The following is a 52,465-nucleotide window of genomic DNA, read 5'->3' on the forward strand; positions in this document are numbered from 1 at the left end:
TACCATGACGTTCCTCCATAATTTTTTCTCACAATTCCACCCTCTACATTCTTGAATCAATTATAACTCTTTTGTCAATTTTGCAGAGCATCTTTCTTGTAGATCTTTCTAGAATATGGTTTACTATAGTCGAGCTAAAGATAGCTCACTTCATAATCAAATTCCCTTTCTTAAAACTTTCTTGGAAAAAAGGCCGCAAGGCCTTTTTTTCTGTCTAAACAGCAATAAAAAAGAAGAGAGAAACAAAGAGAAAAAGAAAAGCGGAAGCGCCGCTTCCGCAAGGAGTGTATATTAAGAGGTAATAATGCAATATATATATATATATATTGATCAGGCTTCGTTGTATTTGAGCGCGTCTTTTCCTTTTTGACCTGTAGAGATCCGAACGACTTGTTCTACATCGTAAACAAAGATCTTACCATCGCCCATTTGACCTGTGTACAACGCTTTTCTTGTCGCGTCGATGACTTTTTGCACAGGAACTTCAGAAACGACGATCTCGACTTTCATCTTAGGAAGCAGTTTCGATTCCACTTCAGCTCCACGATAATATGTCGTTTGCCCTTTTTGAACACCCATACCCATAACATTCGTAACAGTCATTCCACCAATACCGATCTTATCCAATTCGTTCTTCAAGCTTTCAAAACGATCCGGTTTCGTAATGATCGTTACTTGCGAGAATTCGCCTGTACCTTCCTTCATCCGAACTGGAACGGCATCTTCAACATTGACGACAACCTCTTTTTCAGAAGTCGGGATCGCGATCTCAACTGGCGCGTATGGAGACATGTCAGTCTCAAACACAAATCCGCCATACGCTGAATCCAAACCGTGTTCTTCTTTATCCAAACCTTGGATCTCTTCATGCGGAGTGACCCGAAGACCGATCGTCTTTTTGATGCAGAAGAAAGTCAAGAAGATCGTAATGGCTGTCCAGACACCGATGCATAATAAACCAAACGCTTGAATTCCTAGCTGCTGCCATCCGCCGCCATAGAATAAACCAACCGCTTCTGGCATCGTTTCCGTTCCGCAAGCAAACAAACCAACCGCTAACGTTCCCCAAAGACCATTCGCAAAATGGACCGCGACAGCCCCAACAGGATCGTCAACGTGTAATTTATAATCAAGAAGCCAAACAAACAAGCAGCAAAGCAAACCAGACACAATACCGATGATGCATGCGCCCCAAACATTGACCGCATCACATCCTGCTGTGATCGCAACCAATCCAGCCAAAGCGCCGTTCAACGTCATAGAAACGTCCGGCTTCCCATAACGGAACCAAGTAAATGCCATAACCGTGCAAGCGGCAAGAGCTGGCGAAACGGTCGTCGTCGCGAAGATCGTGGCTAATTGAAGACCACTCGTCGCTGCCGCCCCGTTGAATCCATACCAACCAAACCAAAGGATGAATACACCCAGAGCTCCGACCACAATGTTGTGTCCAGGAATACCACGAGGCTTGCCATCTTTATCAAACTTGCCAATACGAGCGCCTAACATCGCGGCTCCAATAAAGGCGCACAATCCACCAGCGAAGTGAATCACGGCCGATCCAGCAAAATCGTGGAATCCCATCGCTGTCAAAAATCCATCCGGACCCCACACCCAGTGCGCTTCAATCGGGTAGATCACCAAGCTGATAATGAAAGAATAGACGCAATAGGAAATAAATTTAGTCCGTTCGGCCATCGCCCCCGATACAATCGTAGCGGCCGTGGCGCAGAATACTAAGTTGAATGTGAAAGTCGACCAATCCGTTCCGGCAAAATCCGTTAATGGATGTCCACCCCCATCCGATAAAACTATTTCCTTGGGCCCCGCATAATAAGCTGAATCCCAATAATAAGAACGCGACCGTTCCCAAACAAAAATCCATCGTGTTCTTCATGATGATGTTTCCAGCATTTTTGGCCCGGGTAAATCCCGCTTCCACCATCGCGAATCCGGCTTGCATAAAAAATACTAACGCGGCTCCAATCAAAAACCAGATTCCAAACACTTGGCTGAGCACTTCTTCAATCATAGATCTCTCTCCTCCCGACTCTGACCAAAAGAAAAAGCGCCTATAACCCGTTATGTATCGGTTTATAAGCGCCTTTGCTTTATTGGATGTCTAGAGAATACACCGAATTGAAAAAGAATGCAAGCAAAAAGTATTAAATTTTCAAATTTTATTTTCATTTTCATTTTGTTTCATCTTTAACCAAGGAAGCTCTATAATGAAAGAAAAAAAGAGGACCAATAATGATTGAAAACTATAAATTCGATGGATCGAAAACGATCGATCTAAAAAAACTGCCAACCAACTCGAAAAAAGATCACGTCAATAAACAAAAGATCATTCAAGAAACCGAAGCCAATCAGCTCAAGATCCAGTCGCTGCAAGAAAAACTCTACGCCCAAGGAATCGAAGGCTTGATCATCGTCTTGCAGGCTAGAGACGCGGCCGGAAAAGACGCCACGATCAAACACGTGCTTTCGGGGATCAATCCCCAAGGCATCGATGTCCACAGCTTCAAGCAACCCACCCATGAAGAGCTCGCCCACGACTTTTTGTGGCGCTTCAACAAAGCCCTTCCTAGACGAGGCAAGATCGCTATCTTCAACCGCTCTTATTATGAAGAAGTGCTCGTGGTCAAAGTTCATCAGCTTTATAAAAACTACGCGCTCCCTCAAAAAGACAAAGAGGACAACTATATCCAAAGACGCTACGAGCAAATCAACAACTACGAAAAATATCTCGAACAAAACGGCTATCGGATCATCAAGATCTTTTTGAACGTCTCCAAAGAAACCCAAAAAGAACGCTTTCTTGAACGGATCGATCAGCCCGATAAAAACTGGAAGTTCTCCGAAGCCGATCTAGCCGAGCGCGCGCTTTGGGACGAATACACAAAAGCGTATGAATCGATGGTCGATCGCACTTCGACCAAAACATGTCCATGGTATGTCTTCCCCGCCGATCAAAAATGGTACACCCGCTATCTCGTATCGGAAGTCATCTTTAAAACGCTCAAAGAAATGGATCCACACTATCCAACGATCTCAGCCGAACAAAAAGAACACCTTCTTTCCTGCAAAGAAGCGCTTCTAAGCGAAGACGGACATGAAAAGCTCTTCAAAGAAGCTGTAAAAAAAGAAATGGAAAAAGACGATCCATCCTCCTCTTTTTGATGAGATCAATAAAGAGCGCAAAAAGTCAGAGTAGCTAATTCAAATTTACTTGTATCTACATAAAAATGTGACGTTCCTCACGAAAATATACATAAAAGCGTGAAGACATTCACATTTTTATGTATATTTTCGGGATTCGAATTGTTTTTCCTAAAATAAACTCTATAATTAATAAATAAAGGAGAAAAGAAATGGAACGATTTATCATGGAAAAACTTGTAGAATGGAAGAAGTCTCCCTATCGAAAACCACTCATTTTAAAAGGCGTTCGACAAGTTGGAAAAACATGGATATTAAAAGAGTTTGGCAGACGTTATTATGATCACGTCGCTTATTTTAATTTTGACGAAAACGAAGAGTATAAACAATTTTTTGAAACAACAAAAGATGTTAACCGTATCTTACAAAACCTCATGCTCATCAGCCAACAAACGATTACTCCAGAAAATACTTTGATTATATTCGATGAAATTCAGGACTGTCCAAAAGTAATCAATTCAATGAAATATTTTTATGAAAACGCCCCATCCTACCATATTGCTTGCGCAGGTTCTTTGCTAGGCATCGCTCTTTCAAAGCCCTCCTCTTTTCCTGTTGGTCAGGTTCATTTTCTACAAATCGAACCAATGACTTTTTCTGAATTTTTGCTAGCGAATGGAGATACAAATCTTTATACGTATATAAAAAGTTTAGAAACAATCGAGCCAATCCCTGACGCTTTTTTTAATCCATTATCTGAAAAATTAAAAATGTACTTCATTACTGGAGGAATGCCTGAGTCAGTGAAAATGTGGACAGAATTTCACGATGTATCGGCTATGCAAGCAGTTTTAACTGACATATTGCAAGCGTATGAACGAGATTTCGCCAAACATCCAAACATAAATACCTATCCTAAAATTTCTCTAATTTGGAAATCAATTCCTTCCCAACTCGCCCGAGAAAATAAAAAGTTTATTTATAAGGTGGTAAAAGAAGGTGCTAGAGCACGTGAATACGAAGACGCACTCCAATGGCTTGTTGACGCAAGACTTGTTCACAAAATTTATTGCAGTACTGCGCCTCGTTTACCAATTAAAGCTTATGATGATCTTTCTGCTTTCAAAATCTACCTTTCCGACCTTGGTTTGCTCCGCTCCTTATCGCAACTTTCACCTCGTTCATTTGGTGAAGGAAATCGATTATTTACTGAATTCAAGGGAGCTCTTTCTGAAAACTTCATCTTGCAGACATTGATCACACAATTCGAAGTTACCCCTAGGTATTGGAAGCAAACAAATCCCCCCTATGAAGTCGATTTTCTAATTCAACGAGAAAATGATCTTTTCCCGATTGAAGTAAAGTCCAATTCCAATACAACAAGTAAAAGTTTAAAAAAATTTAAAGAACTTTATCCAAATGAAATGAAATTGCGGATTCGCTTTTCTTTAGACAATTTGAAACTCGATGGAGATCTTTTGAACATTCCTCTATTTTTAGCCGACCAGACAGATCAACTCATAAATCTCGCCTTAAAAGACAAAAATTGAACCAAAAAGAAGACCTCCCTGAACAAAGAATTCAGGGAGGTTTCTCTTTTTTAAGAAGCGAACGGATAAAAAAAGGAGCCTCCCCTTGGCTCCTATTATAGATCATATGATTTTTGAACGCGGTCTTGATCGTATTTGCGAAGCGTGTCTTTCCAAACCTTCTTGCGCATTGGTTGTACCGAAAGATAAACTTTGCCGTTGTTCACACTCAAAGCCGACTGCTCATTGAGCAGGATCAAAGTTTTGTTTAATTTGGATGATGATTGATTCATGATTATTCCTCCCTAATTTGTGGTATGTGCTTGTGTCAACATCAATATACTCTTGAAAACGATGAAACGGAATATGTAAATCGATTTCAATTTTTACTATATATAACGTGTCAATCTAGTGTATTTTGTAAAAAAAAATGAGCGTTTCCGCTCATTGATACACGATTGCTTTCCGGTGAAAGGTCATGATCGCTCACAACATAATCATCGGCGAAATGAAAGCAGCTCCTAATAAATATTTGAAAATCAATCGTGTCATAGAATATGGTATCAAGGATTGAGTATAGGATAGTATTATTCATTAGAAAGTATGATCAAGGCTGACTTTCATTCCAAAATTATTATTATAGTCTTTGCACCGAGCTTCCCCAAACTTGGTGCTCACATACTATATCTATTTGTTCTATTAAAGTCAATACATTTTATTAAATATTTTAGAAAATGTTAAATATCAAAACAAACCACCAAACCAAGCTCCGATCGCGGCGCCTAAAGCCACCACGATCAAGCTTTTTTCCTCATACGCCAAGACGATCGCTACTCCCGTTCCTAGAAGCGCTGAAATTTTAGAGCTTGTCGAAAACAAGATCGCCGGAAACGTCATCGCGGAAAGAACGACATAAGGAACATAATACAAAAAGCTTTGAATAAACCGATTCTTGATCTTTTTTCGAAATAAAACAAAAGGACTAAGCCGGATCACGTACGTCGTGATCATCATCACCAGCATTTCCTTCCAAGCCATCCACAAACGCCTCCTCTTTTTGATCGATCGGACATAGCCACGCCATCAAAGCGCTTACACCCACCGTGATCACAATAATGCTCCACCCTTCGCTCAGCCACGAAGAAAAATAAAAAAACGTGCTGAGAACAAGAGCGATCATCACCGCGATCCGATTGTTTCGATTTTTCTTTATTGCCGGAATGACGATCGCGATAAACATTCCATACAAGGCGATCCCAAAAGCATCCATGACCGAGACTGGAAGCAATGAGGAAGCGATCCCCCCAACAAAAGTCCCGCTCACCCAACCAAATACAGAAATCACGATCACACCCATCATATACGAAAACGTCAACGCTCGAGTTTGAGACATCGAGATCGCGAAGATCTCATCCGTGATCCCATAAGCGATCAGCAGCTTTTCATACCATTTCGTTTTCGGCGCGAGCTTTTGCGAGATGGAAAGCGACATCAAAAAATATCGCGCATTGATGATCAATGTCGACAAGAACACTTCGATCAAACCGCCCCGATTCCCAATGATCTTCAAACCGGCAAATTGGCCAGCACTCGTAAGATTCGTCAAAGAAATCAAGACCGCCTCTCCGATCGGCCGTTTTAAATGGATCGCCATCATACCAAAAGCGATCGAAACCGAAAAATACCCTAAACAAATCGGAAGTCCGCTTTTCAGGCCTTCCATAAAATATCGTTTCTTCATTTCGTCTCGATCTCTGTGATCTGTCCTGCCAACAACATAGACCCATCCTTGCTCTGAAGAACATACGCGAACGGACGATCCAGTACAAAATCGACCTCTTTTTGAATAAGCGCGGTCGTCTCAAAATCAAGCTTCGTAAAAGCCGCCGCCTCGACCCCCTCTTCATCGACCTTGACCCGAACGCCATGACTAACATCATCCACATAGACAGAAGCATCCGTAAGCGGCGAAAAATCAGCCGTATTAGGATCGAACGCGTCCTTCACGCCAAGATACTGCAACGTCTCTTTTAATGAAAGCATTCGTTCCACATCGAATTTAGGCATCGCCAAATGCACGATCGCCATCTCTTCCTCCGGCTTTGATTCGCTCTCCCAAAGCGAGCTGAGCGAATCTTTCGGCAAAACGAGCCAAAATACGCCCTCATTTTCGATTGGCAATCCGATCGCCTCATACGCCTCACTATTCACATAGGAAGTTGTCAAAGTTTGAGACATGAATGGAACGTTTTGATCCTTTTTTCCATGAAAGAATGAATCGCTCGTCAATGAAGCATCAAACGGATAGAGCCAGGCGCCTTTAAAATAGAGGGTAGAGATCATCGACATGACTTGCTGTGGATCAAAATCCAGGTCTTTTGTGCTGTTCTTTAAAAGATCTCCCGTATTTTGATCGATCCAATCCCGCATTTTTTTGGCAAAGGCAGGACTTTGCATATCGCCAATATAAGCCGAAGCATAATAGTCATTCTTTAAAAGCTCCAGCAGCTTTGTATGATACGTCTCTCTATCCGAAAGCCACAACGAATTGTTCAGCTTGCACGTGATCGTTCCATCATCTTCATAATTGGCTAGCCAAAGCGCCTTCATTTTTTTTGAAAGGTCGTTTTGATCGACCCCTAATAAATCGAGCACTTGTTTTTGGGTCTCTCCCGAGGAAGATTGAGCCAACATCCCTAAAGCCAGCGTCAAATTCAAAGGCGAGATCGTCCGATTCTCGAAATTGTTTTTCATAAAAGCCACGAGCAGCTTTCGATCTAAAACATCCAGCCCTTCTCGATAGCCCTCGTATTGGTCTTGAAAGCGCGCTTGATCATCCATCCAATCTTCATAGTTATCTTCAGAATACTGGACCATATTCGGATAGGAAGCCACATACGCATCCGTAGATGCCGCGCACCCGCTTGCCAAACAAGAACAAAGCGCCAAAATAGACCATCGTTTTGATTGCATAAATATCCTTTCTTCAACCAATATGATCGAGATCATATGGTGTTGTCTGATAGACAATATAGTTGAGCCAATTCGCATACAATAAATTCGCGCTCGATCGCCACTGCATCTTGATCCCCTTTGTCTCATCGTCATCGATAAAATAATTCACAGGCACATCGATCGGAAGGCCTAGCTTCTTATCCCGCAAATATTCGTCTTCCAGCGTATGCGCGTCGTATTCCGCATGACCTGTCACAAAAATCTGCCGACCACCTTCTGTCGAGATCGCAAACACACCCGCTTCCGAAGACGAAGCCAAGATCTTTAGCGCCCCGATCTGCTCGATATCTTCCCGCAAGATCGTCGTATACCGCGAATGCGGAACAAGGAACGTATCGTCGAACCCCCGAAACAAGATCGACGAAGACCGATCGACCGTATGCCAATAAACGCCAAACAGTTTTTTATCGAGCATCCGCTTCTGGATCCCATAATGATAATACAAACCGGCTTGGGCACCCCAACAAATATGGAAGCAAGAATAGACATGCGTTTTCGACCACTCCATGATCTGGCAAAGCTCATCCCAATACTCGACTTGCTCGAACGCCATTTTTTCTACGGGCGCCCCTGTGATGATCATCCCATCAAATTTTTGATCCTTGATCTGATCGAACGTTTGATAAAACTTTCCTAAATGACTGCTTGAAACGTGCTTCGATTCATGGCTTTTTGTATGGATGAATTCAAGATCGACTTGGATCGGCGTGTTGCCAAGAAGCCGGGCCAACTGCGTTTCCGTCTCAATCTTTGTCGGCATCAAATTCAAGACGACGATCTTTAAAGGACGAATATCTTGCGACAACGCTCTTTTTTCCGTCATCACAAAAATATTCTCATCCAATAACGTTTTTGTCGCTGGCAGATCTTCAGGAATGTTGATCGGCATCCTTAACAAGCCTCCAGCGCTTGCGCGATATCATCGATCAAATCTTCCGTATCTTCTAGACCACAAGAAAGGCGCACTAATCCAGGCGCGATCCCCGCCTTCTTCAACTCTTCCTCATTCATTTGACGATGCGTCGTGCTCGCAGGATTAAGAACACAACTTCTCGCGTCCGCTACATGCGTTTCGATCGCCGCGATCTTTAAATGCTCCATAAAGCGGATCGCCGCTTCTTTGCCCCCGGCCAATTCAAAAGAAACGACACCACAAGAGCCATTTGGCAAATATTTTTGTCCCAATTCATAATACGGATCCTCTGGCAGCCCACAATACGTGACCGAGCTCACTTTCGGATGCACCTTTAAAAACTCCGCGACCTTTTGGCCATTTTCACAATGACGAGGCATCCGAACATGAAGTGATTCCAAACCTAGATTTAAATAAAAAGCATTTTGCGGAGAAGGAATGCTTCCAAGATCCCGCATGAGCTGGGCGGTCGCTTTCGTGATATAAGCGCCTTCTTGCCCGAATTGTTTCGTATAGGTCACTCCATGATAGCTTTCGTCTGGTGTAGTCAAACCTGGAAACTTGTCGGCATGCGCTTCCCAATCAAAATTCCCGCTATCGATGATCGCTCCGCCTACTGCGCAACCATGGCCATCCATATATTTTGTGGTCGAGTGCGTGACAATGTCCGCCCCCCATTCGATCGGTCTGCAGTTGATCGGTGTTGGAAACGTATTGTCCACGATCAAAGGCACCCCATGCGCATGGGCCACTCGAGCAAATTTTTCGATATCTAGAACACTTAAGGCGGGATTTGCGATCGTTTCTCCAAACATCGCTTTCGTGTTGTCTTGAAACGCGTGGCTCAGTTCTTCTTCGCTCGCGTTTGGGTCGACAAACGTGACATCGATCCCCATCCGTTTGAGTGTGACCGCAAAAAGATTGTACGTCCCTCCATAAATCGAAGTCGAGCAAACGATATGATCGCCTGCCTGCGCGATATTGAAGACGGCAAAAAAGTTGGCCGCCTGCCCTGAAGAAGTGAGCATCGCCGCGCTTCCTCCTTCGAGCGCGCAGATCTTTGTGGCAACGGCGTCATTCGTCGGGTTTTGAAGACGCGTATAAAAATACCCATCCGCTTCTAGATCAAATAAAGCCCCCATATCGTCGGCTTTGTCGTATTTAAATGTTGTCGATTGCACGATCGGCACTTGGCGTGGCTCTTTATTGCCTGCCCTATATCCTCCTTGCACGCTGATCGTTCCAAGTCCTTGTTTTTTCATATGTGTTTCCTTCCTAAAAAAAAGGCTTTCGCCATAGGACGAAAGCCGTGTTACCACCTATATTCGTGGAGATGATCCACCTCTAACCCGATAAAGGCGGGCACCATTCTGCCTTACCTATCAGACAGACAGCTCCAAGACCATGTTCCTTCCTTCATTGTTGGCTATTTTCACCGCCCAAAGCCTCTCTGAAAACAAATGAAAGGAGTACTCTTCTTTTCATAGCTTTTCAATCTTGGAGTTAGTGTACCATAAATCGCGAATCGTGAAAACCTTCTTATTGATTGTTTTTACGTAAAAAATCAATAGCCTTGCGTTGAACGAGCTGAGCAGCGACGGCTTCAGCCGGAACGAACATCTGCAATTGCTGAGCTGGCATTTGATAAACGCTCGCCAACAAATTATATTCTTTTTCGATCTCTTCTTGGTCGACTTGGATCTGCTCTTTTTCGGCGATCGCCGCTAAGATCAAAGCTTGCTTGATTTCCTGCTCGGCGCTTGGAGCCATTTGTTTTTTGAAATCATCCAACGTCTGGCCGGTCATTTCCATATATTGATTGAAATCCATGCCATATTGTTGGATCTGGCTTTGAAGCTCATTGAGATGCTGAGCGACTTGATTGTCGATCATCGCTTGCGGCACTTCCACTTTCGCTTGCTGAACGACTTGATCGAGGATCTCCATCGCCTGCTTGTTTTCAGCCTCTTGCTCTTTCATCTTTGTAAGCTGTTCTTTCGTTACGGCTTTGAGCTGTTCGACCGTCTTGATCTCTTCATGGCCTAATTTTTCAACATACGCGTCGCTTAATTCTGGTTTGACTTGTTCTTGAACGGCTTTGCAGTTGATCTTGAAAACAACTGGCTGTCCAGCAAGCGTAGGTTCAAAATAATCTTCTGGGAACGAAACGTTGATCTCGCGCTCTTCCCCTTTTTTGATGCCGATCAATTGATCTTCAAAACCTGGGATGAATGAATTCGATCCTAAAATGAGCGGATAGTCTTTGGCGCTTCCGCCTTCAAAAGGCACCCCGTCCTTTTCGCCAGTGAAATCGATCAATACTTGATTTCCGTTTTCCGCTGGCGTATCGACATCTTCCCAAAGCGATTGCGACTGGATCTGGCGATTGACTTCTTCAAGCACCTGCTCGTCGTTGACATCCACCGCTTCTTTTAAGATATTGAAGCCAGTGTATTGTCCTAAAGTGACTTCTGGGACAAGCGGACATGTGATCGTGACTTCAATGGCGCCATCTTCTTCGTCTTTGACATCCACTTTCGGCTCGCTGGCCAGCTTCAAGCCTTTCTCTTCGAAAACAGCTTGGATCGCTTTGCTTGCTTCCATGTGGATCGCGTATTGACGGTTGGCGGCTTCATCCTCATTTCCTGTGATTTCAGCTGCTTTTTTGATTGCTTCTTCTAATTCTTCTTTATTGATGTTCAAAGTGATCACAGCAATTTCTTTATTTAGATCTTTAATTGTAAAACTCATAGTTCCATCTTCTTTCTAAAAGGAGCTATAAGACAGACTTACAGCTCCTATGTTATTTATGCGTTTCTTTCGTCTACGACTTCGGCTTCCTTCAAGAAGTCTTCTACTTGCTCTGCGTCCAAGAACGCATGCTCCAATTGGTCGTATACTGTAGATAAAGAATTCAATTCGCTAGAAATATCGTCTGTTCCTTCTTTTGCTTTTGTCTCAAGTGAATTTGTCACCAACTCAAGAACGCTTTGGGCTTTGACGATATGAGCCTTGATTTCTTCCATCGTTTCGGCTTGATTTTCTACTAACTCTTTTTGAGTCAACAATTCAGTTTTTTCTGCCATAATTTACACCTCATTTCGATAGCTTCTAATGCTATTGTACCTTTTTCGATACGATACCAATAACAAAATGCCTAACATTCTCTTTCGGCTTTCCGACCAATAGCAGCGGCTTTTGATACACTCTATAAAGCGTGTCGAGATCGATGGAACAAGATGCATCGTTCAAGAACACAAAATCGATCGCTTCCTCTTTCAGCAAGTCGATATCGAAAGGCTCCACGAAATTCTCCAACGGATAGGCCGGTCCTCGATCATCATGGACCAAGTAGGCAGAAGAAGGATCGTAATGGTCGATTTGAAGACCGAGCTTGGCGGCGGAGTCGACCTTTTCCAATAAAAGCTTCGTATAAACCATTGCCAATCGCCGATAATGACACGCTTTTCGGCATTGTTTGGTTTGAGCGTTCAAGATCCCCGCATTGACAAAAGGATCGGATGTGATCGAAAAAGGATCGGCTTGACAGATCCAATAATGGACCAAATCTTTGAATCGAGAAAAACACGTATACGCAAAATTCAAGTAGGTGTCGATCGTCTGTCGCGAGCTCCACCCTTGATTGGATAAGGCAAGGTCAAGAGGCATCAAGCTTTGACAAAGGATCACGATCGGCTCAATGTCATGCTTAGAAAGCGTTTCAAACAACTCTTGATAGATGGCGATTCCTTCTTCGTTGGGATATTCTTCATCGCCGCGGGGAAAAAGGATCGACCAAGAGATCGTCATGACGATCGAATCGCAATGGCGATCGAGCGCCGCTTGAATCTCGTCCTGCAGCTTTTTTTTGATGATTTGCGGATCTTGTCGAAACGCTCTAGAATGGATATGGTCCTTGAGGCGTTCTTGATCAATGGCTGGATCGATATCGCGAAGACAAAGTCCTCTTCCAGCCTCGACCCCTTGTTCGTCAAGCGCAGTGCAATCAATGAGCTTTCCAGTAAAAAAAGTCATTCGAGCTCCTTTCTATATCGATCTTTCATTTCGAACAGTTATATATCTTTTGTTTATTATACCTCTAAGCTTTCATATAGGTGTACAATTGAACTTAAATGCGGAAAGGATGAGCAGATTGAATCGTTTTGAACAAGAAGTAGAAGAAGAGATCCAAGAAGAGATCGAGATCGAGCAGATCCAGACAAGTGATGAAAATGAATTTGAAGTTGATTTTCTAGAATGCGAAAAACGACACGTTTTTTTATTGTTGATGTTTGTAGGCGGCTTTTATGGGGCGTTTACCTATTCGATTCGCGGAGGCGTCTTCTGTAACGCGCAGACTGCGAACTTCGTAATGCTCGCCATGTCGTTCGGGACAGGCAACTGGCAGAAAGGCCTGTATTATTTGGTGCCGATTTCTGCGTATTTGTTGGGAACGATCGTTTCGGAAGCTTTGCCTAACCCGATCAAAAAACATCACCTGTTCCGGTGGGATACGATTTTGATCGGAATCGAGATCGCCGCTGTTCTTTTTTTGGGATTTCTGCCAGAAAGCACGCCTTTTCAAATCACGCAGATCACGATCAATGTCATCACCTCGATGCAGTATAACACGTTTCGGCAAGCAAGAGGGATCCCGATGGCCACCACGTTTTGCACCAACCATGTCCGTCAGCTAGGGATCCATATCGTCAAAGCGTATAAACACCGAAAAGACCAAAGCGTCCGTTCTAGGGCCTTGCTTCATTTGGGAATGCTGGCTATTTTCGCGCTTGGCGGAATGATCTCCGCGTATTTGTGCACGGTCTTTCAAGGCAAAGCGATCTGGTTCACGCTTTTGCCACTCGGATTTATTTTTATCCAGCTCGTCTATGCGGATCTCTATAAAGAAAAAGAAGTTTTCGACCGTATTCCAAAAGGACACTAAAAAACTTCTTTCTTCTCAGGGATACCTTGCATGATCAATGTGTGCGTTCCACAAAAAATCTATCCCCTTATCTTTATCATACGCTTTTTGTCTGTAAATAGATATAACAATTTCTATTTTATTCGTTTTCAAGCTTCCAATACGCTTCCTTTTGTTGGGTCGACAAATCATCGATAAAGCGCTGCTTGCATTGGACAAAAGCAGACAAGTCCATCAAGATGTGAAACAGGATCGCTCTAGATTCAAATTCTTCCCGAGTTTCAGGAAGCGGTTCTTGCCGCATTTTATTCAAAATAGCTTTCAGCTCCTCTTTTTGCTGGATCGGCTCGTAGGAATCCATGATGTAGCGATTCAAACATTTGATGAAATGAATGATCGTATGAACTTGCTTGGGTTGAAGCTTCAAACGAGAAAGCTTGTCTTCTAGATTTTTGAGAACCGTGCATTGAGCAAGGCGCATACGAAAATATTCGACATAATAATCTGTATGCGATTGAAACGTATTGTCTTCAAAGTCTTTGGCAAGTTCAAGATTCGAAGACAAATGCTTTTCATATTTCTTAAGCTCAAGCCTTTGATGCTTGGAACGCTCTAGATTCCAGGCGATCGAATCTAAAATTTGGATCAATTCCTTTTCGCTCTGTGTCATACGATGGACAAGTTCTTTTTGCGTCATTTTACGCGAGTAGAATTGATTGATCAAAAGCGCGGCCGAAACGCCGATCAGAACGATCAAAAATTCATTGACCACATTTTCATAGCCAAAATTTCTTCCATCGATAAAATGGGCGCAGATCACTCCATTGACAGCGAGCGTAGACATGAGTTTGAATTTTTTACAGAACCAAAACAAAAGCGTCAAGACGATCCCAAAGCTTACGATCGGATCATGGATCACATAAACAACGCCAAACGTGAGCACGACCGTGACAAAAAAGGTCAAAAGCCGATAGATTGTCAGCCGTATCGTGTCCCATTTGCTCGAAAGCAAAGTGATCAAAGCGATCGTTCCCGTCGAATAAGGATGTTTGATCCCGATCCAATGCGCCAAAGAAACAGCGAGGATCGTTCCGATCCCGATCTTGATGCCGGCAATCAGCGTTTTTTTGAATCGGATCGATACATGGAATTTCTGCATATAACAATTATGCCATATAATCTCAATAAGAAAGGAACTTTTTTATGTCAAGACTTCAAAAACAAATCGATTTCTGTCAGGAGATCGATCAAGAAAAAGGAATCGAGCGCAAAACGCTCACCTTGAAAGGAGAACGATTTGAAAACGATGCCGAACACGCGTGGCACGCGGCTTTGATGGCCATCTTGCTCCAAGAGCACGCCAACGAAGAGATCGACCTTCTTAAAACCGTCACGATGCTTTTGATCCACGACCTTGTCGAAATCGATGCCGGGGACACATACGCTTATGATGAAAAAGGCCAAGAAAACCATTATGAAAAAGAATATAAAGCTGCCAAACGGATCTATGGCCTTCTTCCTGAAGATCAAAGAAAATACCTTATGGGTTTATGGGAAGAATTTGAAGCGCAAAAAACCCCAGAAGCGCGCTTTGCCCGCACGATCGACAATTTCCAGCCCACGATGCTCAATCACGCTTCCAAAGGAGAAATGTGGAAACGAAACCAGATCAAGCTATCGCAAGTTTTGAAACGAAACGAACCTTCGAAGCGAGGCTCTCAAGTCTTGTGGGACTATTCATACCAAAACTTTATCGAGCCCCATTTAAACCAAGAGTTAGAGGACGATACTAAGAAAAGCGATTGACCATAATACTGTATTATTTTAAAATATTAGTATAAAGGGGGCCCATTATGGAACAAGAACAAATCATGAATGATCGAAACAACGACAAGCTTAGAAACCGTTTTTTCAAGATCGCTTACATCCTCTTCGTCCTCGCCTTCAACGCTTTGCTTTTCTTTCTTAGAGAGCACGGTTTCGCCTGGGAAGCAAGCGTCTTTTCGTACCTTTTCTTAACGATCCTTTCCGTACTTTGGCCAGCGTATCTCTATTTCAAGACAAAAAACAAAGAGAACTTGCTGCTGATCGTGTTCGCCTTGGCAATTTGGGGTCTACCTCTCCTTTCTACGCTCACGAAAGGACGTTGACCTTTAAGCGAGAAGAGTGTCCCTTTTGAAACTTCGAGTTCACTTCTCTATACTGAACGTACAGGGAGGTCACTCTATGAAATTTTATAAATCACTTCTCGTTTTAGGAAGTTTCTTTTTATTGGCCGGCTGCGCGCAACAAGAAAAACTCACGTCGATCTCGCTCGATCCGGAAGCCGACAAAGTCCTTGTCAATACGGACACCGACATCCGGATCACGACCGATCCAAAAAACATTCAGCTGACAGATTCTGATTTCGCCACTTTAGGCGCAAATATTTCTGTCGACAAAGACAATGCGGAGTTTTCCGCTTCCAAACCAGGCGTCTATACCGTTAAAGCAAGCAAAAATGGCATCACGAGCAATACGGTCAAGATCACCGTTGTCCAAGAAAAAAGCGAGCTTGCTCAAGTAACGGTCCCAAAAAAGCAAACAAAACCAACCACTGAAGAAAACGTCGTCAATGAAACCCAAAACGATGTCAATATTCAAGTGAATGAAGAAACCGATAGTACGCAGATCCCGCAGACAAGCGCGCCAAGTCAAGATATAAGCAGTACGGCGCCAAGCCAAAGCGGTACGAGCCAAAATGACGCGAGTCAAAGCACGCAACCATCTTCCTCGAGCGATGATTCGCAAACAAAGGATGACCAGACGAGCCAAAATGATCAAAAATCAAACACATACGTTCCGCCAAAAGCAGATCCAAACGCGCTCGATCCAGCCACCGTGCTCAAAGACCCAGACCAATACGTTGGCCAATCGCTCACGTTAGTCGGTGATCTCAACGCGAAAGGAACCGCGCTCGATGGACTCGATTTGACCGGTTTGAACGTAAAGATCCACTCTGTTCCTGCCCAGCTGACAGGCACATTGGAAAAACAAAGCGACGGAAGCTATGTGCTCGATGTGAACAGCTACGCCCAAGTACAATAAAATGAAAGAAGCGATCCATAAAAAGATCGCTTTTTTTCATCGTTTTCATTCTTTTCAAATTTGTTTCATTCCCGTATAATCTACGAGTGTGTAAAGCGAGGTAATAACTAATGGCATTCAAAATAAATCATGAACTCCCTTCTCCGGATGTATTGAAGGAACTTGTTCCTCTTAGCGAAGAGGCCAAAGAAGTCAAACGAGCAAGAGATGAAGAGATCAAAGATGTCTTTACCGGAAAATCCGACAAATTCATCGTGATCGTCGGTCCATGTTCCGCCGACAATCCAGACACCGTTCTAGAATACGTACATCGTTTAAAAGATCTGAATGAAAAAGTAAACGACAAATTGGTTTTGATTCCGCGCGTTTATACAAACAAACCAAGAACGACGGGCGATGGCTATAAAGGAATGCTCCATCAGCCCGATCCCAACGAAAACCCAGATTTATTGGCTGGCATCTTAGCGATCCGTAAAATGCATCTGCAGATCTTAGAAGAAACAGGCTTGTCGGCCGCCGATGAAATGTTGTACCCAAGCAACCGCGATTATCTCGACGATCTGCTCAGCTACGAAGCTGTCGGCGCGCGCTCGGTCGAAAACCAGCAGCACCGCCTTGTCGCTAGCGGGGCCGATATTCCTGTCGGTATGAAAAATCCAACAAGTGGTGATCTAAGCGTCATGATCAATTCCGTCACAGCCGCTCAGCACCCTCATAACTTTATTCATCGCATGTATGATGTCGAATCGACCGGCAATCCGCTCGCTCATACGATATTAAGAGGGGGCGTAGATAAATTTGGGACCGCCATCCCGAATTATCACTATGAAGACTTGATGCGCCTATACAATGAATATCAAAAAACTTCATTAAAAAACCCGGCTGTGATCGTGGATTGCAACCACTACAACTCGGGCAAAAAATATAAAGAACAGATCCGGATCGCCAAAGAGATCTTGCACTCCCGCAACTATGATCCGCGGCTCAAAGAACTCGTCAAAGGCTTGATGATCGAAAGCTATCTTGAAGAAGGGCGTCAAGACATTTGCGAAACGATGATCCCAGGAAAATCGATCACCGACCCATGCTTAGGCTGGGAAGATACAGAACAGCTCATTCTTGAGATCTATGAGAAATGTTGAACCATTTCTCTTTTTTTATGCAAAAATACGCAAGATAGCTTCCAATCGCCGCCGAAACGATCCCACCCAAAATATCGGTTGGATAATGCGCTCCCAAATACATTCTTGAAAAGCCAACGAGAAGTCCATACATCAAACCAGCCCATATCCAGCCTTTCTTTTTTTGCCAAACTAGCATCCAAAACACGGAAAAAGCCGCTGCCGTATGCGAAGAAGGAAAGGAAGAGCCTCCAGGAACCGGTCCGATCAAATGCAGGACATCGTATTGCATGAACGGTCGGATGCGTGAAAAAAAAGGTTTGATCCCGTAGGAATTCAACAAAAAACAAACAAGATACGAAACAAACAGGCTGATTCCTATTTTCCGCGTCTTTTTAAATCCACACAAAACCAGCAAGAAGACAGGCAAGAGCCAAACCGAATCCGAAATCGCCTGCATGATTTCATTCATCCAAGAAGAACGCAAGTTTTCTTGGATCCAATACAAGATCTGTCCATCCAAGCTCATAAGGAACGCCTCCTCCAAGCATAATATTCTTCGTCTTTCTTTTCATCGATTCCTTCTTCGCTTTGCGAAAGCACGAACGTATTGTTGGAAAAAAGCGATACAAAATCCGTTGGCGTAAGGCAAGAATGCCATTGATCGGAAACAAGCTGATACATCTTCCCCTTTTTTTGAACGAGCGTTCTTGACTCGATCATTTGAAGCACGTGTCCTTGTTCTAGCCAATACATCGCTTTTTCGATCCTCATCGTATCTATTTGATCCATAAATTACTCCAATTCTAATTAAGTGTATCATACTCTCCTCCAAACGTGTAAGAAAGAAAAAAGACCCCGAACGAGGTCCTTTCTATCTTAGTAAATGAGTTTAAATGTACACCAGGCATCTAAATAATCAAGGAGGATCTGCTCTTCTTCTTGAATATGTCCCACTACATTTTTTCTTCCATCGTTTGGCATATCTTGAAGGACGATATGGAGCTCTCCTTTATATCGATCGTAAAGTTCGTTGACGATCACGACATCGCCTCGCTTAAGATCCTTCGTATTCTTTGGAGGAATAGAAGCGTTCTTGAACGTTCTTCGAGGTGCGGTGCTCCTAGCCGCGTACGGATTTCTATCCCCTCTCACTTCATGGATATGTTCGAACAAGATCTTCTTTTCCACTTCTTCTAAATCTTTTTCGCATTCGACTTTGATGCCAAGCACATTTGGATCGATTTGCGAAAGCGCTTCGAGCTCCTTGTCGGATGGAAAACAATTGGCGATCAGCACATCGTCGACAAGTCCGGTCGCGAACAAATGACGGGCTTGCAAATCGATGGGCAGATCCCGATGCATTTCGAGCGTGCATAATCCTTCGTTAACATTCCATGGCCCAAACGCGTCGGGTTCTTGACTGGAAATAAATGCGGCAATCGGCAATCCAAGATGACGAATCGCTCGAGAAGTTTTATAAAAAGTTTCAAACGATAAGCCCGAATAGCGCTGTGGATAAAAATTATGGCATGTCAGCAAAAAGTCAAGGTTCGGCTTGTAACTTACGATATTCTCGATCGCCTGGTTATCCATGGAAGCATTCAGCTCGATCTTGAAACGTTGGGGATTATAGGTCATTTTAGCTTCTCGATGCCCATCAAATCCTTCATCGAGCCGAATGCCGTCGGCATGGATCTCTTCAAAAAACGAGAGATCATCATAGGCGATATCTAAGCGATCGAACACATAAGGGGCAACATCTAAGATGACTTCCATATCGTTTTGGTGAGCGTGATCGATAAGTTCCTTGAATTCAGCTTTGATTTCTTCCTTTGGCTTATTCACGGAAAGAAGGCAAGTAAAGATGCGTCGAAACCCGCAGTGGGAAGCCAGATCGATATACTCCTTGTTTCTTTGTAACGAGGCGTGTTCAGGATAGATCGAGATTCCTAATCGTTTCATCGTTTTAATCCACCTCTTTCATTCGATTGGCCAAGATCACAAATGGCGCCCAGATCAAGAACGATAACCCAAGATTGAGCAGCGAAACAAGTCCAGCTAGAAGATTGCCACCCGTTCCTAAAAACGCATAGATCCCCACTGGCATCACCCACGGCACTTGCACATAGACTGGAGGGATCATTCCCGAAGCGGTAAACAAATAGGCGACAAGCGTGCAGATCGGTGGAACGATGAGCCAAGGAATAAAGTAGATCGGATTCAATACGATCGGAAGCCCAAAGATCACGGGCTCATTGATGTTGAACAAGCCCATTGGAGCGGAAAGCTTGGCGACTTCACGCACATCTTTTCGTTTCGAGAAGACAAAGATCGCGATCAGCAATCCTAACGTGACGCCTGCCCCTCCCATTTGCGAGTAGGCGGGAAAAGAGCCTTGCGTCCAAATATAAGGCATTCCTTGAGTCGTTCGATGTTGTTCAAAATAGGCAAGGTCTTCCAGCAAGGCTGGCGTGTAGACACCAAGCACGAATGGATCGAGGATATTGGAGCCATGCAATCCAAAAAACCAAAGCACTTGAACCAAGAAAGAGACAAGAATCGCGCTAAACATATTTTGCGACAAGCCCATGAGCGGGGCTTGAAGCCATTATTGGATGAGCTCGTTTGGATACATCCCGCCCCAGGCCACACAACATTGGGTAATAATGGCAAATACATAGATCGCGATACAGCCAGGAATGATGGCCGCGAACGAATGACTCACGGCTGGCGGAACGTTTTCGGGCATTTTGATCGTGATGTTGGCTTGCATGAGCTTGATGTAGATCATCGATGAAACAAGCCCCACGATCAAAGCGGTAAACAAACCAGTCGCTCCAGTGTAGGCGCTTCCTAAATATCCCCATTGCGTTACGGCAAGGCTGACTGTGTCTTCTTTTGCGATCGCGTCGACGCCTAAGGCCTGCAGCGCGGATACGTTCGATGGATCGACTTGCTCGAGCACAAGATCGAAGACGGCGCTTTGATTCATACATGTGACAACGGCAGAAAAGGCGATCACGCCTCCAGCGATCGGGTTGACATCATACGCTTTTGCCAAATGATAGCCTAGCGAGAACGCGAAGGCTAAAGCAAGAATCGTGATCGATCCAAAATATACGCTACCGTTCACTTTGATGAGCGGATCCATCATCGCGGTAAACGAGTTTCCATCTCCCCACCAGGAATTTGGCAAATCGCGAACGAACACGTTGAGCAACACAGAGATGCTTCCGACCATCGTGATCGGCATGATGGCGATAAAACCATCACGAATGGCGACAAGGTGTTTTTGGTTGCCGATCTTGGCGGCAACAGGCATAAAATGTTCTTGCATCCAATCTAAAAATCCATGCATAAAATAAAAATCCTTTCTATCGATTATTTTTAGTTCTGAATGGATTTAAACATGAAAGCGCTTTAGAATCTATTGGTACGACCGAAAATATTCAATCTATTGTATATTGTATATTTAAACGTATACAAAAAAAGAGCGAAGAAATTCTTCGCTCTAGCAATCGTAATCGATCAATTGTTGGAAGTTTGCTTGTGGGTTTTGGCAAACAGGGCATTTGATTGGCGCTTCTTTGGCTTCGCAAATGTATCCGCACTTCAAGCACATCCATTTTACTGGTTCATCGCGTTTGAAGACAGTTCCCGATTGAACTTGGTCAAGCATCGCTTGGTAACGATCTCTATGATGATGTTCGATATTTCCGACTTCACGGAATAAACGGGCGATTTCGGTGTTTCCTTCTGCTTCCGCTTCTTCTGCGAATGTTTTATACATCGTATCCCACTCATAGTTTTCACCAGCCCAAGCATCAATCAAATTTTGTTCTGTGTTTGGAATGGATCCACCATGCAATGCTTTGAACCACATTCTCGCATGTTCGTTTTCATTGCCAGACGTTTGTCTAAAAATATTGCCAATGACTTTATACCCTTCTTTATCGGCTTGCAAAGAATACCAATAATACTTGATACAAGCCATTACTTCACCTTGAAGCGCGGTTTTTAAATTGGCGATCGTTTTTTCGCCTTTAAGATCTACATCAAACATTTTGATTACCTCCATGTAGTTTCATTGTAGTCTTTCATGGAGACCAAAACAAAAAGAACGCTCGAATAAATCAATCGCTCGCCGCCCAAGATGGCATTTCTTTGCCACGGCGCACTAAGATCGCCTTTTGAAATTGGGTCTGGTTCAAAAATTGAAGGATCTTTTCCGTTTCTTTTTCAGTACAGCCGACAAGAAGTTTGACTTCGCAGTCTTTCTTTAAAATATCCGCCGAAATAGCGATCGCTTTCACATACGATTCATGCAGGGTCCCTTTAAAAACATCGATCGGCGCTTGATCCGATCCAACCGTATCGGATAGAAAGCCATAATCCACAGGATACACTAAGTTGGAATACTTGAAATGCGAAGTACCTTTCGGCCGATCGATCGTGCAGGAACAGGATAAAAGAAGTGTATCCAGCTTTTGCCAAAAATACACATTATTCTCTAATTCTTTCATTCTTCCTCCTTAACAATTCACTCAGTTTCATTATTATACATCTTTTTTGAAAATTTTTCATCCATCTGAAACATTTTATTTCAACTTGAAGAATCATATCCTCTCGCTTTCCAAAACAAAGGCCTTCTCTACTGAAAAGGCCAAAACACATCATTTAACATTCTTATTCGGGATCATTTCGACATCCATCCGCAAAATGTCGATTCCCATTTCTTTAAAAACGGAAAGATCGTCGTAATTGGCTCCGTTCTGCTCAAAAAACATTGTGTTGACATCGCCATCCACAACATAGCCAAGATCATGCGCGATCTTGGTGAGTTCTTGAAAATATTGAATGATTTCTTCTTTTGTTCCATCGACCGAAAAAATCGAGGTAAACAGATAATCGAAGCCATACTTGGCTCCCATTTTTAAATACGCTTCGATCTGTTCTTTGCTTTCTTGTTCCGGATATAAGCTGAGTCCTAATTTCATAAAATTCTCCTCCATTTTTCCATTATAAAGGATGTTCTTTCCAAAAAATGAAGAATGGATTTCCTAGCCGTCTGCTTCATTTTGCTTTTTTTCGATTGAATGGTGGATGGCGAGCGCTTATTTTCTTTTCTTCTTGGTCACAAAAAAAGACGTGGGATTCACGCCTTTTCCGCTTTTCTTTATGGTTGTTTGAATGTTTCGATATATTGGTCCACTTCTTCCATCGTTGGCATCGATTTCAGGGCGCCGATCCGCGTCGTGACGATCGAGGCGGCCGCATTGGCATGAACGAGCATATCGGCCAGCTTTTCTTCATCAAAATCTTCAAATGGCGTCTCGCATAAATAAGAGAGGCATACACCACAGAACGTATCGCCCGCTCCTGTCGTATCGCAGGTGTTGCGATTCAAGAACGCATCTTTGTAGACATGATGACCATTGCAGTAGACTTGCGCTCCTTTCGGTCCAGAAGTCACCAAGATCATTTTGATCTTATAGTTGTCCTGCAGCTCTTTTACGCCTTCTTCGATCGTTTCTTTTCCAGTCATGAATTTGAGTTCTTCATCTTCGATCTTGAGAAAATCACATAAAGCGCAGCCCGCTTTCATTTGTTCTCTCGCTTCGTTGAGATCACTCCATAACGGAGGACGCAAGTTTGGATCAAAGGAAATGATCGCTCCATGCTCTTTGGCGCAGGCGATCGCTTTTTTTGTCGCTTCGCGCACGCCTTCATGCGTCATGCTCAATGTTCCAAAGTGGAAGATCTTCGAGTCCTTGATCAAGTCTAGATCGACCTCTTCTTCTTTGAGCATCATATCCGCGCCAGGGTTGCGGTAAAACGAGAAGTCTCGATCTCCGGTTTCATCGAATTTTACGAACGCGAGCGTCGTGCGGACTTCAGGATCCATCACTAAGCCGGATGCGTCGATGCCAATTTCTTCGATCACCGATTTTAACTGATTGCCAAACATATCGTCGCCGACTTTGCCAATAAAGGCCGTCTTCTTTCCCGCTTTATTGAGCATGGCTAGCACATTGCATGGAGCTCCGCCCGGATTGCCTTCGAAGGTGTTTATATCCTGTTGCGCAAAATCGATCAATAATTCACCAAGTGCTGTTACGTCTTTCGTTTTCATTTCCCTCTCCTTTTTCCTCTTCTTCTCTTTCGATCGTATAATGGTCCATCGTTCGAACTTGGAGTTCCATGGACCGATCTATAGCGATCGAATTCATTTTCATACTATCATAGATTCTTGTCGTTAGCGCATATTCTCCGTTATTTATAAAGATTTCCAGGCTTGATGTATCACTAAATAGATCAATCGTATGAATTTGTTTTATTTCGATATGACGTTGATCTCGGCCATAACCAGAATCTCCTAAGGAAAAGGTAAGCAATCCATCTTGATACTGTAGGCAAGCGTCTTCCCTAAGATCGATACGGAATGAATCAGCGTCGATCGCAAACGTTGCATGAAAACAAGGTGTTTTCACATCATACAACTCGTTCGCTTTTAACGTTCCTTGATACAGATCCTTTTGTAAGGAAAGGACTTCTTCGATCGGAAATTGATACAAGCGATCTTGTTCGAACCATAATTTTCTTGGCAAAGTCAATGCGTGCTGCCATCCCTTTTCAACGGTAGGATTGGTATAGTCGACATCGGGCAAGCCCATCCAGCCGATCAAAATCCTTCTGCCTTTCGCGTCTTGATACGTTTGTGGCGCGTAAAAATCAAAACCATGATCCAATTCTGTAAATTCGGAGAGTGTCATTTGATCTTCTAGCTCACCCTGAACGAGAAAGTAGCCATTTTGATACAAATTTTCGTAGCGATAGCCTTCTTGTTCCACACCTTGCGGGCATGTGAGCAGCACTTTTTTTCCATCCAATTCAAAGAGGTCGGGGCATTCCCACATATAGCCAAACGGTTCGTCTTTTTCTAAACGGGCATGGAATGTCCAATCGTTCAAATTTAAAGAGCGATACACTAAGATCAATCCTCGATCTTCTCGCGTTCGAGCGCCAAGCACCATATAATACGTTCCATTTTCTTCATAGATTTTCGGATCTCGAACATGACAACTCATATCTTGTGGATAGTCTTCGTTTTTCATGACATTTCGCTTTTCAGAAAATGTGATTCCATCTTGTGAAGTAAAGGTGTTCACATAGTGGCCGCGCCCTTGATAAATATAATCGTGATCTCCTTCAAATTTGATATTTCCTGTATAAAAGAAGTGGATCGTATCCTCTTTGATCATTGCGCTTCCAGAATAGACGCCATCGCGATCTAGCGCTGTATCTGGCACGAGATCGATCGGATGTGAAACAAAAGTTTTCCAGTCTTTTGTTGAATAGTGACCCCATCCTTTTTGTCCTCCTTTTGGCTCAAGCGGAGAATATTGATAAAAGATATGGGTGATCCCGTCTTTTTCACAAAGACCATTCGGATCGTTGAGCCATCCAACTGGCGGCATTAAATGATACGAAAGCCGCCATGGATCGCTGGCAGCTTCATGCATCTGCGCTCGTTCATATTGATTCCAAAAATTTTTCATTGTCTTCCTTCCTTAAGCGAGTTTGAGCATTTCTTGTCTTGAGCTCACCGTTTCTTCATGGAGCGCTTCGAATTCTTTTCCGTTCGTGATAAGCACTGGCGTTTCTATGGATAGACCAGCATCTTTGATCATCTGCAGATCGATCTGCATCAAAACTTGTCCAGCGCGCACTTCGTCTCCATCTTTGACACAAACTTCAAATGGCTTTCCTTCTAGACTTACGGTATCCAAGCCTACATGGATCAAGATCTCTTCTCCATTTTCTCCTTGTAGACCAATGGCGTGTTTGGTCGGGAACACCATCATGACTTTTCCGTTGACTGGAGATAGAAGCGTGCCCTCTTCGGGTATGATCACGACGCCATCACCCATCGCTTTCGAAGCGAACATCGCATCCGAACATGCGCTGATCGGACGAACCGAACCGCTCATTGGAGCGTATAAAACGTTAGGTTGCGCATCCAAAAGCGTGATTTCATCGTGGGCTTTTACTTTCTTGGATGGTTCTAATTCTTCTTGCGCGAATTTTTTCATCAAGATCACGGTCATAATCGCGCTCGTAAGAATGGAAATTCCTAAGCCGATCGCAAAATTCAGCCAACTTTGTGGCGCGATCGAAATGATGCCTGGCAAACCAGCCGCACCCATCGCCAAAGCGAGTGTTTTTGTTCCCGCGATCCAGGCTGAACCAGCTGCTGAACCGATGATCGCCGCGTAGAATGGATATTTCAGTTTCAAAGTCACACCAAACATAGCTGGTTCTGTAATTCCAAGGAGCGCTGAAATACCCGAAGCGGTGCATAAAGATTTTAATTTTTCGTTTTTAGTCAAGAAGAGCACGGTAAGTACCGCAGCTCCTTGAGCGACATTGTTCATCGAGGCGATCGGGAAGATAAAAGAGCCGCCCGTCGTTTCGGATGCCGCGATCAGTTGCGTTTCGATCGCCGAGAAGGAGTGATGCATTCCGGTAATGGTGATTGGCGCGTACAACAATCCAAAGATCGCTCCGCCTAAGAAGCCTAGCGTCGAGTAGAGCCATGACAATCCAAAGGCCAGCAAATCGCCCGCTTCTCTAAGAAGTGGTCCTACAAACAAGAATGTAAGAGCGGCCGTGATCAATACGGAAAGAAGCGGAGTCGACAAGTTGTCGAGCCAGCTAGGCGTCACTTTGTGGAGTCGTTTTTCAATATTGGCTAAGATCCACGAAACCGCAAGAACGGGCAGCACAGTTCCTTGATAACCGATCGCTTCTACGCTTAAGCCAAACCAATTCCAGGTCGGAATCGTTTCTGCTGAAGCGAGCGAATACGCGTTGAGCAGATCAGGATGGACCATGATCATTCCCATGGCCGCCCCTAGATACGGGTTGCCGCCAAACTTTTTCGTCGCTGAAAACCCGATCAGCACAGGCAAGAACGTGAACGGAGCAGCCGCACACATGTTGATGAAGGTGGCGATGCCTGCCATCGCCGGGAACAAGTCGATGATCGATTTTCCTTCAACAAACAAACCTTGGGCGGTCAATACGTTGTTGAGTCCCATCAACAAACCGCCAGCGACGATCGCTGGAATGATCGGAACAAAAATATCCGAAAGCACTTTGACGGTCCGCATGAGCGGATTGCCTTTTTTCTCTTCCGCTTCTTCCACTTTCGTTTCAGAGGCTCCTAATCCGGTTTGGTTCAAGACTTCCGCCGTGACAAGATTCACGGTTCCGGAACCAAAGATGACTTGATATTGATCATTCGCCAAAAATACCCCTTTGACTTGGTCGACGTCGCTGAGCTCGTCTTCGTTGACTAGATCGTAGTTTTTGAGTTTCATCCTAAGTCGAGTCGCGCAATGCATAGCTGAAACGATGTTTTCTTTGCCACCAACATATTGAATGACTTGTGAAGCGATTTTGATGTTTCCATACCTTTCTTTCTCCTCTTTCTTTTTTTTGGTACCCTTATGGTCTTTATATGGAACCGATTTCATATCTATATGATAGTTTTGTTCCATATATTTGTCAATCATTTTTTTGTAAACGATTTCTAAGCAAAAAAGATCGATTAAACATGGAACAATCCCATATTTATTCACAAATTTTATGGAACAGTTCCATATTTTACTTGAAACTAGTATCGATCAATTCTATAATGTAAGCATGAATCAGAAACGTATCACAATGAAGGAAATCGCCATAGAGGCGGGTGTGGCGAAAAGCACAGTCTCCCGCTATTTCAATGGTGGATATGTGAAAGAAGAGACTAGAGAAAAGATCCGGAAAGTCATTGAAGCGCATCATTACGAGCCTAGCGCGGCCGCTTCGAATTTAAAGGCGAAAGAAACGAAAACGATCGGCGTGATCGCTCCAACGATCGACTCCAACACTTCTTCCCGGTTGCTGACGAGCATGAACGCCTACTTAAAAGAAAAAGGCTACACGGTCATCTTGATCGATACCAATCATGATATAAACGACGAGATCCGATCGATCCAATATTTTGAAAGTCTTCGCGTGGATGGGATCATTCTCGTAGCGACCAACATCAACTTGATCCATCAAAAACTCGTCCATGAATCGCAGATCCCGATCTTGATCGTGGCTCAGCATTTTAAAAACGGGTTTTCGATCATCTACGATGATTATCGAGCTGGCTATACAGCTGGCGAATATGCGGCAAAAATGGGCCATGAAAACATTTTGTATCTCGGTGTCAACCGGGTGGATGAGGCGGTCGGCGTTCAAAGACGAAAAGGAGTGATCGAAGCGCTTGAAGAACATCAAGTGCCCCGCATCCATACGCGAGAGACGGATTTCTCGTTTTCAAAAGCGCGCAAAGTGATCCGCCATTATTTAAAAGATCACCATCCGACTATGATCATTGCGGCCACAGACAATCTAGCGCTCGCTTGTTATAAGGAGATCACAGAAAAAGGCTTGAAGGTGCCCGAAGATATTTCTTTGATCGGTTTTGGAGGCTACGAGGTCAGCGAACTGCTCACGCCTTCCTTATGTACGATCCGCTTTGATTACAAGCTGGCTGGCCAAATGGCTGGTTCTACGATCTTGTCGCTGATCAAAAAAGAGCCGGTCGCCACGACACAAGTAATCGGATTTGAATTGATCCATGGCCAAAGCGTGAAAAATCGACGAAAAAAAAGCCTCTCTTCAACGACAAGTTGATCGAGAGGTTTTTATATTGTAGCTTTATTATTTCAATTGGGCATTCGCCGCAAAAGCGTGACCGACAACTCGTCCAACGATCCGATATACCTTGTGGATCGGATCAAAAGAAAGAAGTTCCATTTTTTCAATATCGATTCCATTTTCGTCGATATACGCTTCGTCAACATTGATCTTTTCGATTTTGCCAATGATATTGCCTTCCTCGCTTTGCTTGATCAAAGAACATTCTAGGCAGAGGGGAAGCTCTTGAATAATCGGCGCGTTGACGATTTCGCTTTTTTGGAGCGTGAAGCCTGCTTTTTCGATTTTATCCGGAACATCGTTTCCGACACGATTCCTACATAGTCGCAAGCATCCAAGTATTTTTTCGTTCCAAAGCTGATCGTGAACGCTTTTTGGGCCAAAATGTTTTTTGTCATCTTATGACTTGCGCACAAGCACAATTCAACTTGATCGGCATCATACAGTCCGCCCATTCGATATTGTCGCCCACATTCACCTCCTTCTCAAATGCACGCTGAACATGAGCTTTCAGCTTTTCGTTCACGTCTTCATAGGAAATTTTCATCACGTCGTTTTGTCTCGTTGTACGACTCTGTTCTCCATAAATCCATTCGAGCTCATAGTTTTCATCGATTTCGACAAGATATCCCTCTTGATCAAAGTGAAATGTGTATTCGCATACTTTCATATTCAGATCCGTCAATCCAGTCAACTCCCGTTGGGCTTCCACAAGGAAGCGCGCATTGAAACCATCCCGTTCTGAAACCTTAAGAACGGCGTGGATCGTATCGTTTTTCAAACTCCATTCAAACTCCGGCTTCAAGCCAATACTACGACCCCGATCGTCCAGCTTCATTGGAAAGCGGATCGCATGATACAATTTCGACAAATATCCATAATAACGCTCGCCTTTTTCGATCGATTGCACTTCCAATACATTGATTCCAATATAGCAGAACAGCTCTTCAAATCTCTGACCATCAAAACGGATCAATTCCATTCGCTTGTCAAAGCCAAACTCATCCAAAATATAAATCGTATCTTCATCTTTCCAATTCATTATGCATTCTTCATTGGCAGGTTCTTCCATAACTGTCTTTTGGATCGTATACGAAGTAGTGTCTTTCGCTTTTGCAAATCCCATCATCATCCGATCCGAAATTTGAGCCGTTGTATCGGTTTTCGAGCACGACGAAAGCAGTACGGAAAAAATCGAACCCACAATAAACATTGTTTTCATTTTCATTCTCGTTTCTCCAATCTCCAATTATTCTCTATTTTTTGCAGCCTATATCGTAAATCACTATTGAATGGCACCTCTTGAGTAGACTCTCCATCGATCTTAAACTGGATCGTATATCGTCCTTTCTGAAGATAAACCCGCCAAACGAAACTACCATCCTCATTCACCCAATCTTTTACGTATCCGCTAAATTCTTCGACTGGTTCTCCATTTTCACGAACAACAAACGAGACGATCTGATCCTTGTCTAACCTTACTGGCTGGATCTGAACATCAAAAGTATACTGGTTCCATATTTCTTCTGACTGTTCGAGCCTCTCGACGTTTTGAGTAAAAGCGGACAGAGAGCCATACCCTTCTTTTATTTCAGTTTTTAAAAGAGCGTCCAGACTTTCAACACTCACCGTTTCCTTCTTTCCTTGCGATTTCCATGTGACGGAAGAAGCATTCTCGATCAAAGAAAGGATCAACAGCGATTCCCGATTCACATACACGTCGGCAAGAGGACGCGCTGTCTCTATGATCAGTCTCGTGCCATCGAGCTCGAAGGTATAGCTTCCAACAAGACTTGATACATTCATTTTTTTCAGTAGATGGGAGACTTGAGAAGCATTGCCAATGTATTCTACTTTATACGCATGCAGAAGCCCTAATTCATCGGGGATCTTCGTTCCATCTTCCCATACGATTTGTCCAGCGACTTCGACATTTTCGATCAATTGATCTGTCGTGTACATAAACGTTTTTCTTTCATCGTTTCCTGGCACGGTAAACACGATCGCTTGAACATGGCTTCCATTCTCTTTCCACTCGACGCGGGATACTTTCCGCCCTTGATCGAGACATTCTACTTCCAAACTCACTTGATAAGGAGCTACCGTCGTGTTTATATTGAGCAAAGCCGCAGGTGTTTGCCTGCCGATCCAAAACGTAGATATCGTCAAGAAGCTCACGACGATCACAAGAACGATACATACGCTCAGCCAAATATGGCGACGGCTACGCTTCCTCACCAGTTTCAAATAATCGAACTCGATCTTTTCATCTTGATCTAAAATGGATGGGCTCTCTTTCATTCGTTCTAAAGCTTTTTGGCACGAAGAGCATTGGAACAAATGTTCTTCAATGATCTTGTTCGTTTCCGGACTTGTCAATCCATCGATATAATCGGGAAGCAGATCCTTGACTAGTATATGTAGCTTATTCTCTTCCATTCTCTTCCATCTCCTTTCTCAACTTCTCTCTTGCCCGATAATAAGTGACGCGAGCCGTGTTCTCGCTGATTCCTAGTACCTCGCCGATCTGCCGAAAACTCAAATTCCCATATACTCGAAGATACATGATCTCTCGAGAAACACTTGACAATATTTGCATTTTTCTAAGTAAATCTACACGAGAGTTTGGATCGCTGATCGAGCCCGCCATAAACGATTCATCAAATGGAACATGTTCTGGATTCTTTCTTCGATATTTCGCATACTGGTTTCGAGCAATCGCGCAAAGCCAAGTCGACAATTTAGATTCGCCTTTGTATGTATGAAGCGAGTGGACCGCTTGATAAAAAGTTTCCTGCATCACTTCTTCCGCCACATCTTCACAGGCTCCTAAAGAAAGAAGATAACGATAGACGAAGCGCGCATATTTTTGATAGATCTCGTCCATATCTTCCTCCTCCTTTGTCTATATGTGTCTAATACGAGCCGATTCGTTACATCTTTTTTATTTTTTTCAAACTCCATTGAAACGATTGTTTTCTAATATAATGATATCATGCCTAGAAAGAAGGTAAAAACATAGTCGCGGATTTAAATTTTTATAAAAAAAGCTCTTCATCCACACCTTTGAGATGCTTTTGAAGAGCTTAGTTGTGGGTATCAAAAATAATCCGCGAACAATACCGGATCCATCACGATCGCTTTTTCGAGCATACCGACCATCCGCGCGTACGTTCCATTCTTGACCTCGATCTTGTTTCTTCCTTCAATGAGAAGAAGCCGACCAAAAAGCAGCTTGGCCAGCTCGCCCTCGCTCATTTTCGCGGTGATCAAGTTCGTTTCATGCACCCGTTTCACCTTGTTGCCATGGATCTCATAAAGACCCGTGTTCCAAGGGGCGAAACGATCGCTCGTGATCTCGAGCGCGAACTCGATCGACGACTGGAACGGATACATCTTCAAGAACTTTTCTACATTGATGATCCGCGCCATCATTCCGGGCAGCACGCGAACGAGCAAATTCTCTGGCCGATCGTCTAAAAGACGATACAGCTCGCTTTGCCCTTCCGTTTCCAAGAATTTGAATTCCTTATATTCTAGATCTTTAAGAACATCCAACAACGCGAGAAGCACCTCTTCGCCTTTGTTTTTGATCTCAAAAACATCCACGATCCCATCTTTCACTAAATACGCCATATAGCCAACTGGCATCTTGTCTTTAAAACAGATCACGAACGTATAGTCTTTACGCAAATGGAATTTATACTCTTCCCACCAAGGTTCGCGGACGATCTGACCATATTCGATCAACGGATCTTCTCTTGCGATCTTTCGAAGATAGGGACGAGCTTCCTCCCATGTCATTTCCATACAAACTAGATCCTCACCTTTTTTTGAAGGAAGCGCTTCGATCTTCCCCGAATATTCGATCATATCGAAGATCTTTTCATACCCGAACTTTTGATAAAAGCGATAGGAAAAAGGCGCCAAATACGAAAGGACCATATTCTCCTCATTCATTTTTTCCAACAACAGCTCCATCACATCGTCGATCCGGCCTTGTCTTTGAAATTCTGGCAAAGTCGCCACGAACCCGATCCCCGCCATTGGGATCAAAGCGTTGTGAAAATCGATCGTGTATGGGGTTGCGATGATCTGCGAAGCTAATTTCTCGTCCTCGAACGAGCCAAACGAATACGAATGCTCGCATAATGAACGCAATCGCGCATCGATGCTCTCCTTTGTGTTCCAAGGAAAACCAACACAAATCACCTTTTTCTGTTCCTCATAGTCCGAACGATCTAGTTCTCTTACATTTTTCATACGATCCCTGCTTTCAATAAATTCTCATTGCCCTCTAACAAATCATCGATCACTTGACCGATACCATTCTCATCGTTGCTGCTCGTCACGACATCCGCCACTTTTTTGACCGAATCCATCCCGTTGCCCATCGCAACGCCGATCCCTGCTTCCTTGATCATTTCGATATCGTTTTCCGCGTCCCCAAAAGCCATGACGTTTTCCATCGAATAGCCAAGCTTTTTAGCGATCTTCTCGATCGCCGAAGCCTTGGAAACTCCCTTTGGCATGATCTCCATCCATCCAGGCCCCACAAGAAGCACGTCAAAATCCTTTAGATCCTCTTTCATCTTCTCGATGTTCTTTTCAAAAAAAGAAGCCGAATGCACAAGACACACTTTATTGATATCTTGCTTTAAAGAAATATCTTTATATGGAAGATCGATAAAATTTCGCAGCTCGCTACCCGCCTTCAGTCCATAATCCGTCGGCTCGCCAAGCACAAGATTTTTCACATTCTTCTTCAAACGGCCAAGCCTAGAAATATAGGAATAAAAATCATACCCACAACAAAAGATCCCCTCCACATTGTATTTTCGACACACCTCTTGGATCTTCAATCCATCTTCCGTGCTCAAGACATCATCTAGATCATATTCCTTATGCGCGAAATCATAAATGATCTGTCCATTAACGAGCGCTAGAAAGTGAGGCCCCTCCTCGAGTTCCAGTGGCTCATACACAAATTTACAACCGTTTTTATCCCGTCCAGAAGCGATCACGATATGCATTCCTTGCGCTTTCGCGCGCTCGATCGCCTCCACCGTTCTTACATCCATGGATTTATCGCTCTTTAAAAGCGTGCCATCCAAATCAAAAGCCAATATCTTAATCATAAGACCTCCAAACTAGTAGGTTTCAAAAATCATCTTCAACTTCTCTAGATCCTGCGTATATACAAGAGCCACCATCAACAAGATCCTCGCCTTATGCGGAGAAAGCTTGAAGGAAGGAATCGTCTTTTGTTCAGGATCAAAGATCTTCGATTCAAAAACCGCCCCCTCCAGCAATCGCGAAGAACGAACGATCCGACACGGTCCATCATACTCTTCGACCACCGTCTTGATCGCATTCGAATAGTTTCCCGCGCCGCTGCCCGCCAAAACGATCCCATCATAATGATCAAGCATATATCGCAGCAGTTGGGGATCCGCACCAGCATGCACATAAAAAATCCCCACTCTAGGAAGCTGAGAATATTCCAGATGCGCGAAAAGACTCTCGCACGTATGTTTGCGATAAGGCATGTTCTCAAAATAAACATGCTCGTCCCGCATAAAGCCGAGCGCTCCATATTCGCCCATATCGAAGGCGTTCGTCTTGAGACTATTGGTCTTCACAAGATCGCGAGCCGAATAGATCGTATCCGCAAAAACCGCCAACACGCCCGCCTTGTACGCGTTAGGATGCGAAGCCAGACTCACCGCTTCATATAAATTCATCGGCCCATCCGCGCTTACCGCGCTAGCAGGACGCATCGCCCCCGTCATGACGACCGGCTTTCGATTCTGCAGCGTCAAATTCAAGAAAAACGCGGTCTCCTCGAACGTGTCCGTCCCATGGGTGATGACGATCCCATCGATCGAAGGATCTTTCTCGAGCTGATGACAAAGATCGCGCAAAGCGAGCCAGTCCTTCTCTGTGATATCGTTAGAATCTTTGGAACAAAGCGGAAAAAGCTTTAAATTCGCCAACGATTTGATTTCAGGGATCGAGTCGATGATCGAGCGGACATCCAAAGTTCCCGCCTCGTATTCCGACATGCGGCCACTGCCCGCAATCGTCCCTCCTGTCGAGATCAGCGCAATATTTTTCATCGTTCCAAATACTTCCAAACATCGACTTCATCCGCCTTGTCCCAATCGATCGACGAGTCCACGTTCCATTCGCTCATCGTTTTATTCTCTTCATTGAAACCGATCGCGGCAGATCTTACCACACCGTCTTGGATCGTGTAGATCGTAGGCGTATATAAGAAATAAGGAAACTTCTCTAAAAACTTTTGCCCCTCTTCTGTGCTCGATTGCAGCACTTCATCTTCTTGCTTACGCTTTGAAAATTCAAAATCGGTCGTGTCCAACTTATAGACCGTAAGAGCATGTCCTTGCTTCGTATCCTCGATATATTGATTCAAGGACTCGCAAAACGGACAATTGTCCCGTTCGACAAGGAGCTGGAAGCTTTCCTTGTTTTCAAACATCGTTTCCACTTCCTGCATGCTCACTTCCACCTCTTGAAAGTTTGTCTTCGAACAAGCGCTCATAAGAAGCAAGCTTATCCCAAATAAAGCGATCCATCCTTTTTTTATCCACCGCATTTTCTTTCCTCCAATCCACTGATCAGCTTCCCGACCGAAAATGCGAGAGCCTCCAGCTTTTCTTGTCCGTGTAATAAAGCCGTATTAAAATCCATCGCGCGGTCCGCACTCGAAAAAATGCCGATTACACCTTCATTATATAAGTCTTCATACCCAATGCCTAAAGCTCCGCTCAAACAAATGGTCGGCACATGATGCTTTTTGGCTTCCCTTGCGATCCCATAGCACACTTTGCCATACATCGTCTGCAGATCTGTCTGCCCTTCGCCCGTAATCACTAGATCGGCAGATTTGAGCGCTCGGGCAAAACGAGCATACTGCATCGTCAAATCGATCCCGGCGACCATTTTAGCATGAAAGACCCCAAGCATCACGCCGCCGATCCCTCCAGCCGCCCCCGAACCCTCAAAAGCATTCATATCCACATGAAAAGTTTGATCGATCTTTTGGGCATAATGGGCCATCGCCTGATCGAGCCACTTCATCTGCGAAGGATAGATTCCCTTTTGTTTGCCAAACACATAGGTGCACCCATTTTCACCAAGCAGATGATTTTTTACATCACAAGCCACGATAAACTCCACATCCTTAGGAATATGGACAAACCGCTTATCGATAAAAGCGATCTTTTCCAACGAGTACGCATTGTCTTTCAAAAGCTCTCGATCTTTATTATAAAAACGCGCTCCAAACGCTTTTAAGATCCCGGCTCCGCCATCGTTCGTACCGCTTCCTCCTAGACCCAATACGATTTTCTTGCTGCCGCGCTTTAGAGCGTCTTGCATCATCAATCCGACCCCATAGGAAGAAGAAGCCAGCGGATTGCGCCGATCCTTTGGATAGAGATTGAGCCCAATACAGCTCGCCACATCCAAGATCGCGAGTTTTTTTTCTTCATTGTACGCATAGGCAGCCCGGATCCTTCTTCCTTGCAGATCCAAAGTATCGACTTCGATCATTTTCCCATGGATATAATGACATAAAATATCCGCGAAGCCCTCTCCGCCATCGGCCATCGGAAACAGCTGTGTATTCATTGTTCGAGAAGAGCGTTCCAATCCTTTTTTTACGCTTGCGCACGCTTCAAAAGAGCTCATGCAACCTTTAAAAGAATCACACGCGATCAAAACATTCATGAACGATCATCACCCTCCTTGTTGTGCATTCCATTTTATTTTACCACAAAGCTTGGTAGCAAAAATATCCTTCCTGTTCTATAATATGTAAGACCTAACGGAGGTTCCATTCGATGCAGAAAAAAAACATCTTGATCGCGGTGAGCGGTGGTATCGCCGCCTACAAAGCCTGCGATCTTGTCAGCCGACTCGGCAAAAAAGGATACTCGATCAAAGTGATCATGACCCGATCTGCCACCCAGTTCGTCGCCCCGATCACCTTCGAAGCCTTAAGTCACAATAAATGCGAAACCCAAGTTTTTGATGAAACCAACGAAGACCCGATCGCCCATATCACTTTGGCGAAATGGGCCGATGTCTTCGTGCTCGTTCCTGCTACCGCCAATATCATCGCCAAGATCGTTCATGGCATCGCCGACGATCTAGTGAGCACGACCGCGCTAGCGTGTTATTGTCCAAAGATCATCTGTCCAGCGATGAATGTCCATATGTATGAAAATACAGTCACGCAAGAAAACATCCTTCGCGCAAAACAGCTAGGCTATACGATCGTCGAACCCGAAACAGGCCTTCTCGCCTGTCAAGATGTTGGAAAAGGCAAACTGGCCAGTCTCGACACGATCCAAGAAGCGATCGAGTCGATCTTTGATGAAAAGCTCCTAGAAGGAAAACGCGTTTTAGTCAATGCTGGGCCTACGATCGAAGCGCTCGATCCGGTCCGTTTCATTTCGAACCACTCTTCTGGAAAACAAGGCTACGCCATCGCCCAAGCGGCAAAAAAGCTAGGCGCCAAAGTGACTCTCATTTCTGGACCTGTCGCTTTAGAGCCGATCCCAGGAATCGAAACGATCTACATTCAAAGCGCCCAAGACATGATGGATGCTGTACAAGCTCGTTTTGAAGACAATGACTATTTTATTTTAGCGGCCGCCATCTCCGATTACCGTTCTAAAGAGACCGCTCCTCAAAAGATGAAAAAACAAGGAGATACGATGGAGATCGAACTCGTTAAAAATCCCGATATCCTCGCTTGGCTAGGCGCCCATAAAAAAGAAGGACAGATCGTTTGCGGCTTCGCGATGGAAACAGAAAATCTTGAACACAACGCGCAAGAAAAATGCGTCAAGAAACACTGCGACCTGCTCATCGGAAACAATCTGTTCACCCAAGGGGCAGGCTTTCAGACACCGACCAATGTTGTGACTCTTTTCACGAAAGACACGATCCAGCCACTCGGAAAAATGAGCAAAGAAGAAGTTGGCGAATTGATTTTAAAAACAATGAAACAAATGGAGGACCATAACACATGCTCGTAGCGATCGATGTAGGAAATACCAATATAACGATTGGCGTCTTTAAACACGAAGATTTGATCGCCAATTATCGTCTGACCACCAAGATCAAACGGACAAGCGACGAATATGGCTCTTCTCTCGTCAACTTTTTGACGGCGGCAGGTATCGATGTAAAAGATGTGAACGATGTGATCGTCTCTAGCGTCGTTCCCAAGATCATGCATTCCTTTCGAAACGGAATCAAAAAATTCTTGAACATCGATCCGATCATCGTTCGTCCAGGCATCAAGACAGGCATCAGCGTCCAGCTCGAAAATCCAAAAAGCGTCGGGTCAGACCGCATTGCCGATTGCGCAGGCGCCTATCACGAATATGGCGGACCTGTGCTTGTCGTTGATTTTGGGACCGCCACCACCTATGACTATGTCACAAAAGAAGGCCACTTCAAGGCGGGAGCGATCGGCGTAGGGATCGAATCTGGCGCCAACGCGCTTTGGGGACAAACCGCTCAGCTGCCAGAAATCGAAATCAAACGCCCAAGCACGATCTTAGCGAAAAACACCCAGACAGAAATGCAAGCCGGAATTTTCTATCAATGTCTTGGCGGCTTTGAAATGACCGTCAAGCAGTTCCGCAAAGAACTCAAAGAAGACTTCAAAGTCATCGCGACAGGCGGGCTTGGCCGCGTGATCTGCGATTATACAGATTTTATCGACGTCTACGATCCCAATTTGATCTTCAAAGGCTTGAAAGTCATCTATGAAAAAAACAAAGACGAAAAAAAGGAAGAGCGCAACGTTCAATAACGCTCTTCCTTTTCATATTGTAAGATCTTTTCATAAAGCATCGATAAGCACGGTGTCTCGATTCCCTTTTTTTCAGCCATCGGGATCAGAGTGCCACTAAAAAGCATCACTTCGCTTTTTCGACGCGCCAAACGATCTTGCGCCATGCTCGGCATCGAATTTGGATCCAAATTTTGGATCGCCTCGATCCACGCATTGATCTCTTGATCGTCGATCGCGACCTCATAGGCTGCGAATACGTGCTGCACCTCTTTCATCGTTTTATAAAACAAATCGTATAAAAGCGGATGCGAACACACTTTGCCATATGTACATTGGTAGACCGCGCAAATTTGATTGATCGCGCAATTGAGCATGAGCTTCGAATATTGATCATGGATGATATCGTTCGAAACGACATACGGAAAATCGATCCGATCGAAAAAAGCGCACAATTTCGCAAAACTTTCTTCTTGACCGCTTTTCTCCATTCCGATCACGAGCTCACCTGTTTTCGTATACGACAAGCTGTCGCCCTCATATTTCGCATCCATCTTTTGCGAGATCGCGCGAATGACAGGCTGCGGATACCGTTCCATGAGCAGATCGTCGCTCACGATCCCGTTCAAGCCCGAAATCAAGATCGTATCCTCTTTCAAGAACGGCTCGATCATAGTAAGCGCCGCATCAAAATCTTTCATCTTCGTCGTGATCAAAACAAGATCGACAGGATACGCATCCCTATTCGTTACATAAGAAAAGATTCTCGATACGCCATTGATTCGGTACTCGCTCGCTTCATATCTTTGTTTTCGTTTTTCATCCACGAGAAACGCAAAATCGTTTCCCACCTTTTCTTCGATCAAAGAGCCAAACAAACCACCGACCGCGCCTCGGCCGACGACGAGCACCTTTTCGATCTCAGACATGATGAAAAGGCTCCTTTTCCGTTTGGATAAAGTCGACAAGCATCATCTCTTCTCCTTTCATCTCATATTCGAGAATACACCCATTGCGAAAATCCTTCGGATCTAGGATCCCTTTTTTTCGAGGCAGCGAGCGGAACAATCCGGAAACAGGAATCCCATGCGTGACAAACAGCACCGAATGATGATCGTTTTGTTTCATGACATGCAAGATCAAACGAAAAACGCGGACGATTGCTTCTTCATACGTTTCTCCGCCAACGGATTTAAAAAAATTCATTCGATCTTCAACAGGAATGTCCGTATGCTTCCACCCATCGTATTTGCCAAAACTCATCTCGCGAAGCGCTTGGCTTGTATATTGTGGAACTTGGATCGGAGCGATGATCTGCATCGTGTCGATCGCTCTAGAAAGATCGGAGCTGTAGGCGTGATCAAATGTGATCCCCTTTTTTTGAAAATAGTCGCGGACCTTTTTGGCTTGCTCTCTTCCTTTTTGCGTCAGAGGCGAATCTTTCCAGCCTTGGCACCGTTTTTCAACATTGAACTGCGTTTGTCCATGACGGACAATGTAGATCTTTTTCTTCATTCCATTTCCTTCTTTTTCTTTTTCAACGCTTTATATCGCTCAAGTTTTTCGTTTTGACAAAAACTCGTGAAAGGACATTCCTGACATTTTGGATGTCTAGCCGTGCAGAAATATCGTCCAAAAAAGATAAAATCGTGATGAGCTTGATTCCATAATGCCCGTGGGATCTTTCGTTTGAGCTTTTCCTCCACCTTTTCTACGCTATCATCCACTTTCGCTAAGCCGAGACGCTTGCTTACGCGATCGACATGCGTATCGACTGCGAAACTAGGAATATCGAAAGCCACACTGCGAACGACATTCGCTGTTTTTCTTCCCACACCTGCCAAAGACTGAAGCTCTTTATACGTGCTTGGCACGACGCCATCGAACTTCTCAACAAGATCTTTGGAAAGAGCGATAATATTTTTGGCTTTCGAGTGATACAATCCGATCGTTCGGATATAGCCTTCGACATCTTCGAGATCGGCTTTCGCGAGCGAAAAAGGATCTGGATAGCGTGTAAAGAGTGCTGGCGTGACTTTGTTGACCGAAGCGTCGGTCGTTTGAGCCGAAAGAACGACCGCTATAAGCAGCTGAAATGTGCTTTCATGATAAAGCTCGCATTGGGCGTTAGGAAAGATCTTCTCGATCTCGTATACGATTTCTTCGCCGCTCATCGTTTACCACTCTCCAGCTCTTCTGTGCTCAATCCTTTGTTGCGCCATGAGACAAGGACATTTTCAATATAGTTCAAGCTTTTTTTATCGTAGACGACCGCCTCGTTCAAAGCGCATACGACTTGCCGTTCGCCGAATGTCTCACACAAGTCGAGGATCTTTTGCATTTCAAAGACAGAAAGATCACGACCAAACTCTTCTTCAAAATCAGAGATGATGCTTTTGGAAAGAGAAACCCCCGAAGGATTCGCGTTTTTCATCAACCCATCCATCAAAAAGCAAACTTTGCCTTGCACCACATCGATCTTTAAATACCCGCGCGAAGAAAGGATATTAAAGATCGTGTCCACTTCTTCTTCGCTGATCTTGGCTTTGGCGGCAAAAACTTCCGGAGAGATCGGTAAATTATGCGCGTTGGCATCTAAGATCAGCAAAGCGATCAACGCTTCTCGAGCGTCGAGATGCAGATCCTCTAGATGCGCGAACAACCAAGCGACTTGATTGAACCAAGGCTCGTTCCATGGATCTTTTTTCGCCATATCATTCCTTCCTTTCATAAACGTTTTCTAGCGTATCATAGTTCAGCAGCAAAAGTGTGTTTTTCCCTCTCACCTCATAACAAGGGGCGCTATAGCCAAAAGTCAGATCGATCGTCTCCGCATCGATCCCGTACTCTTCTTTGGCCACTTGCCGCACTTTGGCATAATCAAGAGTCGAAAGATCGCGGACGGCGATCTCTTCGCACTTCTGGTTGAACCAATAGACATTTTCTGTCGTATAGCCAGAATACGTGACATATTCAAATATATTTTGTTCAAGACCTTTGATATCTGGCACTTGTTTTTGGATCTTGGCATACGCGGCTTGCAGTTGTTCTTCATGCAGGCGGGCCGGCCCGCTGATAAACAAGCTCCATAATAAAGCGATCAGGCAAACGAGCGTACACGCAAGGGCGAAACTGAGCCATGGTCCATAATATTTCGGTTTTTTCTTTTTGATCTCGCTCATATTGTTTATTCTAATCCATTTCTAGGAATTAGAAAAGCTACCTTCACAAAAGGCAGCTTATAAACACCATTCATTGATGAATTTAGCGGCTTGCTCGCTCGCTTTTTGAGCAAAAGCGGAAAACTCCATCGGATTGTCGTGATGAAAAACAACATCCGAAAGCGTGCGGATGATCAAGCATGGAGTATGGAAGGCGCTGCACACTTGGGCGATCGCGCCACCTTCCATTTCTGAGCAGGCGCTTTCCGGAAAGTTTTGCTTCAATGTATCAAAGTCGCTTTGACGAGCCATAAAAAGATCTTGGGTCGCGATCACGCCGGTCTGATAAGGGATCCCGATCTTTTGGGCGATCGATTCCGCTTTTTGAATCAAGGCGGGTTCGATCGGATAACGAAGTCCGAGCCCTTCTTCTCCATCGAGCGGACTCGTGTCAAAATCGGCTTGGATCGCTTCGTTCGAGATCACAAGATCAAGAACTTGCTGATTTTCGAGCAAGCCGCCCGCGACACCTACATTGATCACCAATTCAACTGGCGCTTCCATCAAAAGGATCGTAGCGCTCATGCTCGCGCTGCATTTGCCAATCCCTGCCAAACAGGCGATGACTTCTTGTTCATGGATCTTTCCTCGATACAGTTTGCAAGTCGCAATTTGTCGTTCGCTTTCGATCTCCATATATTTTAAGATCGCTTGCAGCTCCGATTCCATCGCGCATAAGATTCCTATCATTGCTCTTTTCCTTTCTTTTGTACGATATAAAAATATTTTTCTCCGCTCTGGATACCTTCTTGATCGAAATCGGTACGAATATCGACGATCGTAAAGAATCGCTCCAGTTGTTCATGAAGCCATGTGGGCTCATACACTCTTTGGATATGATGCTCTTGCTGGATCGTTCCATCGAGTTTATAAAACGCGAAGTCTTGATAAATGAAATCATCCTCGGCCATGATCGACCATTGGTATTGTACGCCATCTTCGAATTCGCCCGTCTCGTTGAACTCTTCCTGAAATTCTTCGAGCCTATCCAAAGAATGCGTATCGAATAGAAAATACCCGCTATCGCTTAGATGGGCATCCACTTCACGAAAGAGGTGGATCAAATCGTCTGGATCTAAAATGTAGTTGATGCTGTCGCAAAGACAAAGGATCGCCTCGTATTGGCCACATTCCTTTAGATCCAGCATATTTCCTGTAAAATAGTGGATCGATTGACTGTCTTGTTTTTGCTTGGCTTCGGCAATCATTTCTTCGCTCAGATCTAGAGCGTCGATATGGACTCCATCTTGAGCAAGGCGACGTGTGATTTCTCCCGAACCACACGCCAGCTCTAAGATCGAAGAACCGATCTTGACGGTGTGGATCCAATCATACCAGGCGCTGGTCGCTTGATCGTCTTTGACGAGCGCGTCGTAATAATGGGCAAGCGTATTATAGATCATACCGTTTAGATGGGACGTCTCCATAGAGCTTGTCGAGATTGTAGACGTGTCTTTCTTCTTCGACAAAGAGATGAACGACGATATCTTTCAAGTCGATCAAGATCCAGCGCGAATTAGACTCGCCCTCTTGACGGATCTCTCCTGTATAATTGGCGTCTTTGAGCTTTTCACGAATATTGGTCGCGATCGCGTTGTTTTGACGCAAGTTGCTCGAAGAAGCGACGATCATCGTATCTACGAAAGGCGTGACCATCGATACGTCGTATTCGATGATATCTTCTCCTTTTCTCTCGGAGATCGCTTTGAGTACTATTTCTAAAACGTTCATTGTGTTCCTTCTTTCCGTTTTTGCTGGATATATTTATCGTTTTGGTCTTTTGTGAGATCAAAACCGTGGTCGATATCTTTTTCGCACGCTTTGATGAGCGCGGAACTATCGTATCCACGTAAGGGATCGAGCTTGTCGGCGCAATAGACGATCTTCGCGTACGGTTCATCGCTCAACCCAAGCACGTGCCAGCGGATGGCGTTTTTGATTTGACGGTCTTTGATCCCAAAAACACGATCGATCACTTCACCACCCACAAATCCATGCCAGATCGAAGTGGAGGCGTTTACGTATTGAGGGGCGATCGCTTCGACCCAAGGTCTCATTTGGTCTGGCAGCATCGATTTGCACACGTCGTGAAAGAGGCCTGCTAAATACGCTTTTTGAGGATCCAATCCATTGCCTTGGGCGAATCTTTCGCAAAGCTTGGCGACCGAAAGGCTATGCAAAAAGCGATGATGGCGCACTCTTGATTTGACGAAATCTTGAATGTAGAGCCGATTGGCATAGATATATTCGAGAACACGGGGATCGACATAATTCAAGCCATTCCCTTCTCGGATCATGCTTGAAGAGACAGGGACTTGTTTCATTGGCATGCATTCTAGATCATAGTCGTTGCGGCCAAAGCTTCCATCTCGATCGACACAAATAAAATGGGCCATGCTCACAAGCTTGTCCACGTTTTTCCAATCTTGGAATTGAGCCATTTGATCACTGCCGATCAAAACATAGAACTCGGTGTCTGGCTCGTCTTTGAGCAGTTTTTTAAGGGTATGGTAAGTATACGATTTCTTCTTGCGATCGAGCTCGATCGGATTGAGCTTGAAGGTCGCTTCGTCTTGAATCGCGATTTCGACCATCTTTTTACGATGTTCATCCTCGGTGAGCTCGCGATCCTTCAACGGTGTCTGGTGGGTGGGAATATACCATACTTCATCGACCCCTAACTCCTTTTTGGCAAGCTTTCCCATTTCAATGTGGCCTAGATGGATCGGATCGAACGATCCACCAATAATGGCGACTCGTTTCATGCTTTGAGTCCCATTTTGTTTTCTTTGCTGCGACGATAGAGAATGAATGTCCGTCCTACGATATGAACGACTTGAGCATGGGTGGCGGCCGCGCATTCTATGGCTGCTTCTCTAACGTCGATCGGCGTCGTCTTCAGTAAAGAGACTTTGACGAGCTCATGCGCTTCGAGCGCGTCGTCGAGGGTCTGGTATAAATTAGCGGAAAGTCCTGTCTTTCCAATCTGGATCAAAGCCTGTAGATCGTGGGCTTTTGTTCGTAAATACTTTTTATCTTGATTGCTGAGCATTATATCATTGCCTTTCTAAATGTGACTTGGATGCCTTTATGGACTTTGACGTAGATCTTTTCGATCGAGCCCGAAACACAGAACCAGCCAAGTCCATGGATCACGATATCGAGCTTCCCTTCAAAAGGGGGCGCTTGATATGTATGCATCGTTTTAAGCGATAAATCGAGTGTTGGCGAAAGCATTTCGCCAAGATGGTTTTTCCAAAGCGTATCCGCGTTTTCCAATTTTCCGCGATGGATCGGAAGCGAATTGGAGAAATAAGCGACGATCGTCGCCTTGCCTTTTGTATAGACATCGAGTCGCACGAGTCCGCCTACCGCAAAAGACTGGTTTTCGAATACTTGGGTGACTAGAGGTCGGATCGGTTTGGTCGGGATCAACTGCTTAAGCTGCTTAGGGTCGATCAAGGTGAGTATACTGTGATGGTTCTCGATGCCTGGAGTGTCGTAGATCGTATAGCCATCTTTTTTGATCGTGACTAGATCGAGCGTCGTGCCTGGATTTCTTGAGGTCGTCAGATCCGTGGAGGCTAAAAGCTTATTGATCAAGGTCGATTTTCCTGAATTGGCGACACCCATGAAGATCACGTGTTTGTCTTTGGCGTAGTGTTCGATCGCCTCTTCTAAACGCTTGATCGAATATTGGGCTTCTTCGCCATTTTTAAGGAGTCCTCCTAGAATGATCTTGCCATCGACATGAATATCTTCTTCTTTTAAACGCTCGTCCACGAATTCGAAGATCTTTTTGTCGGCGAGCGTTTTTGGCAAGACATCGCGTTTGGTCAAGACCATGATGATCTTTTTATTGGGCAACTTGTGGTTGAGCCGCGAAATGATCGAAGACTCGAACGTGAACAAGTCGACGACCCAAAAGATCACGCCCTCTAAAGCGTCGATCTTTTCGAATGTTTCATTGGATTCGATGCCTTGTTGCATATTGATCGTCAGATCTCCATAATGGCGGATCCGATAGCACCGCTGACAATACGAAGAGTCGAGAGTCGGGACATAGCCTGGCGCGTTTGCGTTTTCGTTTTGCAGCAAGACTCCGCACCCTTTACAATATTTAGTCATCGAATTCCCCCTTTTTGAAAATGTGTTTTTTCGAATAATGACGATAGATAAAATTTTCAAAAAAGCGATTGATGCGCGTATCGAATTTATCTTTTTCAATGATCGGTGCTGTCAAGATCTTATAGCAGCCAGCCAAAGAGGCGCCGAGCATGTCCGTAAGAAGCTGATCGCCTAAAAGAGCCGTTTGTTTTGGGGCAACATGATAATAGCGCATCGCTTTTTTGATATTTCTTGGTGTTGGTTTGAACGACAAGTAAAAGACGTGTTCGACATCGAGATCTTTGGCGAAGCGTTTGGCTCGCTTAGGCGAAGCGTTGGAAACGAGCGCCACATCGAGTCCGCTGTGTTCGACTTTCTTTAAGAACTTTTTTACTCGTTCGTTCGAATCCGGGTCGTTATAAGCGACCAAAGTATTGTCGATATCACAAAGCAACAAACGTATGCCTGCTTTTTTTAAGCGTTGGATATCGATATTTTCAAAATTGCGGACATAATAGTCCGGTTTAAAATAATGCTTCATGCATTTTCCTTTCCAAAATGGTCCATGAGGGCGTAGGCGCTTTTGATCCCATCGATCGCGCTGCTCACGATCCCTCCCGCGTAGCCGCTTCCTTCTCCGCACGGGTAAAGTCCATAAATGCTGCTCATTCGATTTTCTTTCGCCCGGACAAGACGAAGGCTTGGATTGCTCCGAGATTCGATCGCGCTCAAGATGGCGCCTGAAGTCACGAAGCCAGGCACTTTCTTTTCAAAATCGAACAGCGCCTCATGCAAAGACTGATTGACGGCTTTAGAAAACAAAGTATTGAGATCGACAAACTCGTAGCCTAAGCAATAAGTCGGCTTGACACCTTCAAGTTCCTGGCTCACTTTGCCTTGTAGATAATCTTTGGCAAGCTGGACAGGCGCTTTATAGCCGCTTGTCATTCGATAGGCTTTTCTTTCAAGATCTTCGATGTATTTTTCACCAGCGAATAGTTCTGTTCCATAATCGTCTTCATTGATCTGGACAAGCAACGCCGAATTCGCGTTTTCTCCGCTTCGAGAAGCGTAGGACATGCCATTGATGACAAGCTGTCCTTCTTGCGCTTCGCTTGGGATCACATATCCGCCAGGACACATGCAAAATGTATAGACGCCTTTTTTGTTGGAGGTCATCGTCGTCAGCGTATAGCGGGCCGGGATCAAGCGCGGGTCGTCTTTAAAATCGCCTAGCATCGCCTGATTGATGAACTCTTGAGTGTGTTCGATACGTACGCCGATCGGGAATGGCTTGTTTTCAAGATGAAGGCCTCGCTCATAAAGAGCGTGGATCGTATCCGAGGCGCTATGTCCGATCGCTAAGATACAAGCTTGGCACGCCACTTCTTCGCCATTGACGATCAAAGCTTTCAATCGATCATCTTGGACGATCATATCTTCGAGTTTGGCATGGAAATGGAATGTGGCTCCCATTTTGATCATCGCTTGGCGCATGTTTTCGATGATTTCAACAAAGGCATCGGTGCCAATGTGTGGATAGGCGTCGACCAAAATATCCGGATCCGCTCCATATTGGACGAGTTCTTCTAGCACTTTCCGCAAGAGCGGATCTTTCGAGCGGCACGTCAGTTTTCCATCCGAAAAAGCGCCTGCTCCTCCTTCTCCAAACTGGACGTTGCTTTCAGGATCTAAGGGTCCGCCTTTCCAAAAGGCATCGACATCTTTTTGGCGCTGGCGTATAGAAGCTCCGCGCTCGATGATGATCGGTCGATAGCCATGTTGACATAGGGCAAGAGCGGCAAACATGCCAGCAGGTCCAAAGCCGACAACGACAGGCCGCGAGTTTAATGGATGTTCTCCTTTGGGAACGAAATGATCTTTCTCGTCTGGTTTTTTAATGACGTCTTTTTGCTTTAAGTACTTTTTTTCATGATGGACTTTCGCGTCGATCGTAAAGGAGAAGCGGACCTCATGCTTTCGAGCGTCCACGCTTCTTCGATGAATATGAAAATCGATCAAATCTGCACTTGGCATTTTTAATTTTTTTAAAAGTTGTTCGCGGATCTTGCTTCGATCATCCGCATCGCATATTACTTGATGTACTCGAATCATGGATTCATTGTATCACCGGATGTTTTTGTGTGGCAACATTTAGGACTTTTCGGATTGGCTATCTCGTCTTGGCTCCTCTTTGGTATAATGAAAAAAAGAAAGAGAGTAGTCTTATGAAACTGCATTATCGGGGAAAATACGATCTAGATCCAAATTCGCTTCCTGTAGCCGAAGAAAAAGAAGGAGCCATCCAATTCGAAGAAGCTGCATCCACTCAAGAACTTGCGAAGAAAGCCAATATTGCCGCTTTTATTCTTTTGATCCTTTTATTGATTCCGATCGTGATGCTCCATCGGCTCAAGGCGGATTCGTTTGCTTTTTGGATCGGGTGCCTGCTCTCTCTTTTCTGCGCTTTGCCGCATGAGTTGCTGCACGCCCTCTGTTTTAAAGAGGATGTGTATCTATACACCAACTTGAGGCAAGGAATGCTTTTTGTGATTGGAACCGAGCCTATGAGCAAAGGGCGATTTATCTTTTTGTCTTTGCTTCCGAATCTTGTTTTTGGGCTTGTTCCTTACCTTCTTGGTTTGATCTATCCTTCCTTGAGCCTTTTATTAGGGCTAGGCTGGTCTTCTCTGGCGATGGGAACTGGCGATTATATCAATGTCTATCACGCTTTGAAACAAATGCCAAAAGGCGCGCTCACCTATATGTCCGGCTTCCATAGCTATTGGTTTATGCCAGAGCAAAAATAAGCAGCACATTCATTGTGCTGCTTATGCTTTGAATAATTCAGGATGTTTCTTTACAAAATGATGCGCCAATCCATCGTGATCGTTGTCGAGTTCTGTGATCTCATCGGCGCACGCTTTCGTGTCTTCCGTCCCGTTTTTCAAACAGATCCCAAGTCCTGCTGCTTTGAGCATTTCGTTGTCGTTGGTCGTATCGCCGCAAGCGATGATCTGCCCGTTATCAAGATCGAGCTGCTGACAAAGGATCGGTAAAGCGATCGCTTTTGAAACCGCTGAATCGCTGACTTCCATCAAAGTCGACTGCGTCTTGAACCATTTTAGCCCTGGTGTCTCGATCGTTTTTAAATACTGTTCCATTTGATCGATCGTTTCTTTTTGCCTTGTCCTAAACATCACCTTGACGCAAGGTTCTTTACACATTGTCTCAAGATCCACTTGCACGGGTTCTTTTCCTGATTTGATCGCAGAAGTCTTGATCACTTCATTGACTTCTAAAGCGTGGATCTGAGAGCCCCGATATAAAAAAGGAATACATTCAAAATGATCGAGCATCAAATGGGTCGCAGTTTTTAATTGTTCCGGGCTCAATTCATGAGAGAGAGAATACGTGTTCGTGACGTTGTTCTGGATCTCGCACCCGTTCAAGCCAACAAGAACATCAAATTGAAAAGGAAGGTCCCAATTTTGCGTATGAAACGTAATATCATCGACTGGCCGTCCAGAAGCGATGCCAAGAAGGATCCCATGCTCGTGCAAAGAGGTCAAGATCTTTTTCGTGTAGAGAAGCATCTTCCAATCTGTGTTCAATAACGTGCCGTCGATATCCATCAAGATCAGTTTTTGTTTTCTCATCATAAATATAGATTATCATTTCAAGCGTCTTTTTTAAAGCGCTTTCAGTCATTCCATGATACGATTATAAAAAGCGAGGAAACGACTATGCCAAACCATCCTTTCGACTACAAAACATGGATCCGTCAGCATCATGACGATTCGATCCAATTCAAAGAAATCGGCGCGGATCATTATGAGCTTGGAAATGCGGCGGGAAGTGCCACGATCCGTTTCTATGACAATGATCTTGTAGAAATCAGCATCGCCCGCAAAAAAGACAATGAGATCCAATACTATTTGCATTTTCAAATCAAAGACAAAGAACACGCCCAGCAAATGTATCTTGAAATGATCGAGGCTCTCCAACCTAGTGAAGAATCCGTACAATGAAACAGGACTTGAACTTTTAAACCCTTTGAGAAACTCCTAAACCCTCGATAGGTAAAGGGAATATTCCTAAACCTATAACCGAAACTAAAAAAGCAGCCTTTCGGCTACTTGTGGGTTTCGACCTGTGTCCCGTCCGTAAAAATCAGAATGATTTTTACGTCAGCGTACACTTCGCATCGCTTTACATATGTTCTCCAAAGGTCATCATCGAACTCTTTTAAAGGTTTAGCATCCGCCAGGTAATTGCGGAATTTCCTGCCTGCATAACGTTCCATTGAGATATCGGTTCGCTTATCCTTGATCTGGTTATACTCGATTTGAATTTTTTCGTATTCTTCACAAAGGGCAATATACCGCTCCGTATCCTGAGGAGCTCCTTTTGATGACTTTTGAAGAAGCCTATCCAGCTCTGCAGATCGCTTATTCAAGTCCTCGTTTAAGCGGTCAAGTTCAGCATCCAATTCGTCTAGCTGGGGCTGAATATATCCTCTCTTTTTTGATTCAAGAATCACTGATTTCTTTTTCCTGATTAGTTTGTTCATCTCTTCTACAAAGATTGCTTCAAGTCGTTTTTCATCAACGTGCTTTGTCTTGCAGCTTTTTGTTCCGTAATAGCGGTTATAACATTGCCATACTCTTTTTCTGTATTTATCTGTGGGATGCCAAACGTAAGGCGAATAACCGGAACCACATTCTCCGCAGACAACAACTCCGGAAAAGCAATGGTCACTGTATCTATGCGATCCACCTCTGCGCTTTATCATTGCCTGCACCTGGTCAAACACTTCTGGATCAACAATAGCTTCGTGATTCCCCTCAACGTAGTATTGCGGGATTTCTCCATGGTTGATTTTAGATTTCTTTGTAATGAAATCTGTTACGTATGATTTTTGAAGGAGCGCATCTCCACGATATTTCTCGTTTTTGAGAATTCGGAAAATTACAGTTGGTTTCCACTCCTTTTTTCCGTAAACCGTTGGAATGCCTTCTTTCGTTAAGGCTTTAGCGATTTGAGTGGGCAGAAACCCTTTGAGATATAAATCAAAGATTTTTCGAACGATCTTTGCCTGCTCAGGGTTAACAACCAGCTCGCCATTTGGTCCTCTGTCATAGCCAAGGAATCCGCTAAATGGAACCCATACTTTTCCCTCAGCAAAGCATTTTCTTTTGCCCCAGGTGCAATTTTCTGAAATCGAGCGTGATTCCTCCTGGGCTAGTGAGGACATGATGGTGATGAGTAATTCTCCTTTCCCATCAAAGGTCCAGATATTTTCCTTTTCAAAAAATACCTCGACTTTTTGTTCCTTCAGTTTTCGGATGGTGGAAATTGAATCTACGGTGTTTCTGGCAAATCTGCTAACGCTCTTCGTGACTATCAAATCAATTTTTCCAGCAAGGGCATCTTCTACCATTGATTTAAACCCTTCACGTTTTTTCGTATTCGTTCCAGTGATTCCTTCATCGGTATAGACTTTGACAAACTCCCAGTCACTTCTGGACTTGATATATTGCTCGTAGTGGCTGACCTGACGTTCATAACTGGTCAGCTGTTCATCCTTGTCAGTGCTGACTCTGGCATAAGCTGCAACCCGGCGTTTTCTGATTTTTGATGAACCGTCAGATTTCAATATCGACTTTCTTGAAGCCGGAATCACTGTGACTTGCGGCATGGTTTTTTCACCTCCTTGTTATAGTGGCGATAAGTAACAGCTCCGTCCCGAAATTCAAACTTCAAAGTTTTTCCAATGACATGAATCGACTTAATTGACTCATCAAATTGACCGGCATCGAACTCTTCCATGTTCAAGACTTCGCAGGATATTTTCTCCAGATCTGAATTACGGATAGTGACTTCACCTGGATGTTCACAACGCCAGAAACGCTCTTTCGATCCATCAAGATATTTGCGCTCGAATGAATGGAAGTTGCCACCGCAAGTGGAGCATTTGATAACTCTGCTGAAAGGCTTCTCTTTCCCAAGCTTTCTAACGTTATCCCGATCCCGCTGGTAAGCAGAAGCCTGCTTTTTTCGCTCATTAGAATAGGTCTTTCTCCAGATATTCTGGAGCTCTACAGTCTTTTTTGAGCCATCTTTGAAGTGGAAATGCAGGTGATCACGATCCTCGACTTCGATTCGATCAACGTTAGCCTTAAACACGTCGGGATCGAATTCACCGGTTCCCAAAACAGAGGCGCATGTCTTCATCAGAGATTCTTCGTCAAGAGGGACTGATTTAGGACAGGCAGCCTTCCTTTCCAGCGTTGCTTTTCCACAGCCCCAGAATGGATATTTGCCAGTCCTTCCTCTGCGGTAGTTCGTCCCACAATGTTTGCAAACGATCTTTCTGGTAAATGGATATACAGAGCTGTTCCAGCGAGTGCTAATTACTCTTCTTCTTTCGAACTCCTGCTGTACAGCCTCAAACTGCTCTTTGCTGATGATTGGTTCGTGAGCATCTTCGACTAGATATAGCGGACGCTCGCCATTATTCTTCATTTGCTTATGCGTGAGAGGACTTTCCGAATAATGCTGGCCAAGCAGCAGGATACCTGTGTAGTGGATGTTTTTCGCAGTTGTTCTTACAACTTCACCGCTTGGTACTATGTCAAGTTTGAGGACAACCTAAATTTCTGTTTTTTGACAAATCCGAAAAAATTTGTTCCGCTTTCCATTGACTACGGGTCCCTATCCCTAAGAACCCATTTCTTGTTGCTTTTCAAACTCCCAGCTCTTGCTGCGGCTTGAAAAGCCCCAAGCTTGT

Annotated in this window: 56 protein-coding genes, 2 pseudogenes and 1 other annotated feature; of the genes and pseudogenes, 12 read left to right on the forward strand and 46 right to left on the reverse strand. The window is 44.4% G+C overall.

Going from position 1 to position 52,465, the window contains the following annotated elements:
• Positions 1–330 precede the first annotated feature (330 nt).
• Positions 331–2,032, reverse strand: a pseudogene (locus BO225_RS12975) (ammonium transporter).
• 221 nt (positions 2,033–2,253) lie between these two features.
• Here BO225_RS12975 and BO225_RS02745 point away from each other — a divergent pair.
• Positions 2,254–3,183 (forward strand): polyphosphate kinase 2 family protein, encoded by a 930-nt coding sequence (locus tag BO225_RS02745; RefSeq protein ID WP_076340752.1) that lies wholly within the window; start codon positions 2,254–2,256, stop codon positions 3,181–3,183.
• A 191-nt stretch (positions 3,184–3,374) separates the two neighbouring features.
• Positions 3,375–4,712, forward strand: coding sequence for an ATP-binding protein (locus BO225_RS02750; protein WP_076340753.1), 1,338 nt, complete (start codon positions 3,375–3,377; stop codon positions 4,710–4,712).
• Positions 4,713–4,807: 95 nt separating this feature from the next.
• Here BO225_RS02750 and BO225_RS12295 read toward each other — a convergent pair whose 3' ends face one another.
• The 9 genes from BO225_RS12295 to BO225_RS02790 form a co-directional block, all read right to left on the reverse strand.
• On the reverse strand, positions 4,808–4,984 hold the full coding sequence (locus tag BO225_RS12295; protein ID WP_158023778.1) for a hypothetical protein: 177 nt from the start codon (positions 4,982–4,984) through the stop codon (positions 4,808–4,810).
• 451 nt (positions 4,985–5,435) lie between these two features.
• The gene (locus BO225_RS02755) at positions 5,436–5,729 is read right to left on the reverse strand and encodes an AzlD domain-containing protein (RefSeq protein ID WP_076340754.1); all 294 of its coding nucleotides are present in this window, start codon (positions 5,727–5,729) and stop codon (positions 5,436–5,438) included.
• Positions 5,674–6,432 (reverse strand): AzlC family ABC transporter permease, encoded by a 759-nt coding sequence (locus BO225_RS02760; RefSeq protein WP_076340755.1) that lies wholly within the window; start codon positions 6,430–6,432, stop codon positions 5,674–5,676. Before BO225_RS02760 ends, BO225_RS02755 begins: the two co-directional genes overlap by 56 nt.
• Positions 6,429–7,664 carry a serpin family protein gene (locus BO225_RS02765; RefSeq protein ID WP_076340756.1) on the reverse strand — a complete coding sequence of 412 codons (1,236 nt, stop codon included), beginning with the start codon at positions 7,662–7,664 and terminating at the stop codon, positions 6,429–6,431. The genes BO225_RS02760 and BO225_RS02765 overlap by 4 nt, the downstream gene beginning before the upstream one ends.
• Positions 7,665–7,677: 13 nt before the next feature.
• Positions 7,678–8,595: a homoserine O-acetyltransferase MetA gene (metA, locus tag BO225_RS02770; RefSeq protein ID WP_076340757.1), complete on the reverse strand. Its 918-nt coding sequence runs from the start codon at positions 8,593–8,595 to the stop codon at positions 7,678–7,680.
• 2 nt (positions 8,596–8,597) lie between these two features.
• Positions 8,598–9,881: an O-acetylhomoserine aminocarboxypropyltransferase/cysteine synthase family protein gene (locus BO225_RS02775; protein ID WP_076340758.1), complete on the reverse strand. Its 1,284-nt coding sequence runs from the start codon at positions 9,879–9,881 to the stop codon at positions 8,598–8,600.
• A gap of 31 nt (positions 9,882–9,912) precedes the next feature.
• Positions 9,913–10,113: a binding site (T-box leader), on the reverse strand.
• A 45-nt stretch (positions 10,114–10,158) separates the two neighbouring features.
• Positions 10,159–11,370: a trigger factor gene (gene tig / locus BO225_RS02780; protein ID WP_076340759.1), complete on the reverse strand. Its 1,212-nt coding sequence runs from the start codon at positions 11,368–11,370 to the stop codon at positions 10,159–10,161.
• Between the two features lie 56 nt (positions 11,371–11,426).
• The gene (locus tag BO225_RS02785) at positions 11,427–11,705 is read right to left on the reverse strand and encodes a hypothetical protein (protein ID WP_076340760.1); all 279 of its coding nucleotides are present in this window, start codon (positions 11,703–11,705) and stop codon (positions 11,427–11,429) included.
• 31 nt (positions 11,706–11,736) lie between these two features.
• Complete coding sequence (locus tag BO225_RS02790) at positions 11,737–12,654, reverse strand: family 1 glycosylhydrolase (RefSeq protein WP_076340761.1); 918 nt, start codon at positions 12,652–12,654, stop codon at positions 11,737–11,739.
• Between the two features lie 118 nt (positions 12,655–12,772).
• Between BO225_RS02790 and BO225_RS02795 the strand changes: the two genes are divergently transcribed.
• Entirely contained in the window at positions 12,773–13,564 is a 792-nt protein-coding gene (locus BO225_RS02795; protein ID WP_233120275.1) for a YoaK family protein, read from the forward strand.
• A 118-nt stretch (positions 13,565–13,682) separates the two neighbouring features.
• On the opposite strand, the gene BO225_RS02800 is transcribed toward BO225_RS02795, so the two are convergent.
• The gene (locus BO225_RS02800) at positions 13,683–14,702 is read right to left on the reverse strand and encodes an aromatic acid exporter family protein (protein ID WP_076340762.1); all 1,020 of its coding nucleotides are present in this window, start codon (positions 14,700–14,702) and stop codon (positions 13,683–13,685) included.
• A gap of 44 nt (positions 14,703–14,746) precedes the next feature.
• Between BO225_RS02800 and BO225_RS02805 the strand changes: the two genes are divergently transcribed.
• The 4 genes from BO225_RS02805 to BO225_RS02820 all read left to right on the forward strand — a co-directional run bounded on the left by BO225_RS02805 (position 14,747) and on the right by BO225_RS02820 (position 17,772).
• Complete coding sequence (locus BO225_RS02805) at positions 14,747–15,349, forward strand: HD domain-containing protein (RefSeq protein ID WP_076340763.1); 603 nt, start codon at positions 14,747–14,749, stop codon at positions 15,347–15,349.
• Between the two features lie 47 nt (positions 15,350–15,396).
• Complete coding sequence (locus BO225_RS02810; RefSeq protein ID WP_076340764.1) at positions 15,397–15,693, forward strand: hypothetical protein; 297 nt, start codon at positions 15,397–15,399, stop codon at positions 15,691–15,693.
• A 76-nt stretch (positions 15,694–15,769) separates the two neighbouring features.
• On the forward strand, positions 15,770–16,630 hold the full coding sequence (locus BO225_RS02815) for a hypothetical protein (protein ID WP_076340765.1): 861 nt from the start codon (positions 15,770–15,772) through the stop codon (positions 16,628–16,630).
• A 110-nt stretch (positions 16,631–16,740) separates the two neighbouring features.
• On the forward strand, positions 16,741–17,772 hold the full coding sequence (locus BO225_RS02820; RefSeq protein WP_076340766.1) for a 3-deoxy-7-phosphoheptulonate synthase: 1,032 nt from the start codon (positions 16,741–16,743) through the stop codon (positions 17,770–17,772).
• Here the strand turns inward: BO225_RS02820 and BO225_RS02825 are convergent.
• From BO225_RS02825 to BO225_RS02870, 10 genes and pseudogenes are all read right to left on the reverse strand, one after another.
• Positions 17,744–18,280 carry a phosphatase PAP2 family protein gene (locus BO225_RS02825; RefSeq protein ID WP_076340767.1) on the reverse strand — a complete coding sequence of 179 codons (537 nt, stop codon included), beginning with the start codon at positions 18,278–18,280 and terminating at the stop codon, positions 17,744–17,746. The genes BO225_RS02820 and BO225_RS02825 overlap by 29 nt on opposite strands.
• Positions 18,277–18,543: a hypothetical protein gene (locus BO225_RS02830; protein WP_076340768.1), complete on the reverse strand. Its 267-nt coding sequence runs from the start codon at positions 18,541–18,543 to the stop codon at positions 18,277–18,279. Before BO225_RS02830 ends, BO225_RS02825 begins: the two co-directional genes overlap by 4 nt.
• 87 nt (positions 18,544–18,630) lie before the next feature.
• Positions 18,631–19,716 (reverse strand): DUF871 domain-containing protein, encoded by a 1,086-nt coding sequence (locus tag BO225_RS02835; RefSeq protein ID WP_076340769.1) that lies wholly within the window; start codon positions 19,714–19,716, stop codon positions 18,631–18,633.
• 4 nt (positions 19,717–19,720) lie between these two features.
• Positions 19,721–21,112 (reverse strand): annotated as a pseudogene (locus BO225_RS02840) (PTS sugar transporter subunit IIC).
• Between the two features lie 153 nt (positions 21,113–21,265).
• Positions 21,266–21,817 carry a rubrerythrin family protein gene (locus BO225_RS02845; protein WP_076340770.1) on the reverse strand — a complete coding sequence of 184 codons (552 nt, stop codon included), beginning with the start codon at positions 21,815–21,817 and terminating at the stop codon, positions 21,266–21,268.
• A 70-nt stretch (positions 21,818–21,887) separates the two neighbouring features.
• The gene (locus tag BO225_RS02850) at positions 21,888–22,277 is read right to left on the reverse strand and encodes an inorganic diphosphatase (RefSeq protein ID WP_076340771.1); all 390 of its coding nucleotides are present in this window, start codon (positions 22,275–22,277) and stop codon (positions 21,888–21,890) included.
• Positions 22,278–22,427: 150 nt separating this feature from the next.
• Positions 22,428–22,751, reverse strand: a complete 324-nt coding sequence (locus BO225_RS02855; RefSeq protein WP_076340772.1) for a MupG family TIM beta-alpha barrel fold protein — start codon at positions 22,749–22,751, stop codon at positions 22,428–22,430.
• Positions 22,752–22,930: 179 nt separating this feature from the next.
• Entirely contained in the window at positions 22,931–23,887 is a 957-nt protein-coding gene (locus tag BO225_RS02860; RefSeq protein WP_076340773.1) for a carbohydrate kinase family protein, read from the reverse strand.
• Positions 23,856–25,313, reverse strand: coding sequence for a glycoside hydrolase family 32 protein (locus tag BO225_RS02865; protein WP_076340774.1), 1,458 nt, complete (start codon positions 25,311–25,313; stop codon positions 23,856–23,858). The genes BO225_RS02860 and BO225_RS02865 overlap by 32 nt, the downstream gene beginning before the upstream one ends.
• 12 nt (positions 25,314–25,325) lie before the next feature.
• The gene (locus BO225_RS02870) at positions 25,326–27,317 is read right to left on the reverse strand and encodes a sucrose-specific PTS transporter subunit IIBC (RefSeq protein WP_233120276.1); all 1,992 of its coding nucleotides are present in this window, start codon (positions 27,315–27,317) and stop codon (positions 25,326–25,328) included.
• Between the two features lie 145 nt (positions 27,318–27,462).
• On the opposite strand from BO225_RS02870, the gene BO225_RS02875 reads away from it, so the two are divergent.
• A complete protein-coding gene (locus BO225_RS02875) occupies positions 27,463–28,485 on the forward strand; it encodes a LacI family DNA-binding transcriptional regulator (RefSeq protein ID WP_076340805.1) in 1,023 nt (340 codons plus the stop codon).
• A gap of 27 nt (positions 28,486–28,512) precedes the next feature.
• Here BO225_RS02875 and BO225_RS02880 read toward each other — a convergent pair whose 3' ends face one another.
• The 9 genes from BO225_RS02880 to BO225_RS02920 all read right to left on the reverse strand — a co-directional run bounded on the left by BO225_RS02880 (position 28,513) and on the right by BO225_RS02920 (position 36,264).
• Complete coding sequence (locus BO225_RS02880; protein ID WP_076340775.1) at positions 28,513–28,839, reverse strand: hypothetical protein; 327 nt, start codon at positions 28,837–28,839, stop codon at positions 28,513–28,515.
• Between the two features lie 64 nt (positions 28,840–28,903).
• Positions 28,904–29,737: a hypothetical protein gene (locus BO225_RS02885; RefSeq protein ID WP_076340776.1), complete on the reverse strand. Its 834-nt coding sequence runs from the start codon at positions 29,735–29,737 to the stop codon at positions 28,904–28,906.
• A complete protein-coding gene (locus BO225_RS02890) occupies positions 29,734–30,948 on the reverse strand; it encodes a zf-HC2 domain-containing protein (RefSeq protein WP_076340777.1) in 1,215 nt (404 codons plus the stop codon). The genes BO225_RS02885 and BO225_RS02890 overlap by 4 nt, the downstream gene beginning before the upstream one ends.
• On the reverse strand, positions 30,935–31,396 hold the full coding sequence (locus BO225_RS02895) for an RNA polymerase sigma factor (RefSeq protein ID WP_076340778.1): 462 nt from the start codon (positions 31,394–31,396) through the stop codon (positions 30,935–30,937). Before BO225_RS02895 ends, BO225_RS02890 begins: the two co-directional genes overlap by 14 nt.
• A gap of 212 nt (positions 31,397–31,608) precedes the next feature.
• On the reverse strand, positions 31,609–32,772 hold the full coding sequence (locus tag BO225_RS02900; RefSeq protein WP_076340779.1) for a GNAT family N-acetyltransferase: 1,164 nt from the start codon (positions 32,770–32,772) through the stop codon (positions 31,609–31,611).
• A complete protein-coding gene (locus BO225_RS02905) occupies positions 32,769–33,647 on the reverse strand; it encodes a Cof-type HAD-IIB family hydrolase (protein ID WP_076340780.1) in 879 nt (292 codons plus the stop codon). Before BO225_RS02905 ends, BO225_RS02900 begins: the two co-directional genes overlap by 4 nt.
• Positions 33,648–33,659: 12 nt before the next feature.
• Positions 33,660–34,628, reverse strand: coding sequence for an asparaginase (locus tag BO225_RS02910; RefSeq protein ID WP_076340781.1), 969 nt, complete (start codon positions 34,626–34,628; stop codon positions 33,660–33,662).
• Complete coding sequence (locus BO225_RS02915) at positions 34,625–35,128, reverse strand: hypothetical protein (RefSeq protein ID WP_076340782.1); 504 nt, start codon at positions 35,126–35,128, stop codon at positions 34,625–34,627. Before BO225_RS02915 ends, BO225_RS02910 begins: the two co-directional genes overlap by 4 nt.
• Positions 35,116–36,264 (reverse strand): glycerate kinase family protein, encoded by a 1,149-nt coding sequence (locus tag BO225_RS02920; protein WP_076340783.1) that lies wholly within the window; start codon positions 36,262–36,264, stop codon positions 35,116–35,118. Before BO225_RS02920 ends, BO225_RS02915 begins: the two co-directional genes overlap by 13 nt.
• A 113-nt stretch (positions 36,265–36,377) precedes the next feature.
• On the opposite strand from BO225_RS02920, the gene coaBC reads away from it, so the two are divergent.
• Both coaBC and BO225_RS02930 read left to right on the forward strand, forming a co-directional pair.
• Complete coding sequence (gene coaBC / locus BO225_RS02925; RefSeq protein ID WP_076340784.1) at positions 36,378–37,580, forward strand: bifunctional phosphopantothenoylcysteine decarboxylase/phosphopantothenate--cysteine ligase CoaBC; 1,203 nt, start codon at positions 36,378–36,380, stop codon at positions 37,578–37,580.
• Positions 37,571–38,365, forward strand: a complete 795-nt coding sequence (locus BO225_RS02930) for a type III pantothenate kinase (RefSeq protein ID WP_076340785.1) — start codon at positions 37,571–37,573, stop codon at positions 38,363–38,365. The genes coaBC and BO225_RS02930 overlap by 10 nt, the downstream gene beginning before the upstream one ends.
• On the opposite strand, the gene BO225_RS02935 is transcribed toward BO225_RS02930, so the two are convergent.
• Genes BO225_RS02935 through BO225_RS02995 form a run of 13 tightly spaced genes read right to left on the reverse strand, consistent with a single transcriptional unit; the run spans position 38,359 to position 47,787 of the window.
• A complete protein-coding gene (locus BO225_RS02935; protein WP_076340786.1) occupies positions 38,359–39,273 on the reverse strand; it encodes a ketopantoate reductase family protein in 915 nt (304 codons plus the stop codon). The genes BO225_RS02930 and BO225_RS02935 overlap by 7 nt on opposite strands.
• Entirely contained in the window at positions 39,266–39,859 is a 594-nt protein-coding gene (locus BO225_RS02940; RefSeq protein ID WP_076340787.1) for a histidine phosphatase family protein, read from the reverse strand. The genes BO225_RS02935 and BO225_RS02940 overlap by 8 nt, the downstream gene beginning before the upstream one ends.
• Positions 39,856–40,518: an endonuclease III gene (gene nth / locus BO225_RS02945; protein ID WP_076340788.1), complete on the reverse strand. Its 663-nt coding sequence runs from the start codon at positions 40,516–40,518 to the stop codon at positions 39,856–39,858. Before nth ends, BO225_RS02940 begins: the two co-directional genes overlap by 4 nt.
• Complete coding sequence (locus BO225_RS02950) at positions 40,515–41,057, reverse strand: DnaD domain-containing protein (RefSeq protein WP_076340789.1); 543 nt, start codon at positions 41,055–41,057, stop codon at positions 40,515–40,517. Before BO225_RS02950 ends, nth begins: the two co-directional genes overlap by 4 nt.
• Before the next feature lies 1 nt (position 41,058).
• Positions 41,059–41,526, reverse strand: a complete 468-nt coding sequence (locus BO225_RS02955) for a hypothetical protein (protein ID WP_076340790.1) — start codon at positions 41,524–41,526, stop codon at positions 41,059–41,061.
• 57 nt (positions 41,527–41,583) lie between these two features.
• Positions 41,584–42,255, reverse strand: coding sequence for a 5'-methylthioadenosine/adenosylhomocysteine nucleosidase (locus BO225_RS02960; protein WP_076340791.1), 672 nt, complete (start codon positions 42,253–42,255; stop codon positions 41,584–41,586).
• A complete protein-coding gene (locus BO225_RS02965; protein WP_076340792.1) occupies positions 42,252–42,968 on the reverse strand; it encodes a class I SAM-dependent DNA methyltransferase in 717 nt (238 codons plus the stop codon). Before BO225_RS02965 ends, BO225_RS02960 begins: the two co-directional genes overlap by 4 nt.
• Positions 42,958–43,296, reverse strand: coding sequence for a ribosome silencing factor (rsfS, locus tag BO225_RS02970; protein ID WP_076340793.1), 339 nt, complete (start codon positions 43,294–43,296; stop codon positions 42,958–42,960). The genes BO225_RS02965 and rsfS overlap by 11 nt, the downstream gene beginning before the upstream one ends.
• Entirely contained in the window at positions 43,293–44,330 is a 1,038-nt protein-coding gene (nadD, locus tag BO225_RS02975; protein ID WP_076340794.1) for a nicotinate-nucleotide adenylyltransferase, read from the reverse strand. Before nadD ends, rsfS begins: the two co-directional genes overlap by 4 nt.
• Positions 44,327–44,617 carry a YhbY family RNA-binding protein gene (locus tag BO225_RS02980; protein ID WP_076340795.1) on the reverse strand — a complete coding sequence of 97 codons (291 nt, stop codon included), beginning with the start codon at positions 44,615–44,617 and terminating at the stop codon, positions 44,327–44,329. The genes nadD and BO225_RS02980 overlap by 4 nt, the downstream gene beginning before the upstream one ends.
• On the reverse strand, positions 44,617–45,693 hold the full coding sequence (yqeH, locus tag BO225_RS02985; RefSeq protein ID WP_076340796.1) for a ribosome biogenesis GTPase YqeH: 1,077 nt from the start codon (positions 45,691–45,693) through the stop codon (positions 44,617–44,619). Before yqeH ends, BO225_RS02980 begins: the two co-directional genes overlap by 1 nt.
• A complete protein-coding gene (locus BO225_RS02990) occupies positions 45,686–46,213 on the reverse strand; it encodes a YqeG family HAD IIIA-type phosphatase (protein WP_076340797.1) in 528 nt (175 codons plus the stop codon). The genes yqeH and BO225_RS02990 overlap by 8 nt, the downstream gene beginning before the upstream one ends.
• Entirely contained in the window at positions 46,210–47,787 is a 1,578-nt protein-coding gene (locus tag BO225_RS02995; protein WP_076340798.1) for an NAD(P)/FAD-dependent oxidoreductase, read from the reverse strand. Before BO225_RS02995 ends, BO225_RS02990 begins: the two co-directional genes overlap by 4 nt.
• 113 nt (positions 47,788–47,900) lie before the next feature.
• Here BO225_RS02995 and BO225_RS03000 point away from each other — a divergent pair, with 113 nt between their 5' ends.
• Positions 47,901–48,482: a DUF3267 domain-containing protein gene (locus BO225_RS03000; RefSeq protein ID WP_076340799.1), complete on the forward strand. Its 582-nt coding sequence runs from the start codon at positions 47,901–47,903 to the stop codon at positions 48,480–48,482.
• A gap of 21 nt (positions 48,483–48,503) precedes the next feature.
• Here the strand turns inward: BO225_RS03000 and BO225_RS03005 are convergent, their stop codons facing one another.
• On the reverse strand, positions 48,504–49,334 hold the full coding sequence (locus BO225_RS03005; protein ID WP_083632057.1) for an HAD-IIB family hydrolase: 831 nt from the start codon (positions 49,332–49,334) through the stop codon (positions 48,504–48,506).
• Between the two features lie 84 nt (positions 49,335–49,418).
• On the opposite strand from BO225_RS03005, the gene BO225_RS03010 reads away from it, so the two are divergent.
• Complete coding sequence (locus BO225_RS03010; protein WP_076340800.1) at positions 49,419–49,703, forward strand: hypothetical protein; 285 nt, start codon at positions 49,419–49,421, stop codon at positions 49,701–49,703.
• Between the two features lie 104 nt (positions 49,704–49,807).
• Here the strand turns inward: BO225_RS03010 and BO225_RS03015 are convergent, their stop codons facing one another.
• Positions 49,808–51,373, reverse strand: coding sequence for a recombinase family protein (locus BO225_RS03015; protein ID WP_076340801.1), 1,566 nt, complete (start codon positions 51,371–51,373; stop codon positions 49,808–49,810).
• The gene (locus BO225_RS03020) at positions 51,355–52,308 is read right to left on the reverse strand and encodes a recombinase zinc beta ribbon domain-containing protein (protein WP_083632058.1); all 954 of its coding nucleotides are present in this window, start codon (positions 52,306–52,308) and stop codon (positions 51,355–51,357) included. Before BO225_RS03020 ends, BO225_RS03015 begins: the two co-directional genes overlap by 19 nt.
• Positions 52,309–52,465: the final 157 nt, after the last annotated feature.

Origin of the sequence: Dubosiella newyorkensis (assembly GCF_001945605.1) — a bacterium.
Lineage (GTDB): Bacteria > Bacillota_I > Bacilli_A > Erysipelotrichales > Erysipelotrichaceae > Dubosiella > Dubosiella newyorkensis.

Excerpts from the sequence above, each read along its gene's own strand:
- BO225_RS02745 (WP_076340752.1), top strand. The coding sequence starts at position 2,254 with ATGATTGAAAACTATAAATTCGATGGATCGAAAACGATCGATCTAAAA.
- BO225_RS02750 (WP_076340753.1), top strand. The coding sequence starts at position 3,375 with ATGGAACGATTTATCATGGAAAAACTTGTAGAATGGAAGAAGTCTCCC.
- BO225_RS12295 (WP_158023778.1), bottom strand. The coding sequence starts at position 4,984 with ATGAATCAATCATCATCCAAATTAAACAAAACTTTGATCCTGCTCAAT.
- BO225_RS02755 (WP_076340754.1), bottom strand. The coding sequence starts at position 5,729 with ATGGCTTGGAAGGAAATGCTGGTGATGATGATCACGACGTACGTGATC.
- BO225_RS02760 (WP_076340755.1), bottom strand. The coding sequence starts at position 6,432 with ATGAAGAAACGATATTTTATGGAAGGCCTGAAAAGCGGACTTCCGATT.
- BO225_RS02765 (WP_076340756.1), bottom strand. The coding sequence starts at position 7,664 with ATGCAATCAAAACGATGGTCTATTTTGGCGCTTTGTTCTTGTTTGGCA.
- metA (WP_076340757.1), bottom strand. The coding sequence starts at position 8,595 with ATGCCGATCAACATTCCTGAAGATCTGCCAGCGACAAAAACGTTATTG.
- BO225_RS02775 (WP_076340758.1), bottom strand. The coding sequence starts at position 9,881 with ATGAAAAAACAAGGACTTGGAACGATCAGCGTGCAAGGAGGATATAGG.
- tig (WP_076340759.1), bottom strand. The coding sequence starts at position 11,370 with ATGAGTTTTACAATTAAAGATCTAAATAAAGAAATTGCTGTGATCACT.
- BO225_RS02785 (WP_076340760.1), bottom strand. The coding sequence starts at position 11,705 with ATGGCAGAAAAAACTGAATTGTTGACTCAAAAAGAGTTAGTAGAAAAT.
- BO225_RS02790 (WP_076340761.1), bottom strand. The coding sequence starts at position 12,654 with ATGACTTTTTTTACTGGAAAGCTCATTGATTGCACTGCGCTTGACGAA.
- BO225_RS02800 (WP_076340762.1), bottom strand. The coding sequence starts at position 14,702 with ATGCAGAAATTCCATGTATCGATCCGATTCAAAAAAACGCTGATTGCC.
- BO225_RS02805 (WP_076340763.1), top strand. The coding sequence starts at position 14,747 with ATGTCAAGACTTCAAAAACAAATCGATTTCTGTCAGGAGATCGATCAA.
- BO225_RS02810 (WP_076340764.1), top strand. The coding sequence starts at position 15,397 with ATGGAACAAGAACAAATCATGAATGATCGAAACAACGACAAGCTTAGA.
- BO225_RS02815 (WP_076340765.1), top strand. The coding sequence starts at position 15,770 with ATGAAATTTTATAAATCACTTCTCGTTTTAGGAAGTTTCTTTTTATTG.
- BO225_RS02820 (WP_076340766.1), top strand. The coding sequence starts at position 16,741 with ATGGCATTCAAAATAAATCATGAACTCCCTTCTCCGGATGTATTGAAG.
- BO225_RS02825 (WP_076340767.1), bottom strand. The coding sequence starts at position 18,280 with ATGAGCTTGGATGGACAGATCTTGTATTGGATCCAAGAAAACTTGCGT.
- BO225_RS02830 (WP_076340768.1), bottom strand. The coding sequence starts at position 18,543 with ATGGATCAAATAGATACGATGAGGATCGAAAAAGCGATGTATTGGCTA.
- BO225_RS02835 (WP_076340769.1), bottom strand. The coding sequence starts at position 19,716 with ATGAAACGATTAGGAATCTCGATCTATCCTGAACACGCCTCGTTACAA.
- BO225_RS02845 (WP_076340770.1), bottom strand. The coding sequence starts at position 21,817 with ATGTTTGATGTAGATCTTAAAGGCGAAAAAACGATCGCCAATTTAAAA.
- BO225_RS02850 (WP_076340771.1), bottom strand. The coding sequence starts at position 22,277 with ATGAAAGAATTAGAGAATAATGTGTATTTTTGGCAAAAGCTGGATACA.
- BO225_RS02855 (WP_076340772.1), bottom strand. The coding sequence starts at position 22,751 with ATGAAATTAGGACTCAGCTTATATCCGGAACAAGAAAGCAAAGAACAG.
- BO225_RS02860 (WP_076340773.1), bottom strand. The coding sequence starts at position 23,887 with ATGAAAACGAAAGACGTAACAGCACTTGGTGAATTATTGATCGATTTT.
- BO225_RS02865 (WP_076340774.1), bottom strand. The coding sequence starts at position 25,313 with ATGAAAAATTTTTGGAATCAATATGAACGAGCGCAGATGCATGAAGCT.
- BO225_RS02870 (WP_233120276.1), bottom strand. The coding sequence starts at position 27,317 with ATGGAACAAAACTATCATATAGATATGAAATCGGTTCCATATAAAGAC.
- BO225_RS02875 (WP_076340805.1), top strand. The coding sequence starts at position 27,463 with ATGAATCAGAAACGTATCACAATGAAGGAAATCGCCATAGAGGCGGGT.
- BO225_RS02885 (WP_076340776.1), bottom strand. The coding sequence starts at position 29,737 with ATGAAAATGAAAACAATGTTTATTGTGGGTTCGATTTTTTCCGTACTG.
- BO225_RS02890 (WP_076340777.1), bottom strand. The coding sequence starts at position 30,948 with ATGGAAGAGAATAAGCTACATATACTAGTCAAGGATCTGCTTCCCGAT.
- BO225_RS02895 (WP_076340778.1), bottom strand. The coding sequence starts at position 31,396 with ATGGACGAGATCTATCAAAAATATGCGCGCTTCGTCTATCGTTATCTT.
- BO225_RS02900 (WP_076340779.1), bottom strand. The coding sequence starts at position 32,772 with ATGAAAAATGTAAGAGAACTAGATCGTTCGGACTATGAGGAACAGAAA.
- BO225_RS02905 (WP_076340780.1), bottom strand. The coding sequence starts at position 33,647 with ATGATTAAGATATTGGCTTTTGATTTGGATGGCACGCTTTTAAAGAGC.
- BO225_RS02910 (WP_076340781.1), bottom strand. The coding sequence starts at position 34,628 with ATGAAAAATATTGCGCTGATCTCGACAGGAGGGACGATTGCGGGCAGT.
- BO225_RS02915 (WP_076340782.1), bottom strand. The coding sequence starts at position 35,128 with ATGCGGTGGATAAAAAAAGGATGGATCGCTTTATTTGGGATAAGCTTG.
- BO225_RS02920 (WP_076340783.1), bottom strand. The coding sequence starts at position 36,264 with ATGAATGTTTTGATCGCGTGTGATTCTTTTAAAGGTTGCATGAGCTCT.
- coaBC (WP_076340784.1), top strand. The coding sequence starts at position 36,378 with ATGCAGAAAAAAAACATCTTGATCGCGGTGAGCGGTGGTATCGCCGCC.
- BO225_RS02930 (WP_076340785.1), top strand. The coding sequence starts at position 37,571 with ATGCTCGTAGCGATCGATGTAGGAAATACCAATATAACGATTGGCGTC.
- BO225_RS02935 (WP_076340786.1), bottom strand. The coding sequence starts at position 39,273 with ATGTCTGAGATCGAAAAGGTGCTCGTCGTCGGCCGAGGCGCGGTCGGT.
- BO225_RS02940 (WP_076340787.1), bottom strand. The coding sequence starts at position 39,859 with ATGAAGAAAAAGATCTACATTGTCCGTCATGGACAAACGCAGTTCAAT.
- nth (WP_076340788.1), bottom strand. The coding sequence starts at position 40,518 with ATGAGCGGCGAAGAAATCGTATACGAGATCGAGAAGATCTTTCCTAAC.
- BO225_RS02950 (WP_076340789.1), bottom strand. The coding sequence starts at position 41,057 with ATGGCGAAAAAAGATCCATGGAACGAGCCTTGGTTCAATCAAGTCGCT.
- BO225_RS02955 (WP_076340790.1), bottom strand. The coding sequence starts at position 41,526 with ATGAGCGAGATCAAAAAGAAAAAACCGAAATATTATGGACCATGGCTC.
- BO225_RS02960 (WP_076340791.1), bottom strand. The coding sequence starts at position 42,255 with ATGATAGGAATCTTATGCGCGATGGAATCGGAGCTGCAAGCGATCTTA.
- BO225_RS02965 (WP_076340792.1), bottom strand. The coding sequence starts at position 42,968 with ATGATCTATAATACGCTTGCCCATTATTACGACGCGCTCGTCAAAGAC.
- rsfS (WP_076340793.1), bottom strand. The coding sequence starts at position 43,296 with ATGAACGTTTTAGAAATAGTACTCAAAGCGATCTCCGAGAGAAAAGGA.
- nadD (WP_076340794.1), bottom strand. The coding sequence starts at position 44,330 with ATGAAACGAGTCGCCATTATTGGTGGATCGTTCGATCCGATCCATCTA.
- BO225_RS02980 (WP_076340795.1), bottom strand. The coding sequence starts at position 44,617 with ATGCTCAGCAATCAAGATAAAAAGTATTTACGAACAAAAGCCCACGAT.
- yqeH (WP_076340796.1), bottom strand. The coding sequence starts at position 45,693 with ATGACTAAATATTGTAAAGGGTGCGGAGTCTTGCTGCAAAACGAAAAC.
- BO225_RS02990 (WP_076340797.1), bottom strand. The coding sequence starts at position 46,213 with ATGAAGCATTATTTTAAACCGGACTATTATGTCCGCAATTTTGAAAAT.
- BO225_RS02995 (WP_076340798.1), bottom strand. The coding sequence starts at position 47,787 with ATGATTCGAGTACATCAAGTAATATGCGATGCGGATGATCGAAGCAAG.
- BO225_RS03000 (WP_076340799.1), top strand. The coding sequence starts at position 47,901 with ATGAAACTGCATTATCGGGGAAAATACGATCTAGATCCAAATTCGCTT.
- BO225_RS03005 (WP_083632057.1), bottom strand. The coding sequence starts at position 49,334 with ATGATGAGAAAACAAAAACTGATCTTGATGGATATCGACGGCACGTTA.
- BO225_RS03010 (WP_076340800.1), top strand. The coding sequence starts at position 49,419 with ATGCCAAACCATCCTTTCGACTACAAAACATGGATCCGTCAGCATCAT.
- BO225_RS03015 (WP_076340801.1), bottom strand. The coding sequence starts at position 51,373 with ATGCCGCAAGTCACAGTGATTCCGGCTTCAAGAAAGTCGATATTGAAA.